Origin of the sequence: Corynebacterium variabile, from assembly GCF_006539825.1 — a bacterium.
Taxonomy (GTDB): Bacteria; Actinomycetota; Actinomycetes; order Mycobacteriales; family Mycobacteriaceae; genus Corynebacterium; species Corynebacterium variabile.
Genome location: NZ_BJNT01000015.1, coordinates 1 through 56,465 on the forward strand (window position 1 = coordinate 1; position 56,465 = coordinate 56,465).

The following is a 56,465-nucleotide window of genomic DNA, read 5'->3' on the forward strand; positions in this document are numbered from 1 at the left end:
TCGCGGTCCCGACCGGCCTGAAGTTCTTCAACTGGCTCGGCACCATGTGGAAGGGCCGGATCACCTTCGAGACCCCGATGGTCTTCGCCATCGGCTTCTTCGCCACCTTCCTCTTCGGTGGTCTGACCGGCATCATGCTGGCCTCCCCGGCCCTGGACTTCCAAATCTCGGACACCTACTTCGTGGTCGCGCACTTCCACTACACCCTCTTCGGAACCATCGTGTTCGCGTCCTACGCCGGCGTGTACTTCTGGTTCCCGAAGATGACCGGCCGGATGCTCAACGAGAAGCTGGGCAAGATCCACTTCTGGCTGACCTTCATCGGCTTCCACACCACGTTCCTCATCCAGCACTGGCTGGGCAACATGGGTATGCCGCGTCGTTACGCTGACTACCTCGAGTCCGACGGCTTCACGATCTACAACCAGATCTCCACGATCGGTGCGCTGATCCTCGGTATCTCCGTCATCCCGTTCGTCTGGAACGTCTTCAGCTCCTGGCGCTACGGCGAGGTCGTCACCGTCGACGACCCGTGGGGCTACGGCAACTCCCTGGAGTGGGCCACCAGCTGCCCGCCGCCGCGCCACAACTTCGAGTCCCTGCCCCGGATCCGCTCCGAGCGCCCGGCCTTCGAGCTGCACTACCCGCACATGGTCAAGAACATGCGCGAGGAAGCTCACGTGGGTCGCCACTTCTAGGCATCCCCTCCGCCCGGCCACCGGCCAGGCAACGGTTGAACGACAGCCGCACCCCAGCTACGCGGGGTGCGGCTGTCGCCGTCTGCGCCCCGGGTGCGACAATGTATGACGTGGACAACTCGGATGCAGCGCAGCAGACACCCCAGACCAACACCGCCGACAATGCTCACCTGACCGTCACCCTCGCCGACGGGCTCACCCCCGCGGTCGTGACGCTCACCGGGCCGGACCAGCCCGGCGTGACCGCCGACTTCTTCCGGACGCTCGCCGAGCATGGTACCCAGCTCCTCGACGTGGAACAGGCCGTCTTCCGCGGCAACCTCAACCTCGCCGCCTACGTCGGCTACCGGCTGTCCGAGGGAACCGCACTGCGGGAGAACCTTGACGACGTCCTCGAGGGCACCGGCATGAGCGTCACCGTCGACGTCTCCGACGAGATCCAGCAGGCCCGTGGACGCTCCACCCACGCGGTGATCGTCCTCGGTGATCCGGTGACCGCCGAACACATCTCCACCATCGGACGCGTCCTCGCCGACCACGGTGCCAATATCGACCGGATCCGCGGCATCGCCGACTACCCGGTCACCGGACTGGAGCTGAAGATCACCGTCGCCAACCCCGCTCCCGGCGGTTCCGCCGATCTACGTGAGGCCCTCGCCGAGGTCGCCCACGGCTCCGGGGTGGACATCGCCATCCAGCGCGCCGGCCTGGCCAACAAGACCAAGCGCCTGATCTGCTTCGACGTGGACTCGACCCTCATCCAGCAGGAGGTCATCGAGCTGCTGGCCGCCCACGCCGGCCGCGAGGCCGAGGTCGCCGCGGTCACCGACCGTGCGATGCGCGGTGAGATCGACTTCTCCGAGTCCCTCCATGAGCGGGTCAAGGCCCTCGCCGGCCTGGACGCCACCGTCATCGACGAGGTCTCCCGCGCCGTCCAGCTCACCCCCGGTGCACGGACCACCATCCGTACCCTCAAGCGCCTCGGCTACCGCACCGGCGCTGTCTCCGGCGGCTTCGTCCAGGTGCTGGAACCCCTGGCCCGTGAACTCGGCCTCGACTTCTACCGGGCGAACACCCTGGAGATCGTCGACGGCAAGCTCACCGGACGCGTCATCGGCCAGGTCATCGACCGCGATGTGAAGGCCGAGAGCCTCAAGGAGTTCGCCTGGTCCAACGGCATCGCCCTGAACCAGACCGTCGCCGTGGGTGACGGTGCCAATGACATCGCCATGCTGTCCGTGGCCGGCCTGGGCATCGCCTTCAACGCCAAGCCGGCCCTCCGCGAGATCGCGGACGCCACCGTCAACCATCCTTTCCTCGACGAGGTGCTCTTCATGCTCGGTATCTCCCGCGAGGAGATCGACTCCGCCGACCTGGAGGACGGGACCTACCGGCGCGTCCCGCTCGAACCGCGGTGAGTGAGGACACAGACACCGGGCTGGTCCGTCGGGCCCACGCCCGTCTGCGGGACGCCATGGGCGATGACCGCGACGGTGAGAACCCCGACGATCCGACCACTGTCCATGCCATGCCACTGGTGTTGGAGTTCCCGCACGATCCGCTGCCGGACCGTCGTGCGCTGCTGGAGGCTGCCGCCACCGCCTGCGTAGCCGTCTGCCTCGATCCCAGGGCAGGGGAGGACTCGGTCTTCGCCGACGCCCTGGGACGCTGGTACGGCGCCAGGATCCGCAAGATCGCCCGTCGGGCACGCAACAAGAAGTGGCGGGATGTCCAGGGCCTGCCCGGTGTCACCGTTTCGGTGGACGACGCCTCCGTCCGAGCGTTCACGCCATGCCCGGTCACGGAGACCCCTGAGACGCTGAACAAGCTGCAGATCCAGGGCGCGGACCTGGAGCCGGGCGCCTCCTACGCGGATGCTCCGGAGGACATCCTCACCGTGGATGACGCCCCGGTGATCTACGTCGACGCGTCCCTGGAGATGACGGTCGGCAAGGCCGCGGCGCAGGTCGCCCACGGCTCGATGCTCCTCGCAGCGGCGATGGACGAGGACGCGGCCCTCGACTGGGCACGCCGCGGCTTCCCCCTGCATGTCTGTGAGGTCCCCGCCGGGCGCTTCGCCGAGGTCCGCGACGAAGCCGGGCGACGGATGACGGCCGACTCCCTCGGCCCGGCCGCCGCGGTGGTACAGGACGCCGGCTACACGGAGATCGCCCCCGGCTCTTTCACGGTCGTCGCCCTGCAGCGGAGCTGATCAGCCCCGGTCGCGCAGCGTGCGTCGCAGGATCTTGCCGGTGGCCGACTTCGGCACCTCAGACAGGAACTCCAGTGCACGGATCTTCTTGTAGGGCTCCACCCGGGCGTTGACGGCGTCCTCGATGGCGGTGGCGACCTCCTCGTCGGAGCGGGTGTCGCCCTCGGCGACCGCCTGTCGCACCACGTAGGCCTTGGGGATCTCCGCGCCGGTGGCCGCGTCATCGACGCCGACGACTGCGGCGTCCGCCACATCAGGCAGGGTCAGCAGCAGAGCCTCGAGCTCTGCCGGAGGAACCTGGTAGCCCTTGTACTTGATGATCTCTTTGAGCCGGTCGACGATATAGACGTCGCCCCGGTCATCCTGGCGCGCCAGATCTCCGGTGCGCAGCCAGCCGTCACCGGGCAGGGTGGCGGCGGTGGCCTCCTCGTCACCCAGGTAGCCGGACATGACCTGGGGCCCGCGGACCCACAGCTCGCCGTCGGCACTGACGCCCTCGGACGGGACCGGGATCTCCTTGAAGGACTCCGGGTCGACGATCTTGTGCTCGGTGCCGGCGACCGGCCTGCCGATGGAACCACGCGAGAGGTTCCCGTCGGTGTTCATGTGCGTCACCGGGCTGGCTTCGGTGAGACCGTATCCCTGGTAGACGCGGATGTCGAGCCGCTTCTCCACGGCGCGTGCGAGGTCGTCGTCGAGCGGAGCGGCACCACTGAACACGCCACGCAGGGCGGAGAGGTCGTGACCGTCGACAGCCGGGTCCTTCGCCAGTGCGACCGCCACGGGCGGGGCGATGAAGGTGAAGGTGACCTTGTGATCCTGGTGGGCGGCGAGGAAGGTGTTCAGCTGGAACCGGGGGGAGGTCAGCAGCCGGGCACGCAGCCGCATCGCCGCATTGGCCAGCACGGTGAGTCCGTAGATGTGGAAGAACGGCAGGACGCCGAAGATCGTGTCCTCCCGCGTGACCACACCGGCGGTCTCGATCTGGGCGATGTTCGCCACCAGGTTCCCGTGGGTGAGCTTCACACCCTTCGGCAGTCCGGTGGTGCCCGAGGAATAGGGCAGCGCGGCAGGGTGGGTGGCGGGATCGAAGCTGACCTCGGGGGGAGTGTTGCGCTCGGCGTACATCTGCTTGAGTCCGCGGGAGTCGTCGAGGTGGATCAGCCGGTCGGCGGGCAGCCCGGCGAGCTCCGCGGCCTCCTCACCACCGTCGCCGAAGCCGGCGAGGGTCAGCAGCAGCGTCGCGCCCGAGTCCTTGATCTGGTGGGCGACGGTCTCCGGGGTGGAGAGCAGCGGAACGGGGGTCAGAACCGCACCGAGACGCCACACCGCGTGAGCGGCGACGATGAAATTCTCGGAGTTGGGGCACTGCAGCGCGACGACGTCCCCGGTGCGCACCCCGAAACGGTGGAGCCAACCGGCCGCGGCGTCCACGTGACTGCGCAGCGTGGCGAACGTGGATTCGGTGCCGTCCGCCAGATCGACCACGGCGACGCGGTCCTCGTCCTCCGGGGCCAGCGAGCCGTAGATGTAGTCGTAGAGGCCCACCGGGGGGACGGTGAAGTCGCTCTGGTCACTGGACACGGGCATGCGGATACTCCTGTGGACATTTCGACGCTGTAATAACTACATGGGCGATCCTACGCGGTAGCGCAGTTCACCCGCGCAGGCGGCGGAGCGCGCCGCGGACCTTACCCCCGTCGGCGGTGGTCCAGAACGGCGGCATCGAGGCGAGGAAGAAGGACCCGTAGCGCTTCGTCGCGATCCTCGAGTCGAGGACGGCGACCACGCCACGGTCGTCGACACTGCGCAGCAGGCGTCCCGCACCCTGCGCCATGAGCAGTGCGGCGTGGGTGGCCGAGACCTCCATGAACCCGTTGCGTCCCGCCTTGTCGGCAGCTTCCTTCCGGGCCTGCATCAGCGGGTCATCCGGGCGGGGGAAGGGGATCCGGTCCATCACGACCAGTGACAGGGAGGGGCCCGGCACATCCACGCCCTGCCAGAGGCTGAGGGTGCCGAACAGGCAGGTCTCCGGTTCCGCGCGGAAGCGGTCGATGAGGGTGCCGAGCGTGTCCTCACCCTGCAGCATGATGTCGTAGGGCACGAGGGTGCGCATCTCCGCGGCGGCGGCCTCGGCGGCCCGCCGGGAGGAGAACAGACCGAGGGTACGCCCGCCGGCGGCATTGATGAGCTGGGCGAGTTCGTCCATCGTCGCGGGGGAGGCAGCATCCCGGCCCGGCGGGTCGAGGTGGCGGGCCATGTAGAGGATCCCGTGGGTGCCGGCCTCGAACGGCGTGCCGACATCCAGGGTGGTGCACTTCGACGCGGACAGCCCCCAGGACGCCAGCATCGCGGTGAACCGGCCACCCAGGGCCAGTGTCGCGGAGGTGAGGATGACGGTGGAGTCCCCGAAGAGGCGGGTACGCAGCAGGTCGGCGACACTCAGCGGGGCGACCCGGACCACGCGCCGCGAGCGGTCGCCGCCGAGCCAGACGACATCCTCGCCGAAGACGCTGTCGTCGCCGGAGTCATCCTCGTCGAGGATCCGCACGACCGTATCGTGCAGTTCCTCGCAGGAGGAGATGCAGTGGTGCAGCTCAGCGGTCTTCTCGGCGTCCTTCGCGCTCTCCGCACCGGTCGGCACAGTGCCTTTGCCACCCTGCAACTTCGAGCGCAGGCCCCACAGGGCGTCACGCAGGGCGATGAGCGGTTCCTGCAGCTGGACAGGTACCTGCAGCCACCGACCTTCCGGGGCGGTGCCGGCGGTGACCGCGGCCTCGATCTCCGCCGTCCAGGTGTCCGCGGCCTCCTCCACGGCGTCCGCGCAGCCGTCGGGACCGACCTTGGCGCAGCGTTTGGCGAGGATCGCCAGGGACGCGGCGGTGAGCTCGGCGGTCGCCACGGAGGTGATCCGGGCCTCGAGTTCATGGGCCTCGTCGATGACCGCCACATCATGCATCGGCAGCACCGAACTGTCCGCCATCGCGTCGATCGCCAGCAGGGCGTGGTTGGTGACCACGACATCGGCTTCAGCGGCCTCGGCGCGCGCGGCCTCGGCGAAGCACTGCTCGCCGAAGGGACAGCGGGACGCCCCGACGCACTCCCGGCTGGTCACACTGACCTGACGCCACGCCTGGTCGGAGACGCCCCGGGGCAGGGAGTCACGGTCACCGGTACCTTCGCCGGTCTCCAGGATCTCCTGGGCCCAGTCGCGCAGCCGGGTGACCTGGGCGCCGGTGCGAGTAAGTTCCGCCTCGTCGAGCAGCGAATCCTCCCCGTCCCCGGAGGACGGGGCGCCACCGCCGGTGCGGTGCAGACAGAGGTAGTTGTTGCGGCCCTTGAGGATCGCGAAGGTGGGGCGTCGCCCCAGCTTCGGGGACAGGGCGTCCACCACCCGCGGCAGATCCCGGTTCACCAGCTGACGCTGCAGGGCGATGGTGGCGGTGGAGACGACGACGCGGCGTCCGGTATCGACCGCGTGGGCCAGAGACGGCACCAGATACGCCATGGACTTCCCCGTACCGGTGCCGGCCTGGACAGCCAGGTGGCGTTCCTCCGAGATGGCGTCGGCGACGGCGGCGGCCATGGTCCTCTGGCCGTCGCGTCGGGTGCCGCCGAGGGTCTCGACGGTGTGGTCCAGCAGGTCGAGCGGGGAGGGCGTGCCGGAGGCGGAGGGCGTCTGGTCGCTCACAGGCCGATGAAACGCACGGACAGGGCCGGCTCGTCACGGGACAGTGCCAGGCCCTCCCACGGCAGGGATACCAGCTGGGCGGCCAGGTGGTCCCGCGACTCGTCGAGGGACGCCAGATCGTCCACCGGCTCGCCGTCCTGGATCAGCGGCACGGTGAGCTGGACGGTGTTGAGGACGCCGCCGAGGTCCGGGGCGTCCTCGTCGATGGACCAGGCGACCTCTTCCACGGCGGTGCCGGTGGACCGGCAGGCACGCAGCGCCTGCTTGGCTCCACCGTGGCTGGCCTTGCCGCGGCTGCGCTTGTGGACGTGGGTGCCGTCGACCTCGACGAGCTTGTAGACCAGGCCCGCGGTCGGGGCGCCGGAGCCGGTCACCACGGAGGTCCCGGCACCGTAGGTGTCCACCGGCTCACTGCGCAGCGAGGCGATGGCGAACTCGTCGAGATCGGAGGAGACGCAGATTTTCGTGTCGTAGGCGCCCAGGGCGTCCAGCTGGTCACGGACCTGACGGGCGAGCACGCCCAGGTCGCCGGAGTCGATGCGTACCCCGCCGAGGCCGGTACCGGCGACCTCGACGGCGTTGGCGACACCCTGGCGGATGTCGTAGGTGTCCACCAGCAGGGTGGTGCCCACCCCCTGGGACTCGATCTGTGCCTTGAAGGCGGCCTTCTCGTCGGGACGGCCGTCGGCGTCGGTGTGCAGCAGGGTCCATGCGTGGGCGCTGGTGCCGCCGACCGGGACGCCGTAGCGTGCCGCGGCCTCCAGGTTCGAGGTCGACACGAAGCCCGCGAGATAGGCGGCGCGCGCGGCAGAGACCGCGGCGTCCTCATGGGTGCGGCGCGAGCCCATCTCGATGATGGGACGCCCCTCGGCGGCGGTGACCATACGGGCCGCGGCGGAGGCGACGGCGGAGTCGAAGTTGAGGATCGACAGGATCACCGTCTCCAGCACGACGCACTCGGCGAAGGTGCCGCGCACGGTGAGGATGGGGGAGTTGGGGAAGTAGAGCTCGCCCTCGCGGTAGCCGTCGATCTGTCCGGAGAAGCGGTAGTTCTCCAGGTAGGTGCGGGTGCGTCCGTCGAGGAACGGCAGCCCGTCGAGCTGCTCTGCGGTGAAACGGAAGTTCTTCACGGCGTCGATGACCCGGGCGGTGCCGGCGACGACGCCGTAGCGCCGTTCATTCGGCAGGCGGCGGGTGAAGACCTCGAAGGCGCACCGTCGGTCGGCGGTGCCGTCGGCCAGGGCGGCCTGCAGCATCGTCAGTTCGTACATGTCGGTGAACAAGGCCGTGGAGGCAGCGCCGGGACGACTGCCGGAAGGTGTGGAGGATGCGGTCACACTGTCACATAGTAGTGATGTCCCGTTGCCGCGTCGGTGACCACCGGTAGTCTGGGTGGCATGACTTCTCCTGCCGCCCCGGCTGCCACACCCGTGGCAGAGCAACTGCCGGACACACTCACCGAGGCCGATCTGCCCTGGCTGTGTATCTGCTGGGACGATCCGGTCAACCTTATGAGCTACGTCACCTACGTCTTCCAGACCGTGCTCGGCTACTCCCGCAAACGTGCCACCGCCCTGATGATGGAGGTGCACACCGAAGGCAAGGCCATCGTGAGTTCCGGGGACCGTGACAAGGTGGAGGCGGACGTGAAGAAGCTTCAGACCGCCGGCCTGTGGGCCACCATGCAGCGCAGCGAAGGATGATCGACGTGATCCCCTGGACGAAGAAGAAGGGTCTGGTCCGCGGCACCCGCTACCAGACGCGTCTCGAACCCCTGGAGCGCGAGATGCTCGGCGATTCCGCCGTGACCGTCTCCGACGCCCTCGTGGGCCGCGCCCGGTCGGCGCCGAAGGATGAACTCGCCGAGATGACCGGCCTGCCCTCCGGACACACGGACGCGCCGAAGGACCCTGCCCTGGCCCGCCTGCTGCCCTCCTTCTTCCGCGACGGTGCGGAGGAGGTCGAGGGGGAGGCGTCCGTCACCCGGCAGTTCACCGAGACGGACATCATCAAGGCGAAGCTGCTCAACCTGCGGATCCTCATCGACGCACTCGGCCCCGACGGGTCGGTGAACATCAGCATCGGTGCCGACCAGGCAGGCCCGTGGCTCAACGCGGTGGCGGACATCCGCACGTACCACTCCGCCCAGCTCGACGTGTACCGCGTGGAGCACGGGGAATCCTCCCAGGAGGTCGAGACCGCCGCGAACTACCTCGACTGGCTCGGCTACCACCAGGACACGCTGCTCAGCGCCATGATGGGGGAACTCGACGTGCCCGACGGATTCGACGAGGGATAGGGGTCCGTCATGGCAGCTGCGTCCTCGATGTCCTCCGTCTTCGGCGCGGTCCCCGGCCGGGTCAACGGCCTGGCGGATGTCCCCGGCATCGCCGTCGGACACGCCCCGGCCCGTGACGACGCCGGAACGCCCGTCTCCTCGGGTGTCACCGTGGTCGCCTGCCCCTCCGGTGCCGTCGGTGCGGTGGATGTCCGCGGCGGTGGCCCGGGCACCCGCGAGACCGACCTGCTCAAGCCCTCGAACTCCATGCAGTCCGTCCATGCCGTCGCCCTGTGCGGCGGTTCCGCGTTCGGGTTGGACGCCGCGGGCGGCGTCATGGCCGGGCTCGAGGAGCGTGGCATCGGGTTCCCGGTCTTCGGGGACGCCGTGCCGGACGGCCCGATCGTGCCCATCGTCCCGGCCGCCGTGATCTTCGACCTGCCCGTCGGCTCGCCCGCCGCCCGTCCCGGTGCCGACTGCGGTCGCGAGGCGCTGACCGCCGCACTGGGTGCCCTCGACGAACTGCCCGGCGTCAGCGGCCCCGCGCTCAACGGCTGTGTCGGTGCCGGACGCGCCGCCACCGCCGGCGCCCTCAAGGGCGGCTTCGGCCAGGCCAGTGCGGTCCTGCCCACCGGGGAGACGGTCGCCGTCGGCCTTGTCGCCAATCCCGTCGGCTCGGTCGTCGACCCCTCGACCGGCTGGCCCTGGGGGCTGGCTGCGGAACTCGACAGCGACGGCGTCGGCGAATTCGAACGCTACTGGGGCGGACTGCCGGACCCGGACGACGGTGGGCTGGAGGCGCTGCTCGCCCGCGGGCTCGGCGGGACGAAACTGCCGCCCGGGACCACAGGCACGTCTCCCATGAACACCGTGATCGGCGTCGTCGCCACCGATGCCCCGGTCACCAAGGCCCAGGCCGAACGACTCGCCATGGCCGCCCATGACGGGCTCGCCCGGGCGGTGCGTCCCTCCCATCTGCCGATGGACGGCGACAGCTTCTTCGCCCTGTCCACCGGAGGTGGGGGAGAGACCGGTGTCGGCGTCCCGGGTGAGGAACTCGCCCTGTTCGCCACGGTCGCCGCCGACTGTGCGGAACGGGCCGTGGTGCACGCGGTCCTCGCGGCGTCCTCGATGTACGAGGTGCCCTCCTGGACGGAGCTGATGGAATGACCACACCGCACACCCCTGCGAGGACGGGGGAGAAATCCCCGGCGACCTTCCGACGCAGCCGCACCGGTAAAGCCCTGATCACCTCCGGGTCCTTCCTGGTCGTCATCTGGGTGCTGATGCTGATCAACGCGCTGTCGAACTACCGGCTCACCGGCTACGGCGTGGAACCCCGCGAGATCGAGGGGCTGCGCGGCATCATCGTCGCCCCGTTCCTCCACGTGGACTTCAGTCACCTGCTGGCGAACACCCCGGCGTGTGCCGTACTGCTCTTCCTCATCGCCCTGTCCGGGCAGAAGGCCGTGTGGGTGTCCTCGGTGTGCACGGTGATCGTCGGCGGGGTGGGCATCTGGCTCACCGGTCCGGAGAACTCGGTGCACGTCGGCGCGTCGATCCTCATCTACGGCTGGGTCGCCTTCCTGGTGCTGCGCGGGTTCTTCGTGAGGTCCTTCGGACAGATCGCCCTCGGCGTGGTCGTCGCACTGATCTACGCCGGCCTGTTCTGGGGCCTGTTCCCCGGCAATCCGGGCGTGAGCTGGCAGGGTCATCTCTTCGGCGCGGTCGGTGGCGCGGTCGCGGCTTTCCTCACCGGGCGGCAGACAGGGCGGCAGACCAGCCGGCAGACAGGGAAGAAGACGGGTCTGAAGGACGCCGACTAGGATCAGACGCCATGGCAGGAAACTTCGACAATTCCCCCATCGGCGTCTTCGACTCCGGTGTCGGCGGGCTCACCGTCGCCCGTGCGATCGTCGACCAGCTGCCGGAGGAGTCGATGATCTACATCGGCGACACCGCCAACTCGCCCTACGGCGACAAGCCCCTGGCCGTGGTCCGTGAACTCGCCACCGCCATCGCCGACGACCTCGTCGACCGGGGCTGCAAGATGATCGTCGTGGCCTGCAACACCGCCTCCGCCGCCTTCCTGCGTGACGCCCGCGAGCGCTACCCGGTCCCGATCATCGAGGTGATCCTGCCGGCCGTGCGACGCGCCGTGTCCGTCACCCGCAACGGCCGGGTCGGCGTCATCGGTACCCACGCCACCATCACCTCCGGCGCCTACCAGGACCTCTTCCGGGCGAACCCGAATGTCGAGGTCTTCGCCCAGGACTGCCCGCAGTTCGTCCCCTTCGTCGAACGCGGCATCACCACCGGACGCCAGATCCTCGGTCTCGCCGAGGCGTACCTGGAACCGTTGAAGGATGAGGGCGTGGACACCCTCGTGCTCGGCTGCACCCACTACCCGCTGCTCACCGGCGTCCTCCAGCTCGTGATGGGGGATGACGTCACCCTGGTGAATTCCGCCGAGGAGACGATGAAGACCGTCTACCGCACCCTCAACGAACAGGGGATCCTCGCTGACCGGAGCCCGGGGGACGGGGCAGGGGAGCAGCCGGTGCACACCTTCGAGTCCACAGGTGATCCGCAGCGGTTCGCGCACCTCGCCAGCCGGTTCCTCGGCCCGCAGGTCACCAGCGTGAGCCAGATCCCCGAGATCCTGCGGTGAGCACCCCGGCGGGCAGGGACGTGAGCCAAGGGTAAGTCCGGTCACCGCCCGGATGTCGTCCTGTGGGACAATGCATGTCATGGAGATGACGATTCTGGGATGTTCCGGCAGCCTCGCATCGCCCGACAACGCCGCGTCGGGTTACCTGCTGCGCATGTCCGACGGGCAGCGCATCCTCGTGGACATCGGTCCTGGCGTCCTCGCCCGGCTGCAGGTGCACGACCGGCCAGGTGACGTGCACATGGTGTTCTCCCATCTGCACCCCGACCACTGCCTCGACTTCCCGTCGCTGGCCGTGTGGCAGCGTTACCACCCGACGGACGCCGCGACGCGCAGGCACACGCTCCTCGGACCGTCGATCGCGCCGGTACATCTGGGTCGGGCCTCCGCCGACCGGCTCGAGGACGTCGACGACTTCTCCGACATCTTCGACATGGTCACCTGGAGTGCGCCGACCGAGGGGCCGGTCGCATTCCCCGACCCCGCCTACACCGAGCACCGCATCGGGGACGCCCGGCTCTACGCCGCTCCCGCCGTGCACCCGACCGAGTCCTACCTCATGCGCATCGAGGACGCCGACGGCTCCTCGCTCGTCTACTCCGGAGACACCGCCGCCACCCCGCATCTCGCAGCCGTCGCCACCGGTGCCGATGTGCTGCTGTGTGAGGCGACCTGGGGGGAGCGGGACAACGGCAACAACCCCCCGCAGATGCACCTCTCCGGTGAGGAGGCCGGCCAGGCCGCCGCGGAGGCCGGGGTGGGACGGCTGGTGCTCACCCACATTCCGCCGTGGGGGGACGTGGAAGGCGCACTGCGCGGTGCACGGCGCTTCTATGACGGGCCGGTGGAGGTCGCGGTGCCCGACATGGTGGTCACGCCCGGGCTGTGACCGCCCGGGCGGTAGGCTGTCCGGCATGACTTCCTCCGATTACACCCGCTTCGACGGGCGCGCCGTCGACGAACTGCGTCCGGTCCGTATCACCCGCGGCTTCACCACCAACCCCGCCGGCTCCGTGCTGGTCGAGTTCGGCAACACCCGCGTGATGTGCACCGCCAGCGTCTCCGAGGGCGTGCCGCGGTTCAAGCGGGACTCCGGCGAAGGCTGGCTCACCGCCGAGTACGCCATGCTGCCGTCCGCCACCGCGGAGCGTATGCCGCGCGAGGCGCTCAAGGGTAAGGTCAAGGGACGTACCCACGAGATCTCTCGTCTCATCGGCCGTTCCCTGCGCGCCGCCGTGGACCTGCGGGCCCTCGGTGAGAACACCGTCAACATCGACTGTGACGTCCTCCAGGCAGACGGTGGTACCCGTACCGCCTCGATCACCGGCGCCTACGTCGCCCTGGCCGATGCGCTGGCCGTGCTCCAGCAGCGGGGCGTCGTCCCCGGTGAGCCGCTGCTCGACCCGGTGGCCGCCGTGTCCGTCGGCGTCATCGACGGCGTGCCCTGCCTCGACCTGCCGTACCCGGAGGACAGCCGGGCGGATGTCGACATGAATGTCGTCATGACCGCCGAGGGGAGGTTCGTCGAGATCCAGGGCACCGGCGAGCACGCCGAGTTCAGCCGTAGCGAGCTCAACGAGCTCCTCGACCTCGCCGAGGGTGGTCTCTACGACCTCGTCGACCTGCAGCGTGCCGCCCTGGATGCCGGGCTCGGCGAGGCTGTCACCCTGGGGGAGTGGAACTAGATGGCCGTCCAGGTTCTGGTGGCGTCCCGCAACCGCAAGAAGCTCGGTGAGCTCGAGCGTGTCCTCGCGGCCGCCGGTATCGAGGGCATCGAACTGCTCACCCTGCGCGATGTCGACGGGTACCCCGAGACACCGGAGACTGGCGCGACCTTCGAGGACAATGCGCTGATCAAGGCCCGTGACGGCGTCCGCTACGCGGGTCTGCCCACCGTTGCCGACGACTCAGGCATCACGGTGGACGCCCTCAACGGCATGCCCGGCGTCCTCTCGGCACGCTGGTCCGGGAGTCACGGGGACGATGAGGCGAACAACGCCCTGCTGCTCGCCCAGACCTCCGATGTCCCCGACGACCGACGCGGCGCGGGCTTCGTCTCGGCGTGCGCACTCGCCCTGCCTGCGGAGATGGCGTCCTCTCTCGGGAAGGACGCCGAGACGACCGTGCGCGGAACCTGGCGTGGAACCCTGCTGCGCGGGCCGCAGGGGGAGAACGGGTTCGGCTACGATCCGCTGTTCGAGCCGGAGGAGACCCCCGGGAAGTCCAGTGCCGAACTGGCGCCGGAGGAGAAGGACGCCCTGTCCCACCGCGGTCGTGCACTGGCTCAGCTGGTGCCGATGCTGCGGTCGCTGGCTACAGTGGGGAACTGAAACCCCTTCCCCCAGCCAGAGAGGAACCGGTGACCTCCGTGAGTGTGTCCGGTAGCCCGTCCCAGATCGTCAGCGACGCCGTGGAGGCCGACGGCCCCGCGGACCTGAGCTGGCAGGTGGACCTCTACAAGGACCTGCACCGGTACCCGGAGCTCTCCGGGGCGGAGCGGGAGACCGCCGCCCGGATCCACGCCGAGCTGCACCGGTTCCCGGACTGGGAGGTCACCACCAATATCGGCGGCTACGGCATCACCGCCGTGCTGCGCAACGGTGAGGGGCCCACGGTGCTCTACCGCGCCGACTTCGACGGTCTGCCCGTCGCCGAGGCCACCGACGTACCCTACGCCTCGACCCACTCGCAGCTCGATTCACACGGCCAGCAGGTGCCGACGATGCACGCCTGCGGTCATGACGCGCACACCGTCACCGCGCTGGGGGCCATGGCGGTGCTCGACGCCACCCGGTCGGACTGGTCCGGCACGGTCGTCATGGTCTTCCAGCCGGCCGAGGAGGCCGCGATCGGTGCCCACGGCATGGTCACCGACGGACTGTGTGACGTGGTCCCACGCCCGGACGTCTGCCTGGACCAGCACGTGCTGCCCGGTCCGTCCGGGACCGTGTACTGCTCGCCGGGGCCGATGACGACCAGTTCCACCACCATCGAGATCACCCTGTTCGGACGCGGGGCACACGCCTCGATGCCGCACCGCGGTGTGGACCCGGTGGTGCTCACCGCCGCCGTGGTGATGAAGCTGCAGACCATCGTCTCCCGTGAACTGCCGCCGGGGGAGTTCGGTGTGGTCACCGTCGCCTCGATTGAGGCGGGTAAGGCGAACAACGTCATCCCCGATTCGGCGAAGATCGCGCTGAGCTGCCGGTTCTACTCGGAACGGTGGCGGCTCAAGGCGGTGGAGTCGATCAAGCGGATCGTACGTGCCGAGGCGGTGGCGGCCGGATGCGAACGCGAGCCGGAATTCCGGTTCGTCGGCCTGCTCGCGGCGACGGACAATGACGCCGGGGTCTTCGAGGTGGTGCGACCGCACTTCGACGCGCACTTCGGGGTGGATTCACAGGACATGGAGCCGTGGACGGCGTCCGAGGACTTCCCGGTCATCCCCACCGCATTCGGCTGTCCCTACCTGTTCTGGACGGTGGGTATCACGCCGCGACGGCAGTGGGCACGGGCGGAGGCGTCCGGACGCCTCGACATCGACATCCCCTCGAACCACAATCCGGGGTTCCTGCCGGACCTGGCGTCCCTGCCGGTGACGACGGAATCTGCGGCCGTGGCGGTGCTGGCGTGCCTCGCCCACCAGTGGCGTCCGACCGGGCTGCCGGACGATGCGTGGGCGGCGGCGGACTGGGCAGGGGAGCCGGCGGGGGCAGCGAAGGGCATGGAAGGCATGGAAGGCACGGAAGGCAGGATTCAGCCCTCACGCGCCTGAGTGCGCGTCGGCGGGACTCAGAGGCCGAAGGTCTCGCGGACCTCGTCGCGGCGACGGCGCTCCAGGATGAACGAGAGCACCGGGATGACGCCGGCGAGGATCGTGGTGACCCACTTACCCGGCGCCCAGCGGGCCTTGACACCCAGGTCGAGGCAGGTCAGGCAGTAGACCATGAAGATCCAGCCGTGGGCGATGGCGACGAACTTGAACCAGCCGGGGGTGTCGATGTCCGCGATGTTGAAGACGATGTACTGCAGGATCATGTCGAGGCAGAGCCACAGCAGCATGACACCGGTGATGTAGGCCATGACGGAGTAGCGGGTCAGTGCACCCTGGACACGACGCTTCCGGTCGGGGGTGGCGGCGACAATCGGTGCGCCGGCATTCTGTGTGGGGCGGGCAGGGGTGGTCATGCTGTTCAGGAGATCCTGTTCTCGTCGGTGGAGGTGGTGCCGGGTTCGTGGGCCTCGCGTGCTTCGCGTGCTTCACGGGCACGGCGTCGGCGGTCGTCGGTGAAGACGTCGGCGGCGTCCCCGGAACGCTGACGGGACCCGCGCTGCGGGAGGACGTCCGTGGAGAGCTCGGTGATCTCGTCCGGGGAAGTCGGTTTGGTGACCGCCGGGGCCTCCTCACCGTTGGCGCGGTCACGCTCGTACTCCATGTACTTGCGGTAGGCCACGATGAAGAAGATGCCGAAGAGCGGCCACTGGAGGGCGTAGCCGAGGTTCTGGAAGGTGCCGTCACTGTCGTGCCAGCGGTCCCACTGCCACCAGGCCAGGCACAGGGTCGCGATCACTGCGGCGGCGAGAAAGCTCCACTGCACGATGCGGACACGCAGCGGAAAAGGGTTCTTCTGGGCTTCCCGGGACACGCACTCCACCGTACCCGTGGCGGTGGACGGGGTCGAAACCCTGACGGGCGGGCGTGACAGGGGACACAGTGACGGTCCGCCGGGCCGGATCTCCACCGGCTCCCGGGCGTTGCTACGATGACCTCTGCGCACGTGAGAGCGTGCATGCGCCCGTGGCGGAATTGGCAGACGCGCCAGGTTTAGGTCCTGGTGTCTACGGACGTGGGAGTTCAAGTCTCCCCGGGCGCACCACAGTTTTCCGGCTATCCGGTCGGGTGGGGACCGGCCCGGTGGGGGAGAGTCCGACGGGGTCCTGCCCGGTTCGCGATGACGCCGGCGGCGATGTCCCGGGCCCGACGCATGGCACGGCGGTCGCCGCTGGTGATCATCTCGGCATGGGCGCCGTCGATGAGCAGGGAGAACAGTCCGGCGTAGTTCTCCGCCTCGGCCGGTGAGTCGGCGATCCCGTCGTCGAGTGCCATCCGGAGCAGCACGTCATGCAGCCAGACCTTGTATCCGGCGATGACGGCGCGGGCAGGGTGCTCCGGGTCCGGCAGTTCCGCGGCAGCGACGGTGAACGGGCAACCCCGGAAATCCGGTCTCGCGTAGTTGCGCAGGAACCTGTCGAACAGGGAGAGGACCTTCCCTTCGGGTCCCGCCGGCTGTTCCAGGATCTGCCTGGTGATGCTCTGCCGACGGATGTCGCTGCGTCGTTCCAGGGCCGCGGCGACAAGGCCGGCTTTGGTGCCGAACTGGGCGTAGAGCGTCGGTTTGGTGACACCTGACTCCTCACAGATCCGGTCGACGCCGACAGTGGTGATGCCCTCGGTGTAGAACAACCGGGTCGCGGTGGCCAGGAGCCGCTCTCCTTTGGGCGAGTACATGCCCCCAAAAATACTGACAGGTCTGTCAAGTGGCAAGAAGAACCGTGGTGTGCGCCACAGGAGTGTCCGGAGACGGGATGCCCTGCTCTGATGCGGTCCGGGGCGACCATGCACGGTCACCACCGGAGGTCAACAGTCAGTTCACAGCTTGTCCGGAGTGTCCTACCCTCGCAGACATCACCCCGGAGTGTCCGGGGCACGGGCCGGACGACCCGCGTTCACCGTTGCCGGAAGGCCGACATCATGACTGCAGTACCTGACTCTCCGTCGTCGACGGGCTCGCTCCCCGTGCCCGGTGGAGCCACCAGCGCCGCCGACTACGCGGCTGCCCACGCCGTTGCCCATGCAGAGCGTCCCACCGCCCACGGCGGACGGTCCGCCAAAGGCAGCCACGCCTGGGACATCCTGACCACCACCGACCACAAGAAGCTCGGGATCATGTACATCGTGATGTCGTTCCTGTTCTTCTTCGCCGCAGGACTGATGGCACTGTTCATGCGCGTGGAGCTTTTCCACCCGGGTATGCAGTACCTGTCCAACGAGCAGTTCAACCAGATGTTCACCATCCACGGCACACTCATGCTGCTGCTGTTCGGAACACCGATCGTCTGGGGCTTCGCCAATGCCATTCTGCCGCTGCAACTCGGTGCCCCCGATGTGGCGTTCCCCCGGCTCAACGCCTTCGGGTTCTGGATCACGCTGTTCGGTGGACTGATGGTCCTGGCCGGGTTTCTCACTCCCGGTGGTGCCGCGGACTTCGGCTGGACGATGTACATGCCGCTGGCGGACGCCATCCACAGCCCTGGTGTCGGGTCGAACCTCTGGATCGTCGGAGTGGGGATGACCGGTGTCGGTACCATTGCCTCGGCGATCAACATGATCACCACCACGCTGTGCCTGCGCGCGCCGGGCATGACCATGTTCCGGATGCCGATCTTCACCTGGAACATTTTCATCACCGCACTGCTGTCGCTGCTGATCTTCCCGCTGCTCACCGCTGCGGCCCTGGGTGTCCTCTACGACCGCCTCTTCGGCGGCCACATCTTCGACCCGGCCAACGGCGGGTCACTGCTGTGGCAGCACCTGTTCTGGTTCTTCGGTCACCCCGAGGTCTACGTCCTGGCCCTGCCGTTCTTCGGCATCGTGTCCGAGATCTTCCCGGTCTTCTCCCGTAAGCCGATGTTCGGCTACGTCGGCCTGGTCTTCGCGACGCTGTCGATCGCCGCCCTGTCCCTGGCCGTGTGGGCCCACCACATGTTCGTCACCGGTGCGGTCCTGCTGCCGTTCTTCAGCTTCATGACCTTCCTCATTGCCGTGCCGACCGGCGTGAAGTTCTTCAACTGGCTGGGCACGATGTGGAAGGGCCGGATCACCTTCGAGACGCCGATGATGTTCGCCATCGGATTCTTCTGCACCTTCCTGTTCGGTGGTCTCACAGGTGTCATGCTGGCGTCCCCCGCCCTGGACTTCGCCCTGTCGGACACCTACTTCGTGGTCGCCCACTTCCACTACACCGTCAGCGCGACCGTGATCTTCGGCGCCTTCGCCGGTGTGTACTTCTGGTTCCCGAAACTGACCGGGCGGATGCTCAACGAGAAGCTGGGCAAGATCCACTTCTGGCTGACCTTCATCGGCTTCCATACGACGTTCCTCATCCAGCACTGGCTGGGCAACATGGGTATGCCGCGTCGTTACGCCGACTACCTCGAGTCCGACGGCTTCACGATCTACAACCAGCTCTCCACGCTCGGTGCACTGATCCTGGGCGTGTCGATGATCCCGTTCATCTGGAATGTCCTCAGTTCCTGGCGTTTCGGTGAGGTCGTCACCGTCGATGACCCGTGGGGCTACGGCAACTCCCTGGAGTGGGCGACCTCCTGCCCGCCGCCGACCCACAACTTCCACTCGCTGCCGAGGATCCGCTCCGAGCGTCCGGCCTTCGAGCTGCACTACCCGCACATGGTGAAGCGGCTCCGCGAGGAGGCGCATGTGGGACGCCACTTCTAGGCGTCCACCCGGGGCCGGGTCCCGGGGCGGGGATCCGGGCCGCTGGAACTCTTTCTAGAGCACGTCCTTGATGATCCGGGCGACGTGCCCGGTGGCCTTGACGTTGTACTTCGCCAACGCGATCTTCCCCTCTTCGTCGACGAGGAAGGTCGAGCGGATCACGCCCTGCACGACCCTGCCGTAGTTCTTCTTCTCACCGAAGGCGCCGTAGGCCACCAGCGTCTCCTTCTCCGGGTCGGAGAGCAGGGGGAAGGTGAGGTCATGGTTCTCGCGGAACGTCGCGAGCTTCTCGGGCCTGTCAGGGGAGATGCCGACGACGTCGATGTCGGCGTCGTTGAGCTGGGTAAGCGAGTCACGGAAGTCGCAGGCCTCGGTGGTGCAGCCAGGGGTGTCCGCCTTGGGGTAGAAGTACACGACGACCTTCTTCCCACGGAAGTCGGACAGGCTCACGGAGCCGCCCTTGTCGTCGGTGAGGGTGAAGTCTGGGGCCGTGTCGCCCACGGCGAGTCGGATGTCAGTCATGCTGGCCAGCATACGTCCGTCACCTTTGGCCGGGGTTCACCTGCGCAGGCGGGGGAGGACGCCGTACAATGGCGAATCGATACCGATCGTTTCCCTTCCTTTTCCACTCACGAGGAGATCTTCCGTGGCACGTAGCACCGACGCCATCCAGCGCGACATTGAGCGCACCCGTGACCAGCTCTCCGACACCCTCGAGCAGCTCAGCACCCGGGTCGCCCCGTCCGCACTCGCCGACGAGGCCAAGGGCAAGGTGCAGTCCGCACTGTCCGACCCGAAGGTCCAGCTGATCCTCGGTGGCGTCGCCGCCGGAGTTGTCCTCCTCGTCGCTCTGTCGGTCAACGGCAAGCGCAAGGAGAAGAAGCAGATCAAGGAGATCCAGCGTCTCCTCGCCAACGCCCGATAGGTGGCACCCGGCAGCCCTTCGGCGAACCCGGCGAACAGCGGCCCCGGCCGGTTCCGCGACATAGCGGAACTGGTCGGGGTCGCGGTCGTCGCGGTCCTCGTCGGCTGGTGGTGCACGGAGGCCGGCATCCCCGCGTCCTGGATCTTCGGGTTCCTCATCGTCTTCGGTCTCTATTCGCTGCTGCGCAACCGGACGGTCTCGCCGCCGTCGGCGACGATGCAGCCCGCCCAGGTGCTCATCGCGATGGTGTGCACGACCCCGCTGATGGAGCTCGACGGGGCGACGGTGCGCAGCTACCTGCTGCCGACGGCGCTGTCGGTCCTGGTGATGCTCGTGGTCAGTACTGTCGCCGGGCTTGTCCTGGCCCGTTTCGGGCGCACCGACCCGGTATCGGCGATGATCTCCACCCTGGCCGGCGGTGCCAGCGCGATGACGCTCATGGCAAGGGAACTGCATCTCGACGTGCGTTTCGTGGTGCTGACGCAGTACCTGCGGCTCACCCTCGTGGTGCTGACCCTGCCGTTGTTCGTGCACCTGCTCGGTGGGCAGGACGCCGGCAGCGTGGGCGGAGGTTCGTCCGACTGGTGGGAACCTGATCTGCGTCCGGTGGTGGGCGCGGCGGTGGTCTGGGCGGTGACGTGGACCTTCGTCCGCCTGACCCGGCGGTTATTCAGCATCCCCGCGCCGTACCTGCTGGTGTCGATCGCGGTGACCTGGATCCTCTCCGCGGCCGGGGTGCCCGCTGTATGGCTCACCCCGCACGGTGCGGTGCTCACCGTGGCCTACGGCATCATCGGCATCCAGGCCGGCGGCACGCTGACGATCGGGGCGCTGCGTCAGCTGTCCCACGCCCTGCCGATCATCCTCACCGCGGTGACCGTCATGGTCGCGGGCACCGTAGGTGCCGCGCTCGTCATCGCCCAGGTCACGGACATCAGCCGGTTGGACGCTTACCTCGCCACGGTGCCCGGCGGGATCTACGCGGTCCTGGCCTTCGCCCACGAGTCCGGCAGTTCGGCGGTGGTGACGGTGGGACAGGTGCTGCGCACCCTCGTGATGATCGTGGTGGGCGCGTATCTGCCGAGGATCGTCCGGAAACTGACAGGTCGGCGGCAGAGTGGGGACGCCGACGACTGATACCGTCTACAGGTGTGATCGGAACACTGTGGAACCTTCTCGTCCGGGCGGCCGGAACAGCCGTGGCCCTGTGGGTCGTGGTCAACGTCGTCGGCGGGGTGGACGTGCTCACCCCGTCGTCACCGTTGGTCGGTGACGGCTCGAATGACCGGGTCATCGTCTACCTGCTGTCCGGCCTGGTGATTCTGCTGCTCAATATGACGGTGCGACCGGTACTGCACCTTATCGGTCTACCCGTGTCGATCCTGACACTCGGGCTGTTCGCGCTGGTCATCAATGCGGTGGTGTTCATCCTCGCGGCGACGGTGACCGAGGCACTCGGGATGGGCCTGGTGGTCAACACCTTCGGTGCGGCGTTCTGGGGCGCGATCCTCATGGCGGTGGTGAACTGGGTGCTCGGCCCGCTGGTCGCGATGCTGCAGACCCGCCGGTAATCCCCCAGGGGTCTGTCGCCCCGGCCGGAACCGCGCAACGAGAAACCCCCGACCAGGTGGACCCGGTCGGGGGTGTGTGGTGCGTCATCAGGGACTCGAACCCCGAACCCGCTGATTAAGAGTCAGCTGCTCTGCCAATTGAGCTAATGACGCATTGTCGGTTGCTCTGTGCAACGAGGTAGAACTATAGGGCACCGGCACATGAACCGGCAAACGCGCTGGTCATATCGGGTAAACAGGGTGCCGCGGCAGTCTGACGGACAGCTGGCTGTCAGGCTGCGTGCGGAGATACCCGGGAGGATTCGCACGCCCGGTAACGATTGGGACACATTTTCGCGAAACGGACGTTTGAGGTTCGTCGGCGGGCGTCCGATGACTAGAGTTACTCTGCAGCGACGGGCAGGAATGTTCCCACCATGCCGACTGGCCCCTTCACCACACGACGAAAGCGATGTCTTACTCCCATGCAGTTCCTTCCGGGCCGTTCTGTGCGGTCCTTGCGGTCCATTCTCGCTGCCGCAGGCACGATCACCCTTCTGGCGACCGCGGCGTGCACCATCGACAATGACGGTGATGACGACACCGAACACGCTGCGTCGGAGACCACCTCCGCAACGGAGATCGACAGTGATCTCGCAGCGAGTGTCAAGGACGACGCCACCGGTGTGAAGGTCGACAAGCCCATCACCGTCACCGACTCCGACGGTATCGACTCCGTCGCCCTGACCGACGGTTACGGCACCGAGATCGAGGGCAAGTTCAACGACGACAGGACCGAGTGGACCTCCACCGACAACCTGGAGTACTCCAGCAACTACACGCTGGCGGCGAAGGCCGGCAAGGAGAAGCTCAACCAGAGCTTCACCAGCTTCAGCCCGAACCTGCTCACCGACGGTGCGATGTCGCCGCTCGACGGCGCCACCGTCGGTGTCGGCCAGACCATCTCGCTGCGCTTCGACGAGGTGCCCTCGGACCGCAAGGCCATCGAGGACGCCATCACCGTCGAGACCGAGCCGAAGGTCGAGGGCGCGTTCTACTGGATCACCTCCCAGGAGGTCCGCTGGCGTCCGAAGGAATACTGGACCCCGGGTACCGAGGTCCACGTCAAGGCCGATCTGTTCGGTAAGGACCTCGGCGACGGCATGTACGGCCAGCAGGACCGCGAGGCGGACTTCACCATCGGTGACGATCTCCGTGCCGAGGCCGACGACAACACCAAGCAGGTCGTCGTGAAGAAGAACGGCGAGGTCATCAAGACCATGCCGACCTCGATGGGCATGCCCGGCCACGAGACCCCGGTCGGCGTCTACACCATCGGTGACCAGTACGACACGCTGATGATGGACTCCACCACCTACGGCCTCGCCCTGGACGCCGGTGGCTACCAGACCGACGTCTCCTACGCGACGCAGATGTCCTATTCCGGCATCTACCTCCACGCCGCCCCGTGGTCTGTCTGGGCCCAGGGCAACACGGACACCTCCCACGGCTGCCTGAACCTGTCGATGGCGGACGCCCAGTGGGTCTACGAGAACTTCAAGCGTGGCGACATCGTCACCGTGAAGAACACCGGTGGGGAGACCCTCAACGGCTCCGACGGTCTCGGCGACTGGAACATCCCGTGGGAGACCTGGTCCGCCGGTAACACCGAGGGGTAGAACACCCGGGGTTGGAACGCCGGGGACTGGACCGCAGGAGCAGGGGGTCAGCCCTCGTCCGGGGCGGAGGACTCCGGCGTGCCGGACGGGCGCAGGTAGAAGGTCCGGTCCACGTAGAACAGACGGGGTAGGGCGCCGGCGAGCATCTCGGGGGACGCCGTCACCTCGACCACCTCAGCGGCCACCAGTGTCGCTGGGCCGACCGGGACAGTGCCGACCGGCCTGATGCGCAGCACGGCCGGCGCGCCGGCGAGCAGGGGTTCACCGGTCGGGGCGGTGGTCCATCCCTGCTTGTCGGTGAAGTGACGTCCGTCCCGGGCGGCGAACTCGCGGGCAATGTCGACCTCGTCGGGTCCGAGGAAGTGCACCAGGCAACTCTCGGCCTTGAGGATCTGACCGGGCCGGCCGGTGGACTTGGCCAGTGAGAAGGAGACCGCCATCGGGTCGATCGCCAGGGAGGACAGGCTCGACAGGATCAGTCCGACCGGCTGATCCTCGACGGTGGCGGTGATGAGGACGACTCCTGCCGGGTGGTGCCGGAACACGGTCCGGAAGTCGTCGACCTGCTCACTCTGCGAAACCATGGCTGCCAGGATACGCTTCACTCACTGTCTTTTTTCGGGAAACACTGTTGATGGAGAGTGAACAGGCATGGCGTGGTTCGTGTTGGTGGTGGCGGGTCTGTGCGAGCCGATCTGGGTGATCGCGCTGGGGAGGGTCGATTCCTTGACGAGGTTCGGGCCTATTGCCGTCTTCCTCACCTTCTTGGTCATCAGTCTCGGGGGACTGTCCTGGGCGCTGCGTGACCTGCCCACCGGTGTCGCCTACGCGGTGTGGGTGGCCATCGGCGCGGTGGCGACCGTGGCCATCAGTGTTGCTCTCGGGGAGGAGCATCTGACGGTGATGAAGGTTGTTTTCCTCATGGTGATCATCGGCGGTGTGGCGGGGCTCAAGGCCGTGAGCTGACAGCAGGAGTCCGCATCGGCTCTTGCCATCGAGGTTTACAGGGCGGAAACACCCGGGGTACCCCGTCGCAATCCCAGAGCACCATACTGACCCAGGTATCGAGCATTTGACAGGAACCAGGTTCAGACCTGGCCCCAGGAAAGGACCAGACGTGAACACTCCCCAGACCGAGGGTCCCCGCGACCTCCACACCACCGACAGTCTCTCCAGTGCCAGGGACGACGCCCGTTCCCAGGAGGGGCAGCTCCGTGACTGGATGCCGTACCTGCCCGCGTCCGCCAGCCCGTTCTGCCCCGAGGACGTGGATCCCGACACCCTGACCTGGGCGGAGACCGTGGCGCCGGGTGGCTACACCCACAAGGTCATCGCCCGTGGCACCCGCCTCCGGTTCGAGGACGTCGACGGTGAAGCCTGCGCACACGTGGTGCTCTACAACGCCCTGGAACCCTGGGAACGGTACAACGCCGCGGACAGCGTCAAGATCCCGTGGCAGGCTTACCTCTCCACCGGGCACCCGCTGCTTTCCGGAGACGGCCGCGTCCTAGCCACCGTCGCCGCCGACACCTCCGGCCACCACGACACCTTCTGCGGGACTATGACCACCGCCCAGACCGCCGGGAAGTACGGGGACGCCGCGATCCACGGCATCTATCCCGCCGGGACGGCACTGCTGGAACAGGCAGGGGCCAAGCACGGCCTCAGTGAACGCGACATCCCGCCGTCCGTCTCCTTCTTCAAGGGCGTCGATGTCGCCGAGGACGGGGCCCTGACCTTCCACAGCGGAGCCGGTGCCGGCGCCACCCTCGATCTCGTCGCCGAACTGCCGCTCATCGTGCTCATCGCGAACTCCCCGCACCCCCTCGACCCCCGACCTGACTATGTCAGTGGTGCTCTGCGGGTCCACGCCTGGCGCAGCACTCCGACCGGTGCAGACTCCGGCTTCTTCACCACCAGCCCGGAACGGCACCGCGCCTACCTCAACAGCATCGACTACGCCGAAGCCCGCGGGCTCTGAATCGGCCACCACCTGACCATCCACACCTGCTGACCTGCAGCTGACTCCTCGAAAGGCCACACTCCATGAGTACTCCCGCCTCGTCCGTCCCCGCCGGAGCCGTCCACGCCCCGGGCAGTGTCCTCGACACCGGTGCCCCGGCGGCGCCCGGGACCGTCATCCTCGACGAGACTGTCGGTCCCCGTGACCCCTGGTCCGCCATCGTGAAGAAGGGCGAGGTCCTCACCATCGTCGATGTCGGAGGAAACCAGTCCGCCGACTGCCTCCTCTTCAACGCCGACGACACCACCGAGCGCTACAGCGTCCCCCAGACCCTCGCCGGTCAGGCGAACGTCTACGTCCGCACCGGTACCGTCCTGCGCTCCAGCCGGTTCACCCCGCTGATGACCGTGGTCGCCAACGAGGTGGACCGTCAGGACACCATCGGCGGCGCCTGCGGCAAGGAGTCCAACACTCTGCGCTACGGTCACCACACCCAGCACGACCACGGGTGCCGCGAGAACTTCCTGGCCGAAGGACGCCGCTACGGCCTCGGCCCCCGCGACCTCGTCTCCAACCTCAACTGGTTCATGAACGTCCCCGTCGGAGCGGACGGCACCCTCGGCATCGTCGACGGCTTGTCCGGCCCGGGACGCCGCGTCGCGGTCCGCGCCGAGATGGACACCCTCGTCATCATCTCCAACTGCCCGCAGATGAACAATCCCTGCAACGACTTCAACTGCACCCCGCTGCGCATGATCGTCACCGCCGCGTCCAACGAGTCCGGGAAGTAGGCCCACCGCCATGACAACGACAACCGACAGCATCCTCATCGCCAACCGCGGCGAGATCGCCCGCCGTATCATCCGCTCGGCGAAGAAGCTCGGTATGCGCACTATCGCCGTCTACTCCGACGCCGACATCGCCGCCCCCCATGTCCGTGACGCGGACGTGGCTTACAACATCGGACCCGCCTCCGCCGCCGAATCCTACCTCGACATCGACCGTATTCTCGCCGTCGCCACCGAGGCCGGGGCCACCGCCATCCACCCCGGCTACGGATTCCTCTCCGAGAACGCGGACTTCGCGCGCCGGGTCGAGGCCGCCGGTATCGCCTTCGTCGGCCCGACCGCCGAACAGCTCGAGAAGTTCGGCGTCAAGCACACCGCCCGTGAACTCGCCGGCGCCGCAGACGTGCCCATGCTCCCGGGAACCGGGCTGCTCAACTCGGCTGACGAGGCCGTGGCCGCCACCGAGGAAGTCGGTCTGCCGGTGATGGTCAAGGCCTCCGGTGGTGGCGGCGGCATCGGTATGCAGGCCTGCAGCACTGTCGAGGAGGTCCGTGAGGCATTCTCCCGCGTGGAGGCGCTCGCCGCCAAGAACTTCGGCGCGTCCGGCGTGTTTCTGGAACGCCTGGTCCGCCCGGCCCGCCACGTCGAGGTCCAGGTCTTCGGCGACGGCGCAGGTCGCGTCGTCATCGTCGGAGACCGCGACTGCTCCCTGCAGCGCCGCAACCAGAAGGTCATCGAGGAAGCCCCGGCTCCGCACCTTCCCGAGCCGGTCAGGGAGCAGATCCACACGGCGTCCCGCATGCTCGCGTCCTCGGTGGACTACCGGTCCGCAGGGACCGTGGAGTTCGTCTACGACCCGCAGCGAGAACAGGCCTACTTCCTGGAGATGAACACCCGCCTGCAGGTCGAGCACCCGGTGACCGAGGAGGTCTACGGGGTGGACCTCGTCGAGTGGATGCTGCTGCTGGCCACCCGCGGCGTCGGCGGCACCGGCCCGGACGCCGGACTGGACACCACCATCTTCGACGCTGACCCGCTGCCCACCGGCTGTGCCGTGGAGGCCCGGGTCTACGCCGAGGACCCCGACAAGGAGTCCGCGCCGTGCCCCGGAGTCGTGACCAACGCGCGGTTTCCCGACGCAGGTCCCGTCGCCGGTGCGGACGCCACGGTCCGCGTCGACGGCTGGATCGAGACCGGACAGGAGATATCGCACTTCTACGACCCGATGATCGCCAAGGTCATCACCCACTCCGACACCCGTGACCATACCCTCGACGCCCTCCGGACCGCCCTCGACGACACCCGCATCGACGGCGTGGTCACCAACCTCGGCCTGCTGCGCGAGATGACCGGAAACGCTGACCTGCGGGCCGTCACCCACTCCACCCTCACCCTGACGACCACCGCCGACCCGGATCCCCGCATCGACGTGCTTGCGCCGGGCATGCTCACCACCGTCCAGGACTGGCCTGGACGGAAGGGCTACTGGAAGATCGGCGTCCCGCCGTCCGGTCCGATGGACGACCTGTCCTTCCGTGCGGCCAACACCGCGGTCGGTAACGCCGAATCCGCGCCGGGCCTGGAGTGCACGGCCAACGGGCCGACACTGAGATTCTCCTGTGACACCGTCATCTGTCTCACTGGCGCGGTGGTCAACTGCACCCTTGACGGTGAGCCGGTGGCGCAGTGGGAGCCGGTGGTGGTCTCCGCCGGACAGGTGCTCACGGTCGGTTCCACGACGGACACCGGCATGCGGGTCTACCTCGCGGTCCGAGGCGGCATTGACGTGCCTCACTACCTGGGATCCGCCTCAACCTTCACCCTCGGTAGCTTCGGTGGTCACGCCGGTCGTGCGCTGCAGGCCGGTGACGTTCTGCGCGTCGCATCCGGCAAAGCGTCCGCTGTGGTTACCGACCCGGCATCCGTCCCCGCCGGGCAGCGTCCGGCCCTGACCAACGCCTGGCACATCGCCGTCACCGAGGGCCCGCACGAGGCTCCCGAGTTCTTCACCCCGGAAGATATCGAGGTGCTCTACAGCACCGACTACGAGGTGCACTTCAACTCGGCCCGGACCGGTGTGCGCCTCATCGGTCCCCGCCCCGGCTGGGCGCGTGAAGACGGCGGGGAGGCAGGCCTGCACCCGTCGAACATCCACGACAACGCCTATGCCATCGGTTCCCTCGACTTCACCGGAGACACTCCCATCATCCTCGGACCCGATGGGCCCAGCCTCGGCGGATTCGTCTGCCCGGCAGTGGTGGCCAGCGGGGATCTCTGGAAGCTGGGGCAGCTGCGTCCGGGTGACACGGTCCGGTTCGTCCCCGTCCGTGAAGCGGAGGCCGTCGGGGTGCGTCAACTGTGCACCGCGGTGGACGGCCCCGACACCATCGCCGGCGGGGACTCCGACCACGGCGTTATCGCGGTGGATGAGGGCACCGGGGACGAGAAGGGACGCCCGTCCGTCACCTACCGTCGTTCCGGGGACGCCAACCTGCTCGTCGAGTTCGGTGAGCTCCAGCTCGACATCGGCCTGCGGATGCGTGTCCAGGTCCTTATGGACCGACTCGAGGAGGCCGCTGTTCCCGGCGTCCTCGATCTCACCCCGGGGATCCGGTCCCTGCAGATCCACACCGATCCGTCTGTGATCCGCCCCACCGAACTGGTGGAGCTGGTCCGTGACCTGGAGGTGGACATCCCGGACACCGAGGAACTGGTGGTCCCGTCCCGCACCGTGCGACTCCCGTTGAGCTGGGATGACCCGCAGACCCGCCTGGCGATTGAGCGGTACATGAACGGTGTGCGTGACGACGCCCCATGGTGCCCGTGGAACATCGAGTTCATCCGGCGGATGAACGGTCTGGAGACTGTCGATGACGTCTACCGCACGGTGTTCGAGGCCAGCTACCTCGTCCTCGGTCTGGGCGACGTCTACCTGGGTGCCCCGGTCGCCACGCCGCTGGATCCGCGGCATCGCCTGGTCACCACGAAGTACAACCCGGCCCGCACCTGGACCCCGGAGAATGCGGTGGGCATCGGCGGCGCCTACCTGTGCGTGTACGGCATGGAGGGCCCGGGCGGCTACCAGTTCGTCGGCCGGACCACGCAGATGTGGAACCGCTACCGCACCGGTGGACTGTTCCAGGGCGATCCGTGGGCGCTGCGGTTCTTCGACCGGATTGAATGGTATCCGGTGAGCCACGAGGAGCTCATGCGGCTGCGTGCGGAGACCGATGCCGGCCGTGGGATCGCCGACACCACCGACGGCACCTTCTCCTATGCGGAGTACCGGGAGTTCCTCGCGGAGAACGCGGACAGCATCGCCGAGTTCCGTGAGATGCAGTCGGTGGCGTTCGAGGAGGAGAAGCGGCGCTGGCGCGAGTCCGGTGAGTTCGACATCCGTGATGAGCCGGTGGTGGCCGCCGACCCGGGGGCCGTGGAGATTCCGGAGGGGTCCACCGCGGTCTACGCGGAACTGCCGTCCACCCTCTGGCAGCTGCTCGTCAGCGAAGGCGATGAGGTGAAAGCCGGTGACCGGCTGGCGTCACTTGAGTCGATGAAGATGGAGTCTCCGGTGGTCGCAGTCACTGATGGTGTGGTCACCGGAGTCTTCGCCGCCATCGGTGACCAGGTGTCCCAGGGACAGGCACTGATCAGCCTGGGCGCGCGGTAGCGTCCAGCTCAGCGCCGGAGGACACTGACCGCCGCCTCGGCGACGGCGTCGGTCAAGCGTCCGACGTCGTCGGGGGTGATGGTCAGCGTGGACCGGAGCGTCACCACGGACTCGACGATGTGGAACGGCACCTCCAGCAGCAAGGGGTCGTCGGCGCCGAGTACCCGGCGCCCCAACTCGGTGTAGGCGGCGCGCAGCTCCGCACGGAGCTGGTGGAACTCGGTGAAAGAGCGGTCGTTGACCTCGGGGGTGCTGTAGAGGGAGGCGACGTTCCAGGTGTCGCTGAACAGGAGTTCGGCATCCTGCCGGGCGAGTTGGCGGAGCATTCCGGTGGCTTGCAGGGCGGATCCGTCGGTGACCCCGTCCAACAGTTCCCGGGCCAGGTCGAGGGAGTGCTCGACGGTGGCGAGCAGCAGACGGTGCAGGATCGCCTTCTTGTTGGGGAAGTAGTGGTACATCGTCGCCTGGCGGATGCCTGCGGCCTCGGCGAGACGGCGGGTGGTCACTGAGCCGAAGCCCTCGGTGGTGAACAGCTCCGCCGCGGCATCGAGAATCTCGGCGGCTGTGTCCTCCCCGGTCAGGCGGGGTGTTCCGGCCCGTGGGCGTCCTGGTCGGCGGCCGGTCGGCTCGGTGGGCATGCAGATCTCCAGTGGGGAACCAGTAGGGACAGTGGACACGGGGTTACACCGTTGAGAGTAGGCGAAACCAGGGTTCTGGATCGGCGACCCCGGCACCGTCCGCTCCGTCAACGGCGGTGGCCTCGGCGGCGCCCGTGGCGGTGACCGACGCGGCGGATGCCCGGTACCAGGCGGCGCGGCTGATCCGGGACAGGGTTCCCGGTGGCGTCAACAGCATGAGTGCGGCCATGGCGCTGCGCCCGTTGCCGTCCCGGAAGGGGTGAGCCCAAATGTACTCGGCGAGGAAGGCGGCGAGAGCCTCGGCCGGGAGTGGATCGCCACGGTGACGCGCCTCCAGACAGCGGTCCAGTGCCAGCAGGGACAGGTTGAGATGGTGCTCCACCTGGGGCAGGCGGCAGAACGAGAGATCCTGGCGGGACAGGTTCACGGTCCTCAGCTCACCGGCCCAGCCGAAGACATCCCCGAACAGCCGTCGGTGCAGGACCTGCAGTGTGTCTGACCTCGTCACTTCGGGGAGGAGCCGAGCGTCGGAACGGGGGCTGAGAAGCTCCGCGGTGCGCAGCGCGCTGAGCCGACCGGTAAGCGTGTCCAGCGCGGACTGCCCGGTCAGACCCTGCAGATTGCGCAGGACCATGTGTCGCTTGTCGAAGTAGGGGCGGGACCGGAACCAGCGGTCGGCAGAGGACCGCCTTGGCGAGGGATGCGCCGCGGCGGATACCCGGGCCCGGTCCACAAGATCCGTGATGAGCTCCGGGGGAGTGACGCCGGTGCGCAGGATCCGACGGAGTTCCTCGTGGAGGTCGGTGGTGTCGCAGCCCTCGATCTGCTGTGCCCGGTGGATGTCGGCCAGGTGGGCGTCCTCGATGGCCCGGTCGGTGACACCTGCCGCGTCAGCCATGTCAGAACTCCGTGTAGGACGAGGTGGACAACCGGTACCGCAGCGTGCGCTGCACGCCCCGGAGGTCCGTAACGGCACGGCGCAAACGTTGGGACCGCTCCCGGGGCAGGGCGGAGAACACCACGCGACCGCGGCGCTCAAAGATGCTCGTTGGACCGGTACCCAGCGCCAGGTCGAGGGACAGGGCCAACCCCGCCCGGTAGGACTCCCTGAGGGCCACGGCTTCAGTGTGGCCGAGCAGGCCGGCGGCTGCGGCATCGGTGAGCCGGGTTACGGTTCCGCAGGCGGCGGAGCCACTGGTGAGGGCCGCCCACCGGGAGATCTTCACCACCGGGGTGAGCAGGTCCTCCTTAAGTGCGAAGGAGTCGGCGTGGAAGAGTCCGGTGGTGCGCGGGGGAGTGTGGGAGAGCGCGTCGCGGAGCATCTCGGTGACCATCGGCGTCCCGGGCACCGCTGCCGCGGCAGCACGGGGGAGCTCACCGACAGGGTCGGCGGCGTCCGCCACCAGGCCAGTCTTCACCACCCCGCGGTCGTCGCCAGGGCGGGCGCACCAGCCGGCTAAGGCGGCGGTCCAGGCTGCGCGGTCGCCCGGGAGAACCGATGTGGCCGGTGAGACGCCGTCGTCATCCCCGATGATGCCGTCGGTGAGCAGCCCGGTGAACCCGGGGGTGGGGCCGGGGGCGAGGCGGATGGCGTCGAGGTCACTTGCTGGGGTGGCTTCACCGCGGCCGACGGATCCCGTGGCGGCCAGGTTGTCGTCGAGCCGGTCGCTCAGTGCGGTCGACCACCGGGCGGTGAGGGGAAGGGGGTCGCCGTCAGGACCGTCAGCGCGCCGGGCACTGGCCAGATCGTTCACCAGGGAGGTCAGAGCGGGCGACAGTGGTCGGGGCGTGGGGGAGTTCTGTCGGCGGACGGGGTGTTCGGACACGGCGTCCATTGTGCCGCCACCCGGGGACCGGTGCCGGTTGAACCGGCGGGGTGGGCTGTGTTGCGGGTCAGGCGCCAGGAAGGAAACCAGACCAGAACCGCGACGATACAGGACTGAAACATCCGTCCCGTTGACTTTCTTTCAAATGACAGGAACCAGCCAGGTTCCATCCTTCGCCCAGAAAGGGACATCGCGCACATGTCAGTCCCCATCACCCCGGCCACCGGGGTACGCCCGACCTCCGGCACAGATGCCGGAGACCTCGGCGAATTCGGGTACGACCAACAGCTGCACCGCAGCCTCGGCCGATTCTCCTCCTTCGCCGCCGGATTCAGCTTCGTCTCCATCCTGACCACGATCTTTCAGCTCTTCGGCCTCGGCTTCGGCTTCGGCGGGCCGGCCTTCTTCTGGACCTGGATCGCCGTCTTCATCGGCCAGTACACAGTGGCGCTCTGTTTCGCCGAACTCGCCGCGCGCTACCCCGTCTCCGGGGCCATCTACCAGTGGTCACGACGGATGGGCGGCGAAATCCTCGGCTGGTTCGGCGGCTGGTTCATGATCCTGGCCCAGATCGTCACCGCCTCTGCCGCCGCCATCGCCCTCCAGGTCGTCCTGCCCTCGGTCTGGTCCGGATTTCAGATCATCGGCGACGACCCCGCCCTGACCTCCTCCTCAGGCGCGGCCAACGCCGTGCTGCTCGGAGCTGTCCTTCTGGTCATCACCACCGTCATCAACTGCATCGGCGTCCGATGGATGGGCTACGTCACCACCATCGGTGTGTGCTGTGAGATTGTCGGCGTCGTCGCCATCATTCTCGCCCTGTTCACACACTCCCACCGTGGCCCGGATGTCGTCTTCGACACCGGGCTGCCGGGGACCGAGGACGGCTACATCTGGGCCTGGATCGCCTCCGGACTCATGGCCGCCTACGTCATGGTCGGCTTCGGCAGCGCCGGCGAGCTCGCCGAGGAGACCCGCAACCCGCGTCGGGTCGCTCCGAAGACCATACGCCAGGCCCTGACCCTCTCCGCCGTCGGTGGCGCCCTGCTCATCCTCGGCGCCCTCATGGCCGCCCCGTCCCTGACTGACGGACGCCTCGCCGATGAGGGCCTACCCTACGTCCTCAACACCGTGCTCTCCTCACCGTGGGGGACCGTTCTGCTCTGCGATGTCGCCATCGCGATCCTCATCTGCACCCTCGCCATCCAGACCGCCGCGTCCCGGCTGATGTTCTCCATGGCCCGCGACGGCCGCCTGCCGTTCTCCGCCGTCCTCTCCCATGTCAACACGAGAACCGGCACCCCGATCCTTCCCTCGGTGATCATCGGTGTGCTCTGCGTGGTGGTCCTGCTGGTCAACGTCGGAAACGACGCCATCTTCGCCACCCTCACCAGTGTGTGCATCATTCTCATCTACCTCGCTTACCTCGCGGTCACCGTGCCGCTGCTGATCCAGCGGCTCAAGGGCTGGCCCTGCAAGCGGGGCCGGGAGACCGACGCCGAGGGACAGCCCCTGTTCACCCTTGGACCGGTGGGCGTGGTCATCAACATCCTCGCCGTCTGTTACGGCGCCCTCATGGTGGTCAACCTCTCCTGGCCGCGGGCGGAAATCTACAACCCCTCCGGCGACATGCCGCTGCTGCAGTGGGCCGGTCCCCTGACCATCATCGCCTGCGTCCTTCTCGGCCTCTGTGCCTTCCCCTGGGGGAAAAAGCACCTCAAGACCGTGAAGGTCGGTGAGTGACCGTGACTGTCGCGCCCTACCGCACCGTCGAGGAGGCCACTGTCGCGCTCGACGCCGCCTACGACCGCATCGCCGCCGCTGACCGTCCCGAGGTCTTTCTCTCCCTGCTGACCAGGGAGGACGCGCATGACGCGTTGGCTGCGTCCTTCACCCGTCCGACCGGACCGCTCACCGGCATGCTCGTGGCGGTGAAGGACAACATCGACGTCCTCGGCTTCGACACCACCGCGGGGTGCCCCGGCTTCCGTTACACCCCGGAAGAGGACGCGGCGTCCGTGGCCGCCCTCCGTGCCGCCGGGGTGACCGTCATCGGCAAGACAAACCTCGACCAGTTCGCCACCGGACTCGTCGGCACCCGGTCGCCCTACGGCACCGTCCGTGACTCGCGGGTCCCCGCGCGGATCTCGGGCGGATCCTCCTCAGGCTCCGCTGTCGCCGTGGCGCTGGGCTTTGTCGACGCGGCCCTCGGCACCGACACCGCAGGCTCCGGCCGTGTACCGGCCGGTCTCCAGGGACTCACCGGTGTCAAGCCCACCCTCGGGGTGGTCTCGACCAAGGGTGTTGTCCCGGCCTGCGCCAGCTACGACTGCGTCACCGTCTTCGCCAGGCAGACCGACACCGCTGAGCAGGTCATGACGGTGTTGGCGACCACCGGAGACCGCGACGGCGGGGCTGATGTCCGCTTCGCGGCCCCAGCCACCCCGGTCATCGGTGTCCCTGCCGAGCTGCCGGAACTGTCCGGGAGTTGGCGGACTGCCTTCCTCAGCGCTGTGCACGCGTTGCGGGACGCCGGATGCGGGATCCGGACCATCGACCTGGACCCCGCATTGGACGCGGCGAGAATGCTCTACGAGTCCCCGATCGTCGCCGAGCGTGCCGAGGCGGTCGGCGCCTTCGTCGCCACGGCCACCCCGGAGGACGCGGTGGATCCCACCGTTGACGGCATCATCACCGCCGCAGGACGGTTCTCCGGCCCCGAGGTCCTCGCCGCCCGGCGTGACCTGGACCGACGCCGCGCCAGCATCATGGCCGGTTGGGACGACCTCGATGCGGTGCTCATCCCCACCGCGCCCTTCCACCCGACGATCGCCGAGGTCACGGCGGACCCGGTGGGTGTGAACGCGGCGATGGGGACGTACACGAACTTCTGCAACCTCTTCGATCTGTGCGGTGTCGCAGTTCCATGGATCACGGTGCCCGACAACGGGCGGGGCGATGCGGGCCCCGCGCAGTTCGGGGTCACTGTGCTGGCCCCGGCCTTCGGGGACGCGGTGGCGGCGGATATCGCCGCGCGACTGACTGGTGCAGGGGCGGAGACCGCGTTGGACACTGACCCGGCCGCCAGGCGCACCCCGGGGTCCTGGATCCGCGCTGCCCGGGTGGAACATACCTCCGTCGTGGTCGTCGGAGCCCATCTGCGTGGACAACCGCTAAACAGCCAGTTGGCCGCTGTCGGCGCCGTATTCGCTGGGGACGTGGAGACCAGCCCCGACTACCGGCTCTTCGCCCTCGACACGGTACCGCCGAAGCCCGGGATGACCGGACCGGTCGCCCAGGGTGGTGCGGCCATCGCCGGGGAGGAGTGGGTGCTGTCCCCGGCGGGGTTGGCCCGGTTCCTGGGCCAGCTGCCCGCCCCGATGGCACTCGGCGAGATCACGCTCTCCGACGGTCGGCGGGTCACCGGGTTCACCTGCCAGCCGGAGGCCGTGGCGGACGCGACGGAGATCACCGCCACCGGGGGCTGGCGCAACCATCTGGCGGAGGTGCGGGGCTGACGCTAGGCCGTGCGCATCCCCCACGCGTCCGCCAGGATCGACATGGACTCCAGTGATTCCCCGGTGGTGGGGGACTGCAGTGAGATCATCAGTTCATCGGCGTCCGCGTGGCGGGTGAAGCCCTCGAGGTATTCGGCGACCTGCTCACCGGTGCCGACCGCGTGGTAGCGCAGCATCGACAGGATCATCTCCGCCGCCGGCGAGGACATGAGGAGGTCGAGGTCCTCCTCACCGACCTGGCGTCCCCTCAGTGCCATCGACTCCACGCGCCGACGACGCACGATCTCGCTCTGCCGTGCCGCCTCGGCCTCCGTGGCCGCGGCGGTGACATTCACCGCGGCGATGACATAGGGCTCCGGGCGGAGCTCCGAGGGCTGGAAGTACTCGCGGTAGGCCTTCACGGCGGGGACCAGGGAGTCCGGGGCGAAGTGCGAGGCGAAGGAGTACGGCAGGCCGAGCTGTGCGGCGAGCGTGGCACCGAACATGGAGGATCCGAGGATGTACAGCGGCACATTGGTGTCCGCCCCGGGGATCGCCTCCACCCCCTGGACCCGGGAGCGTCCGGCGAGGTAGCCCTGCAGCTCCAGGACATCCTCGGGGAAGTTCTCGGCATTCTGCGGTGAGCGGCGCAGTGCGGCGACGGTCCGGGCGTCCGTCCCCGGGGCACGGCCGAGGCCCAGATCGATCCGGTCGGGGTGGAGTTCCGCGAGCGTCCCGTACTGCTCGGCGATGACCAGCGGTGCGTGGTTGGGGAGCATCACCCCTCCCGCGCCGAGGCGGATACTCTCCGTCTTCGCCGCGATGTGGGCGATGAGCACTGCCGGGGAGGAGGACGCGATGGAGGTCATGTTGTGGTGCTCGGAGTACCAGATCCTGGTGTAGCCGAGCTCCTCGGCCTTCTGCGCCAGGTCGACGGACCGGCAGAAGGCGTCCCGCGGAGTCTCGCCGCGGTAGACCGTGGCGAAATCGAGCAGGGACAGTGGTACGTGGGGCTCGGCTGCGCTCATAGTCTCCGAACCTACCCCCGTCCCCCGTGGCCCGCTCTACTTGTCGAGATTACGCAGCTTCACCGAGAAGACGATGAGGGAGATACCGAGCGCGAGAGCCGCGATGCCCGCCAGCCACGACAGGGTGACGACATTGTCCACCGGGTTGAAGATCGCGAGGGCGCCGAGGAGGACGCCGAAGAGGATGTTGATGATGCCCACGGCGATGGTCCAGCCACTGCGGTTCTCGACCGGGGCGGCGAGCTGGACGATGCCGGACAGGACCATGCCGATCGCCATGAAACCGAGGACGAAGAACGCACTGATGATGGCGAAGGTCACGGGGAACAGGATGACCAGCAGGCCGAACAGGGTCTGGATGACGCCGTCGGTGAGCACCCACCCCCAGGGGGTGTTCTGCTGCTTCAGCCGGAAGGACAGGCCGACGGTCGACAGACCGTCGACCATCATCCAGGCACCGACGATGATGCCGAAGACGGTGGCGGAGCCGAAGGGGGAGATCAGCAGCAGGATACCGACGAGGACGGCGAGGATGCCGCGCCACAGGAGGAAGCTCACGCCCCGCTTCCGGAGGGACGCGAGGAGGCCGGCGGCGGGGTTATGTGCGGGGGACTGGGGGGAAGTGCTCATACCACCGAGAGTACGCCGGTCACCTGCCTGTTCTGCGGCGGAACGCAGTGTGGGCTCTCACTCAGAAATAGCTGGCGAGAGGGCCGTCCTCGGTCTGCAGAACCTTGACCGGGGTGCCGAAGATCCCGGAGAGCACCTCGTCCCGGATGACCTCCTCCGGCGTGCCGAAGACGGTCACCTGCCCGTCGGCCATCGCACAGATGTGGTCGGCGTAGCGGGCGGCGAAATTGATGTCGTGGAGCACGATGACAACGGTGCGTCCCAGCTCGTCGCAGGCTCGACGCAGCTGCTTCATCATCTGGACCGAGTGCTTCATGTCCAGGTTGTTCAGCGGCTCGTCCAACAGGACGTAGTCGGTGTCCTGGGCCAGCACCATGGCGACATAGGCACGCTGCCGCTGACCGCCGGAGAGCTGGTCGAGGTACCGGTTCTCCAGGTCGGTGAGGTTGAGGAAGTCGATGGCCTCGGTGATGTGCTTCTCGTCCTCGACGTTCAGGCGACCGTGCGAATGCGGGTAGCGTCCGAAACCGACCAGCTGGCGCACCGTCAGGCGGGTGACGAAGTGGTTCTCCTGCCGCAGGATGGACAGTTTCTTGGCGACCTCCCCGGAAGGCGTCTTGAACACGTCCTCGCCTCCGACGGTGATGGCGCCGGTGTCCGGCTTCTGGAGTCGTCCGACCATGGTGAGCAGGGTGGACTTGCCGGCGCCGTTGGGGCCGACGAGTGCAGTCATGCCGCCGGCGGGGATGTCGAAGCTGACGGGGCCGATGGTGACCTCGTCGCTGTAGGCGCGGGAGACGTTGTCGAAGGAGATCACAGGCGGCCTTTCCGCAGGATGAACAGGAGGAACACGGATCCTCCGATGAGCTCGATGATGATCGTGACGGCGCCCTCGGCGTCGAAGAAGTTCCGCATGATGAAGTAGGAACCGGTGAGGAAGACATAACCGATGAGCGCGGCGACCGGGAAGATCAGCCGGTGGTCGTAGGTGTCTGTCAGCTGGTAGGCGATGGTGGCGACCAGGAAGCCGAGGAAGGTCATCGGTCCGACCAGGGAGGTGGTCATCGCCATGAGGACCGAGATGAGCAGCAGCAGGATCATCAGTTCCCGTCGGTGGTTCACCCCGAGGTTGTTGGCGGTGTCGTTACCCAGGGCGACCACGTTGAGCCGGCGACTACGCAGGTACAGCAGGACGCAGACCACGAGCACGACCGGGATGACGATACCGAAGTTGTCGGTGTCCGCGTTGCCGATGCTCCCGAAGGTCCGGGCGGTGAGGATGTCGAACTCATTCGGGTCGAGCAGCCGCTGCATGAAGGTGGACAGGGACCGCAGGCCACCACCGAGGACGATACCCACGAGCAGCATCACCTGGATATTGCCGAACTTGCCCGAGAGCAGCCAGCCGAACAGGGCCACGGCGAAGAGCACCATCAGCCCGGACTGCAGGAGGAACGCGGGAGTGCCGTCGAACGACGCCAGCCCGACGGAACCGAAGAAGAAGATCACCGAGGTCTGCACCGCGACATAGATGGACTCGAAGCCCATGATCGACGGGGTGATGATCCGGTTGTTCGTCGCGGTGTGGAAGGCCACGGTGGCGAAGGCCTGGCAGAGAGCCACCAGCGCGATGGCGATGAGTGCGTCCCGGCGCAGATTGACGATGCGCCAGAACCCTTTCCCGCCGAAGGGGACCGGGTTGTTGTAGGTCATGTGCAGGACGGTGAACAGCAGAGCCAGGGCGACCAGGACCGCGACGAGCACGATGTATTTCGTGCGCTGGGCGGTGGTGGTGAAGGCGCCGCTGGTCCGTGTGGAGCGGGGAGTGGCAGTGGTGACGTCAGTGGGCATGGCGGCGTCCTCTCACGAGCAGGAACACGAAGACGACCGCACCGAGGATGCCGAGGACCAGGGACACCGGGACCTCGAAGGGTGCGATGACGGTGCGGGCGAAGATGTCCGCGAGAATGAGGATCCACATGCCGAGCATGACGACCCAGGGCAGGTTGGAGCGCAGGTTGTCGCCACGGAACATCGAGATGATGTTCGGGACGATGAGACCGAGGAACGGCAGGTTGCCGACGACGACCGTGACGATGCCGGTGACCACGGCGACCATGCCGATGCCCAGCAGCTGGACGCGGCTGTAGTTGAGTCCGACGTTGGTGGCAATGTCCTTGCCGAGACCGGCGACGGTGAAGCGGTCGGCGACGATGAAGATGAGCACGAGGACGACGAGCACGATGTAGAGCAGCTCATAGCGTCCGCGGACGATGCCGGTGAAGGAGCCGGTGAACCAGATGCTGAGCTGCTGGAGCATGTCCGTCTTCAGTGCGACGAAGGTGGAGACGGAACCGACGACCGCGCCGAGCATCATGCCGACGATTGGCACGATGAGGGAGGACTTCAGCCGGACCTGGCGAAGGAACAGGAAGAAAATGCCGGTGCCGACGAAGGAGAAGATGATTGCACCGATCATCCGGGTGGTCAGGGACGCACCCGGAATGAGCACCATCGTCGTGATGAGGCCGAGCCCGGCCCATTCGGTGGTGCCGGTGGTGGTCGGTTCGACGAACTTGTTCTGGGTCAGCAGCTGCATCACCAGGCCACACATGGCCATCGCTGCGCCGGCGAGCGCCAGCGCCACTGTGCGGGGGACGCGGGTGATGAAGAACATGTCCCAGCCGTCCTCGCCGCCGGTGATGTCGTAGACGCCGGTGAACAGCGAGGCGAACAGCAGCCCGAGGGTGAAGATGATGCCGATGAGCATCGGCCAGGTGGTGCGCCACACTCTGCGCGGTGGTGCGTCCTCCGGCGGAGCCGGGGTAGCGACGGTCATGTCGGTCCTGTCCTGAATCGTGCCGAAGCCCGGCCCCCAGGACGGACTCGGGGGGAGTCGGTCGGCGGGCCGGGCGTGAGGCGGGAGTGGTGCCGGAAACTACTTGGCGGCCTCGAAGGCGTCAGCGACGGAGTTGAGGACCTCGGTGTAGGCCTCGATGTCCTCAGTAGTGTAGAAGTCGTTCGGCAGCAGGATGATGTGGTCATCCTGGACGGCCGGGACGTTCTTCAGGGCCTCGGAGTCTGCGATGAGCTCCTGGGCGGAGTGGTACTCGGGCTCGTCGGCGGAGACGGCGGCGTCACGGTCCAGGACGATGATCCAGTCCGGCCTGGAGTCGGCGATGGCCTCGACGGAGATGTCGTCACCCTGGTGGTTGGTGGAACCCTCGTGGTCGTAGGACGGGGTCAGTCCCAGCATGTCGAAGATCGGGCCGACGGAGCGACCGGTGGACGGGGCGGCGTAGTTGATGTCGCCGCCGGAAGTGACCAGGCCCATGACGGTCTCGTCGGAGTTGTAGGCCTCCTTGCCACGGTCCTTGGCCTCGTCGAAGGCGGAGATCAGATCCTCGGCCTCGTCGTTCTTGTCGAAGACCTCACCGATCAGGCTGGTGATGTCCTTGAGGGTGTCCTCGGTGGACTGGGTCGCCGGGGCGTCCTCGTCGGTGCTCTCGAGGTCCTTGTCGAAGCTCAGGTCCAGGATCGGTGTGTCCGGGAGCAGCTCCTTCATCTCGTCGTACTGGCTGGAGTAGCGGTAGCCGGTGATGATGAGGTCAGGATCGGCGGCGACGAGTTCCTCGAGGTTCGGCTCGCGGTGAGAACCGGTGTCGTGGATGTCCGTGTCGTCGTGGTACTTGGTGATGGAGTCCGGGATCAGGGTGACCGGTGCGGAGACCAGGTCGATGTCCCAGTCCTCGAGGACCTGGAATATGCGGTTGTCGAAGGCCGCGACGCGCTGCGGGTCGGCGGGGATCTCGACCTCTCCGCGGGCGTCGGTCACGGTGCGGGTGTCGCCGTCGGTGCTGCTGTCGTCGTCATCGGAGCAGGCGACGAGGGAGCCGGCCGCCAGGAAGGCGGTGGCGGCCAGGGCGACGGGCGCCAGGCGACGGCGGTTGCCGCGGAAAAGGGTACGCATGATTACGGGGGAGTCCTCTCGGAACGTCAGGTTCGGAAATCTCTTTCTGCACCCTAGCGAAATGTGGGTGCCATATTCCAAGCGCAGCCTAAGTACAGATATGGGACGCCTCACCGGGATGAGGTCCGAGAAACGCCATTGTTCCTGTTCGCGTCGGGGTTACGCTGCCTCACTGCGCGGCTGTGTCGGGGGTGAGATTGGGGGGTGATGAGAGAGTGCGTAGTGAGAGCGGTGTGCCGTACTACCTGCTATTGCGGGGTAGTGATTCCGGTTCACGACACCCATGCCCGCGCCGGCGTCGTGTACTCGACGATGCGTCAGGGCACTGTCAGAGCACTGTCGGGGACGGCGGGCAGGATGGCAGCTCCCAGTGCTACTCGACAGGGTGGTCGCAACTGCCAGGACCACCCAGTCGAGTCGTACCTGGAAGGCTTCAGATCTGCGTCAGGCACGGATCCGCGATTCTGTGCCACAGAATCCGCGATTCGTGCCTGACGCAGATGTGCTGCATGAACCGCACAGTCAACTACCCGGCAGTCCAGGCCAACTGCCAGGCGGCGGGGGTTCTTAGCCCGAGGACAATTCTGCCGCTAATCCCCCCCCACCATCCAGGAGACCCTTGTGCCCCGTCGCGCCCGTCCGCCCACCCCATCGCACTGCGGGAACTCGAGGTGAAGAGGGTCGCGGACATCACTCCGGGCCTTCGGCGCGTCACCCTCACCGGCGACGAGCACGATGCGCTGACAACTCCGGAGGATGTCGACCAGCTGGAGTTCACCTCCACCGGCTTCGGCGACGACATCAAGCTGATCTTCGCCTACCCGGGCGAAACTGAGCCGGTACTTCCGCTGCACAAGGACGGCGGCATTAAGTTCCCGAAGGAGCGGCGTCCGCTCAGCTAGTCCTACACCGTGCGCCGGTGAGACGCCGACACCCGCGAACTCGACGTCGACTTCGTGAAGCACGGCCTGGGCACTGCCACGACCTGGGCGTACCGTGCCCAGCCCGGCGAGAGGATCCACATCGCCGGGCCGTCCTCTTCCAGGAGCCTGCCGGAAGGTGCGGACTGGCTGCTCATCGCCGGTGACGACGCCGCCACGCCCGCGATCGCCCGCTTCCTCGAGGATCTCCCGGCGGACGCCAGGGGACAGGTCTTCCTCGAGGTCGCCGAGGAGTCCCACGTCTACGACCTACGCGAGCTGCCGAACATGGAAGTCACCTGGTTACCGCGCAACGGAGTCTCCGCCGAGGCATCCACCTTTCTGGCCGACGCTGTCGCCGCCGCCGACTGGCAGGGTGGGCAATGTTTCGCCTGGCTGGCGGGGGGAGCAGTCCGTGGTCCGTGACCTGCGGCGTCCCCTCATCGAGCAGCGTGGCCTGGACAAGGCGTGGATCGATTTCACCGGATACCGGAAGCGGGAGAGGGTGGAGAGTGTCGAAGGGGACGCTGCAGTTGTCGACGCCGACAACCACGAGACCGCCTTCGAGAAGTTCCAGGCGGCGGCTAATCTCGGCCTCGGTGAACTTCTGAACCGTGGCACTACCACGGTCGCCGGCCTGGTGGAGGCCACCGGTGCCGACGACCGGGCGCTGCGGAAGCTCCTGCGCTACCTGGAGGTACTGGAGCTGGTCGAGCCGGTCGGGTCCACGGGTCCCGGCTCCACGGCGTCCGCCGCCGGCGACTACCGGCCTGAGGAGTACCGGCTCAGTGAGTCCGGGGTCTACCTCACCCACGAGGATGTTCTCGAGTACCTGTTGGACGACGGACTCATGGCCCGCCAGGAGCTCGCCCTCCGCAGGCTTGAACAGGCGGTGCGTACCGGGCGTCCGGTGTACGAGGAGGTCACCGGGCATCCCTACACGGATCTGCAGGTTGATCCGAGGTTCTCGGACCGGGCACTGGAGAACACGGCGCGTCTCGCGTCCTTCATGGCCGGCCTGTTGGCGGCCTCGCAGTCATTGGGCGCCGGGACAGGCCCGCAGCGCATCGTCCTGCACTCCCGGGATGCGAATGTGCTGGCCGCCGAGCTCGTCGCAGCATTCCCCGAGGCGCAGGTGGAGATTGTCGCGTTGCCGACGCCGGCCGCCTGGCTCCGGGCCGATCTGCCCGCTGCCGTGGTCGACGCCGCCGCCCGTGACCGGATCAGCATTGTCGAGCAGTCGGTCTACGAGAAGACGGCGCCGGCGGACACGATCCTGTTCGCCGGGACCATCACCGAGATCGCGGACGCCGAGGCGGTGCTCGCGCTGCGGAGGGCGGCGTGCTCTCTGGTCGAGGGTGGACGCATCCTGCTGTTGGAGGACACCCAGGACATCGACCACGCCGAAGGGCCTGATGAGCACGATGCCGAGGCTGACCTGCTGAATCTCACGCTGACCGGTGGCGGCTTCCGCACCGTGACGGAGCTGGAGACGGTCATCGCGGACGCCGGTCTGAAGTTCACCGCCGCCGAAGTCGTCGGCTGGGGCTCGGTGCTGCGCACCCTAGGGCGGGCGTGAGGTGTTCACTCCGGATACATCACGCGCTGTGTCACTTTCGGGGGTCGGATGTGGCACGGGCTGTGATGTATCCGGGGTGAACTCGGCGTCTGGCGTCCGCGTCAGTGGTTGCCGAGCAGGATGTTCGCGATGAGCTGGTCGAGGCGGCGGACGTCCACACCTCGACCGAGCCCGATCTTGATCTTCCCGGCCCGGGTCCACAGCTCCAGTTCCGCCGTGAAGTCCAGGGTCCCGGCGTTCTCTGAGGACCACATGTTGATCGAGGAATACGGCAGGGAGTACATCTCGACCTTCTTGCCGCGCAGGCCCTGGGCGTCCCGGACGATGAGCCGTCGGTCGGTGAAGACAGCGGAATCACGGAAGGTCTTGTACGCGGCGATGGGCGTTTCACCGGGGACGAGGAGCGGACCGATGTCCTCGGGGATCGGCACCTCCATCTGGAAGGACCAGGAGGTGATGACGTTTATTTCAGTTGGCGTTGGATATGTTTAGCACAGTGCCTATTTCAACTTCTCGATGGTCGGGGTGATCCGGTCGAGGAACCAGCGCAGCGAGTTCGGACCGGCGGCGTTGATGGTGAAGGCGTCGGAGTACTCGACCTTGAGGTCGCTGATGATCTTCTCGGCCTGAGCCGCAAGGTGAGCCGTAGGTTGACCGCGAGAGGGTGGACAGGGAGTAGTTCAACCACCGTGACGCGGTCAACCTGGCAGGACAGAAAGGTAGCGTACCCTCGGGTGGGCGTGAAGTAGTGCTCACTACGTTCTGCGATGAATACTGTAGTGTCCACGACATGCAGCTGGTAGACCGCATCGCCGCCCACCGCAGTGAACTCACCCCCGCCGAGATCCGTGTCGCTGAATTCATGGCGGACAATCCCCACAGTGTCGGGTACCTCTCCGCACTGAAGCTCGCCGAGGCGTCCCGCACCAGCGACGCGACCGTCGTGCGCACCGTCCGTAAGCTCGGCTTCGACGGCCTCGATGACCTGCGTGAACAGTTTGCCGTCGAGCTGTCCCGGGCAGGCCGGATGGAGAGCACCATCCGGTCACTCGTGTACGAGCCGGAGAGTGAGGTCACCCGGTACATCGCCGAATCCGCCGAGGCTGTCGGCGTTCTTCCGGAACGTGTCCGTCAGGATGCACTCGCTGATGCCGTCGAGGTCATCGCCGCCCGGTGCGTCGTCCTCGTCGGTTCCGGCCCGGCCCGGTCCATCGCCGACTACGCGGCCCACCGCTTCCGCCGCGTCGGGGTGTGGTCCGTCGCTGCGGGGTCCAGCGGACGCTCCTTCGCTGACGAGCTCGCCGCCTTCGCCGCCGGTGACATCGTCGTGCTCATGTCCTACGACCGGGCGACCGTGGAGGTCAGCGTCCTCTATGGGCGGGCTGCGGCACTCGACATTCCGGTCGTCCAGCTCAGTGAAGGTGTCCACACCGTCGATCCGCAGTGCGCGGTGGTGCTCGGTGTGGGGCGCGGCAATCCCGGGTACAGCCCCAGTTATGCGCCGACCGTGGTGGTGCTCGAGGCCCTGGTCCTGGCGGTCGCGGCGTCCGACCCGGACCGCAGTGCGGCCGCGGGTGCGGTGCTCGATGAGCTGCGGGACCAGCTGTCATGAGCGAGCCACTGTTCGCTTTCGAGGACGTCACCCTGGTCCGTGACGGACGCCCCATCCTCGACCACGTGACCCTCGACATCCCGACCGGCGGCATCACCGCGGTGACCGGACCGTCCGGCTCCGGCAAGTCGACGCTGCTGCGCTGCTGCAATCTGCTGGAAGTGCCCACGTCCGGACGGATCCTTTACTGCGGCACCCCGCTGACCGGCTTCGGTTCCCTCGACCCGCTGACCCTGCGTCGGCAGGTCGCCATGGTCTTCCAGCGGCCCACGGTCTTCGCCGGCACCGCCTTCGACAACCTGCGCGCCGCCGACGGGTCCCTCGAAGAGGACGCAGCCACCGCTCTGTTATCCGAGGTCGGCCTGGAGGCGTCCTACCTGGACCGCGAGGCGGACACGCTCTCCGGCGGCGAGTCACAGCGGCTCTGCCTCGCCCGCGCGCTGGCGACCCAACCCGATGTACTGCTCGCCGACGAGGTCACCTCCGCTCTCGACGAGGATGCCACCGGCGTCCTCGAGGAGCTGGCGCAACGGCTCGTGGCACCGGAAGCACAGGGCGGACGCGACCTCTCGGTGCTCTGGGTCTCCCACGACCCGGCGCAGGTGCAGCGGATCGCCGACCGGTCCATCCGTATCGATGCGGGTCAGGTGACCGCATGAGCGGGGACGGAGGTGCCGTCGGCTGGGTCGGCCTGGCGGTCTCCCTGATCTTCATCGCCGTGGCGATGGCCGTGACCAGCGGATTCCACCTGAAACTCAACCGGCCGATCGTGGTGGCCGTGGCGCGCTCACTGGTGCAGATGGGCATCGTGGGCTTCGCACTGGTGCTGCTCGTGGACCCGGACACGTCGATCTGGTGGTCCTGGGCATGGACAGTCGGCATCATCGGCTTCGCGTCCATGACGGTGACGCGCCGTGCGCCGCGGGTACCGGGACTGTTCCTCATCTCGGTGACCGCCTACACGACCATCGCGGTGACTTCGCTGGCCGTCATCTTCGGCTTCGGGATCTTCGAGCTGAACAGCAGGGCACTGGTTCCGGTGGCCGGGATGGTCATCGGTAACTCGATGAAGGTCGGGGTGGTTGCGGCGACCCTGGTCTCGGAGTTCGCCTCCGACCAGCGTGCCGAGGTCGAGGCCGGGCTGGCGCTGGGAATGAGCGTGCGCAGGGCGTCCTCCCGGCTGCTGCGATCGGCGCTGCGCACCGCGATCTCCCCGCAGGTCGAGCAGACCGCAGCACTCGGCATCGTCTTCCTGCCGGGCGCGATGACGGGCCTGATCCTGGCGGGCATGGACCCGTTGGAGGCTGTCGCCACGCAGCTGGCGCTGATGTACGTCATCCTCGCCGGGGTGGTCATCGCCGCGGTCATCACCGGGATCGGGACGCTGCGGGCGCTGACCACTCCTGAGCAGACGCTGGTGCAGCTGACCCGGGAGGGGTGAGTGGCGGTCAGTCCAGTTTGTCCAGCTCGCACGGGTCGTGGAGGTCGTCGAGTTTGCGGCGGAGGTTTCTCTCGAACTCAGGGAGATCCTCGGACACCGTGGTTCTCACGATGCCCAGATCGGCAGAAATGTAGCCATGAGCGAGACGATTCCGCATGGCCCACATGAACTTCCAGTCGTCACCGAAGAGTCGGGATTCCAGGCCACCATCAGCTGTTCGCAATGATTCGATTGCGGCAGAGAGCCTCATGGAGACCGCGTCAGCGACGGTCTCGTCTGACAGGTTCTGACGACTGAGATGGCGGTGCATCGCTTCGATGTGGTTCAGTGCATCCGTGTTTTTCTCCCTGTCCGTCCTGCTCACAGCGGCACCGCATCAGCGAGAGCGGAACGGCTGATATGCACGCGCAGAGCACTGGCCGGGACGATATCAACACGAGTGCCCAGTGCCTCAGCAACCTGTCCTTCCAGTCGGGAAAGAGACAACAGGCCGAACCCCTCGGGCAGGTCCACAAGCAGGTCGATGTCGGAATCCTCATGGTCCTCGCCACGGGCGACGCTGCCGAACACCCGGGGGTTGGTTACGCCGGCCTTTCTGAGGATCTCGAGTACCTGCGGTCGGCGTCGTTGCAGCCGTTGGCCCAGTGGAGTGGTGCTGTGGAACCGGAGTAACCGGGACACCTCCGGTTGACTGCGACCGACGGCGTCCGCGATCTGTCGTTGGGTCAGACCCGCCGCATGTCCGGTGCGGACGGCGGACACCAGCATCTCGGCGGCATGCGCCCGGAGTTCGTCCGCATCCTGGGCCCGGGCGCTGATCTGGTCGATAACTGCTTCTGTAGTGGTCATATAGCAGATACTATCAACGTCAGGCCCGTACAGGTAGCCCCGAATTCCCTGGTCCGTGACAACGGCACCCAGAACCCGGGGTAGCCCTCCGGTGTGACCCAGAGATGCCCGCCGACGTCGCGGCGTCCTGCGGCGAAGGCACTGTGCAGCGAGGACCCGTTGTCCTTGTGGATGTGGCCTCAGATGACGGGCCGGGTGTCGGCGTCCCTGATCGCGGCGCAGTCCGGATGGGACGCCAGCTGCCGCATGACGAGGACGGTCGCCGCCGCTGAGAGGTTGTGCCCCCTGAACGCGGGGTCGACGCACTTCTCCTCGACAAGCCAGCCGGCCAGCCCGTAGTCGTCCTGTCGGAGGAGCGCGAGGACCCCGGCGTCCTCGTCGCGGAACCGGATGGTGAACAGCAGGCCCTCGTCCGCAGGATCAGAGAGACAGGAGGCGGTGGAGAGATGCGACCACTCCAGGAGGACGGGGTTGTCGGCCGCGATGCGACCGTAGATCTGCTCCGCCAGCGATGACGCAGCGTCGGGGTTGGTGCTGACCAGTGACACATAGCCCGTGGACAACGGGGTTGCCTCATCCAGCGCAGCGGCGACGACGCGGAGATCGGGCTCGGTGTCGGGTGCTGCAGGGTCGCCGGACGCAGTGAACAGGTCAAGATCCGGGATAACGATACGCAGGCGTTTCGGGCTGAACTCCGAGAAGAACTCCAGTGCCGGTGCGAGGGTGGCGAGCGACTCAGGACGCGCCGGCAGGGACGTGGCGATGATATCCACGAAGCACCGCTCGAGGTTGCGGTCCCGGAATCGGATGCCGGCGAGAGCCCACTCGCCGTGAGGGAGGGCGATAACCCGGTTCGCCCACATCAACGGGGTCGGTAACGGGAAGCCCGACCGCGTCGCGGACCTGTGTACCGAAGTCGCCGTTGTCGAGACGCCCGAGTTCCGGTTCCAGCCACCGTTGCACGGTCTCGCGGGACGCTCCCCAGCTGTGGATGTCGGGGGAGAGCCAGGCGGTGGCGGCGTCGATGATCGCCATGGCTGAGGTGGTTACGGTTGCGCCGGGTGAAGTGCGTTCTGGGGAGTCTGGCATTGACACACGGTAACCCCTCCGGGCCCTCGCCGACGCTGGAGTTTTTACTTCACCGCGGCGGTGAGCTCCGGGGTTATGTGCTCGACAGCCCAGTCCGGGCTCATCGGGCCGGACGCAGTGGTGACGGCATAGCCGAGCGCCATGTCCTGCCAGATCAGCGAACCGTTCTTCACCGAAGGCAACGCGGCGAACTGGGCGTTGTCCTCCAGCTGCTTCTTCTCACTGGCCGGGTCGTAGATGACCAGCACATCACCGTCGAGTTCGTCGAGCCGCTCCAGGGACACGGTGCCGCGCGCGCCGGCCGCCTTCTGTGCGTCCGTCTGGACCATGCCGAGGTCCTCGAACATGGAGTTGGTGGAGTAGACCAGCTGACCCTGGTTGAGCATCGCCGAGTTGTAGGTAAGTCCGTCGATGCCGGGGAACTCCTCCTGGATTTCGGCGATCCGGTCGTTGTACTTCTCCTTGACCTCGGCGGCCTTGTCCTGAAGCCCGGTGGCTTCGGCGACACCGTCGAGGATCGGCTGCCACGCCGGGCCGTCGGTGGGCCAGTCGTAGACGAGGGTCGGGGCGATTTTCTCGAGCTCGGCCAACTTTGCGTCATCTGTGTAAACATCGCCGAGGACGATGAGGTCGGGGTCGTAGGACGCGATCGCTTCGGGGTTGGCGGTGCGGTCGGCGGTCAGGGCGGCGTCTTCCGGCCAGTCGATCTTTCCCTCCGGTCACGGCATGCTCTCGTCGCCACCCTGGATCTCGAACATGGCGACCGGCTCAAGACCGAGGGAGAGCACCGGGTCGATGCCGGCCTCGTGCAGCACGACGATCCGCTCAGGCTTCTCCTCGATGGTCGATGACCCGAGGGTGTGCTCGACCGTGACGGGCCAGGACGCTGACTCGGTCGCAGTGCCGGTGCTCTTACCGGTGTTGTTGTCATCCGAGTCATCGGAGCTGCAGGCGGTCACGCCGAGGGCGAGGACGGCGCCGGGCAGCGCAGCGGGCAGGGTGCGGGACAGTTTCACGGGTTCTCCTGAGATCCTGAAGTCATGTTGTCGAAAAGGCAGGCTATGCTTCGTCTCATGCTTTCCCGTCGTACCTGACTGCCCCGTGCTTGATGATCTGACGCCGTTCCGCGTCACATTGTCGTCTGGCGGCGGGTACCTCCTGCTGTGGTGTCACACCGGCAGCGTCTCCGTGCACTGCGGCGAGGTGGAACGACTGACCGCCGGGCGGTGCGTCCTGCTTCCTCCGGGGAAGGACGCCGCGCTCGCCGTCGCACCGGGAGCCGTCGTCGTGCCGGTGCGGATCGATGCGGGGGAGGTGCCGGACGGTCCGGACACCCCGCAGGTCTTCACCCCGGGCGAGGAGTACAACGACTGGCTACGGCACCACTTCACCGCGTCCATCGCGCCGATCCGGGAACGCGGGTACCGGGAGGCGGAGATCGTCGAGTGGTTGCGGGGGAGCGCCGGTCCGTCTTCTGCGTCGACTTTGCCGCCGATGCCCCGCAATACTCAGGTGCGGCAGGTGGCACGAGCCCTGGTGAAGGGCCCTGCATCGGACCGGACCGCGGCCCAGTGGGCATCCTCTGTGCAGGTGGGGGAGAGGACGCTGCACCGCGCCTTTGTCGTGGAGACCGGACTGACCTTCGCCGCGTGGCGTCGGGAGGTCCGGTTGGACGCCGCTCTGACCCTGCTGCGTGACCCCGGGACGTCGGTGTCGCAGGTCACCGCGGCCGTCGGGTTCCGGACGTCGACCGGGTTCATCTGGGCGTTCCGCACGCGGTTCGGTCTCACGCCCACGGCGTGGCGGGACGGTCAGGACGCCGCGGACGCACCGGGCGTCCTTCCATCGGGGCCTCCGGGCTGGTCGGCGGCGTCCGCTCCGCCGAGTCTGAACCACGGCTTCCACCTGCTTCTGTGGGTGTACCGCGGGTCGATGCGGCTCACCGTGGGTGGGCGGATCCTCGATGTTGCCAAGGGTGAGGTCGCGTGGATGCCGGCCTACCGCGGCCACGGGGTGAAGCTTGGGGCGGGTGCGATGGTGCTTCCACTGACGTTCACTGTCGCCGAGGTGACTCTGGATGAGAGGTGTGGTCCGGTGACGATGCCGGAATACGAGGTGCCCGCGTTGCTGCAGCATGTCATGGCCAACCAGTGTGGTGTGGGGCCGACCGGGTACGACAGGTCGGTGGTCCTGCGGCAGGCCTGGGTGCCGGGGGTCGCCGCGGACATGTCGTGCTCGTGGGCCTCGGTCCAGGTGGCGACGGTGGCGGACGTCATCCTGGGTGACCTGCGCGAGCAGCGGACGCCGGCGCAGTGGGCGGCGTCGGTGGGTCTGACCGTCAGGACGCTGAATACGCGGTTCAGGGATGAAACCGGGATGACGCTGCTGCAGTGGCGTACGACGGTGTGGTTACAGGCGACAGTACGGATGCTCTCCTCCGGGCTGACGGCGTCCGAAGCTGGTACCGGCATCTGTCCCAGTTCAGTCGCGACGTCACTGCGCGGTACGGAGTAGGGCCACGGGAGCTCCAGGGGGCGTGAGCCGGGCGATCCGTACTGCCGGTGGGACGGGATTCCCGATGTGTAATAACATGACACCTAGATTCACTGTAGTCAACTGCGAGTTGACCGCTTCGGTTCCTGGGTGAGAGTGGTTTGCGTCTCTCCCTCTCGACTGGTGCGATTTTCGACACATCGCACTGCGGTGGGTTATCCTCTGTGCGATGTAGTTATCAATTCAGATTGGTTGAGTTGTAGGGACATCGTTCGCAGAACAAAAGAAGATTTCTACGCATTGCTTATCGGGACTTTCCGGAAAATGGGAGGAATCGGCAGGTGGACGCTATGATCTTCAGCGTCGTGAACGCCGACTTTGACGAACTTCGGATCACAGTTCAAACGCAACTCAGCAGTGCCACAGACGAGCAGCTACAGACGAGTAAAAGCAGGAGGAGACTAGACAATGTCGACCACACCCCCGCCCCCGGGCACGCCCGGGCAGCCTGACGGCGACGCCGCGTCGAAGGCATCGGCGCCCTCGGGTGCTCCGATCAAGCTCACTGCACCGGGTGCTCCCGGTGCACCGGGAACCCCGGCTGCACCGGCCACCCCCGCTGCTCCGGTCGAGCCCGCTGCTCCGGCCGCTGCCGAGCCGCCTGCTCCGGCCGAGCCCGCTGCTCCGGCCGCTGCCGAGCCGCCTGCTCCGGCCGCTGCACCGGCCGCTGCCGAGCCTGCTGCTCCGGCCGAGCCTGCTGCTCCGGCCGCTCCGTCCGGTCCGATCAAGCTGAACGCGACCGCCCCGGGTGCTCCCGGAGCTCCAGGTGTGCCTGCCGCACCCGCGGCTCCCGCCGCCGCAGCTCCGGCGACCCCGGCTGAGGCTCCGGCTGCTGCACCCGCCGCGCCTGCAACCCCGGCCGCTCCGTCCGGCCCGATCAAGCTGAACTCCGGCGCTCCGGGTGCGCCGGGTGCCCCAGGTGCGCCCGGCGCCCCGGGTGCTCCGGCTGCTCCTGGTGCGCCTGCCGCCCCGGGTGCTCCGGCTGCTCCTGGTGCGCCCGGCGCCCCGGGTGCTCCCGCTGCGCCTGCCGCGGCAGCTCCTGCGGCCCCGGGTGCTCCGGCTGCTCCTGGTGCGCCCGGCGCCCCGAGTGCTCCGGCTGCTCCTGGTGCGCCTGCCGCCCCGGGCGCACCGTCCGCCCCTGGTGCGCCTGCCGCCCCGGCGGCCCCTGGTGCGCCGTCAGCTCCGGCCGCCCCCGGCGCTCCCGCTGCCGGTGCTCCTGCAGCCCCGGCCGCCCCCGGCGCTCCTGGCGTCCCCGGTGCTCCGGCAACCCCCGGTGCTCCCGCCGCCGGTGCTCCGGCTGCCGCCGCAACGACCACCGCCGCCAAGCCCAAGCCGAAGCCCGAGAAGAAGAAGGAACCCTTCACCATCTTCGGCATGGAGGTCGCTGACCTCTGGGGCATGGCTGTCGCCGGCGTTGGTGGCGTGGCCGCCAGCGCCTGGGCCGCCGTCAAGGGCCTCGGCAAGAAGGGTGCGATGATCTTCGGTGCCGCCCTCATCGCCGCCATCATCATCGTCGTCGCTGTCCGTTGGTTCATCCACCTCGACTTCATGGAGAGCTGGATGAAGGACTACCCGGGCGAGTACGAGCCCGCCGAGTCCATCGCCCCCGATGAAGGCTTCCCGATCTGGGCCCGGTGGCAGCACTACCTGAACTTCCTGTTCATGGCCCTGATCCTGCAGTCCGGACTCCGCGTCCGCACCCAGCAGAAGCCGCCGGCCGTCTGGCAGCCCAAGAAGGGCGGCAAGAAGATCAGCATCAACCTCTGGCTCCACACCTCGCTGGACCTGTTCTGGATGCTCAACGGCCTGATCTTCATTGTCCTGCTGTTCGTCACCGGACACTGGGCGCGCATCGTCCCGACCAGCTGGGAGGTCTTCCCGAACGCCATCTCCGCCGGACTGCAGTACGCGTCCTTCGAGTGGCCCGCCGAGAACGGCTGGACGAACTTCAACTCCATCCAGCAGATCATGTACTTCCTGGTCATCTTCGTCGCCGCCCCACTGGCCATCATCTCAGGCCTGCGCATGAGCGAGTGGTGGCCGTCCGAGGCCAAGAAGCTGAACAAGCTCTACCCGGCCCCGGTCGCCCGGAAGATCCACTTCCCGACCATGATCTTCTTCGTGTTCTTCGTCTTCGTCCACGTCTTCCTGGTCTTCACCACCGGCATGACGCACAACCTCAACCACATGTTCGCCGGTAACGACTCCTCCAACCTCGGTGGCTTCGTCTGGTTCGTGTTCGGCCTCGCCGTCGTCATCGCCCTGGTCTCCGCGGCCCGCCCGCTGGTCATCCAGCCGATCGCCGGAAAGTTCGGTCAGGTCAGCGCCCGCTAGTCACTGACTGGTACTGACCGGCATCAGCCGGACATAGAAAAGGGCGGCACCGTCACGGTGCCGCCCTGTCGTCATGTCCGGGGACCATCGTGGGTCGGGCGCTGCAGGTTGGTCTGACAGTCTCGGACCAACCTGGGGCGCCCGACCGAGGTGAATTCCGCCTACGGCAGCCGGTGCGTCCACTCTTCGGTGGAGAACTTCTCGTCGCACCGCCGCTGTGCGACGGCCAGATCCTCCGCCGTGATCTCGCCCTCGGTCGCGTTGTACTTCTCCTTGAAGGTGTCGTGGAAGACCTTGAGGATCTCCTCACGCGGCAGCTGCGTCTGCGAGCGCATCGGGTCGACCCGCTTCACCGCCGACCGGGTGCCCTTGTCCTTCATCTTCTCCTTGCCGATACGGATGACCTCGAGCATCTTCTCGGCGTCGATGTCGTAGGACATGGTCACGTGGTGCACCATCCACCCGTTGGAGAACCGCTTCTGCGCCGCCCCGCCGATCTTTCCCTGGTCCGACGAGATGTCGTTGAGCGGGATGTAGTGGGCGTTGATGCCGACCTTCTTCAGCGCCTCCATCGTCCACTCGTCGAGGAAGGGGTAGGACTGGGCGAAGCTCAGCCCGTCGACGAGTGCCTGGGGGACGACCAGGGAGTACGTCACACAGTTGCCCGGCTCCATGAACATCGCCCCACCACCGGTGACGCGGCGGGAGACCGTGATGCCGTACTTGTCCACGCCCTCCTGGTTGATCTCGTTGGAGTACGACTGGAACGACCCGATGACGACCTGCGGGGAATTCCACTCCCACAGCCGCATGAAGGGCTTGCGGCGTCCGGCGGCGACATCGTCGGTGAGTGTCTCGTCCATCGCGACGTTGAGCATCGGGTCGATCGCGGGACCGTAGATGACGTCGAAGTCGATGTCGTCCCAGTCGATGGCATGGCCCAGCGCCCGACGCACCGCGATGCCCACACCCTCGGCGGTGATGCCGAACAGGACGTCGGTGCGCAGCAACGAATCCGTGACCCGTTCGGTGTAGCCCTCGGCAGACAGGTCAGCCGGCGCGCCCTCCAAGGCGGAGGTCATCCGGATCAGTGCCTCGTCCGGCTCCAGGAAGAAGTCGCCGGCGATCCGGACACCGGTGAGGACGCCAGGATCCTTCTCGGACGCCGTCGTCACCTCCAGGTCGACGACGATGAGCTTTCCCCCGAGGACCTTGTATTCTCCGTGCACGTCAGCGGACCTTTCTGATAGCGGTGTTGTCGCCCGCCCAGTCTAGTCCCGCAGCGTCCCGCTCAGAGTGCGTCGGTACCGTGCTCGCCGGTGCGCACCCGCACCAGTCCGGTGAGCTCGCTCGCCCAGACCTTTCCGTCGCCGATCTCCCCGGCGCCGGTCCGGGCTGCCTGCACGATGGTCTCGATGATGTCCTCGACGGCGTCGGCGGGAACGATCACCTCGATCTTGGACTTGGGCAGGAAGTTCTCGGTGTACTCCCTGCCGCGGTAGACCTCCTTGCGTCCTCCCTGATTGCCGTATCCGAGGACTTCGGTGACGGTCAGCCCGCCGATGCCTTTGTCGGCGAGTGCGGTGGTGACGGCGTCGAGCCTGGTGCCTTTGATGACTGCGGTGACGAGTTTCAGCATGGTCACTCTCCTTAGTTGTAGTCGTAGGCGGTTTCGCCGTGGAGCTTGAAGTCGAGGTCGTCCTCGTCCTCGTCGTTGACCCGGATCCCCATCGTCTTGTCCATGACCTTGACGATGATCCAGGTGACGCTGAAGGAGAAGGTGCAGGTGACGGCGATGGCCGCGAGCTCACCCCACAGTAGTGAGATGTCTCCGCCGAAGAAGATGCCCCGGATCGGTTCGTCGTTGGTGTAGGTCGCCCACCCGAAGAACACCACGAAGAGCGCACCCACGATGCCGCCCAGACCGTGCACGGCCCAGGCGTCGAGGGATTCGTCGATCCCGAGCTTCGTCTTCCAGGTACATGCCCAGGCGACGAATGCTCCGGCGATGAGTCCGAGGGCCAGTGCGCCGAAGGGGTCCACGCCGTCTGCGGCCGGGGTGATGGCGACCAGCCCGGCGATCACACCGGACGCGAGACCGAGCACGGTGGACTTACCGTGGCGGAACTTCTCGTAGAGCATGAAGCCGAGCATGCCGGTTCCTCCGGCGTACACCGTGGTCATCATCGTGTACTGGGCGACGTAGTTCGCGCCGCCGGCGCTGCCGCCGTTGAATCCCATCCAACCCATCCACAGAATTCCCGCGCCGAGCAGGACCAGGGGCATGCTGTGCGGGCGGCTCGCGGTCTTCTTCCGCGGGCCGAGCACCAGTGCGAGCGCCAGGGAGGCGAAACCCGAGGCCATGTGCACCGCGGTGCCACCGGCGTAGTCGTGGAAGTCGAGGACCCGGCCCATCCAGCCGTCGCCGAAGACCCAGTGTCCGAGCGGGAAGTAGACCAGCGTGACCCAGACCATCGAGAAGACGATCCAGGCGGAGAACTTCATGCGGCCGAGTGCACCGGAGGCCACGATCGCCACGGTGATGCACGCGAACATGGTGTAGAACGCCATATCCGAGGTCACGGAGAAGCCGCCGTCCACGCCACTGTCCTCATTGCCGACGAGGCCGAAGAATGTCGTCGGGTCGCCGATGACGCCACCGAGCGAGTCGCCGAGCACCAGGCTGTGCCCGAACAGGACGTAGAGGACGGTGACCGTGCCGAGGGTCGACATGGTCATCGCAAACATATTGAGGACATTGTTTTTTCCGGACATGCCACCGTAGAACAGGGCGATACCGGGGAACATGAGGAGGACGACCGTCATCGCGGCCAGTACCCAGGCGACGTCCGCCAATT

56 protein-coding genes, 2 tRNA genes and 1 pseudogene (1 of these 59 running past the window's edge) are annotated in these 56,465 nt (G+C 67.3%); 32 read left to right on the forward strand and 27 right to left on the reverse strand.

The features are described 5' to 3' along the window. From CVA01_RS09485 to CVA01_RS09495, 3 genes are all read left to right on the forward strand, one after another. A partial coding sequence (locus CVA01_RS09485; protein WP_174775629.1) for a cytochrome c oxidase subunit I occupies positions 1-698 on the forward strand: 698 nt, incomplete at its 5' end. Positions 699-799: 101 nt separating this feature from the next. Further along, positions 800-2,116: a phosphoserine phosphatase SerB gene (gene serB / locus CVA01_RS09490; RefSeq protein ID WP_014009265.1), complete on the forward strand. Its 1,317-nt coding sequence runs from the start codon at positions 800-802 to the stop codon at positions 2,114-2,116. 56 nt (positions 2,117-2,172) lie between these two features. Next, positions 2,173-2,910, forward strand: coding sequence for an aminoacyl-tRNA hydrolase (locus CVA01_RS09495; protein WP_141330457.1), 738 nt, complete (start codon positions 2,173-2,175; stop codon positions 2,908-2,910). Here CVA01_RS09495 and CVA01_RS09500 read toward each other — a convergent pair whose 3' ends face one another. The 3 genes from CVA01_RS09500 to CVA01_RS09510 all read right to left on the reverse strand — a co-directional run bounded on the left by CVA01_RS09500 (position 2,911) and on the right by CVA01_RS09510 (position 7,872). Next, positions 2,911-4,500 (reverse strand): AMP-binding protein, encoded by a 1,590-nt coding sequence (locus CVA01_RS09500; protein ID WP_141330326.1) that lies wholly within the window; start codon positions 4,498-4,500, stop codon positions 2,911-2,913. It lies immediately after the preceding gene. 67 nt (positions 4,501-4,567) lie between these two features. Continuing rightward, the gene (locus CVA01_RS09505) at positions 4,568-6,601 is read right to left on the reverse strand and encodes an ATP-dependent DNA helicase (RefSeq protein ID WP_280528073.1); all 2,034 of its coding nucleotides are present in this window, start codon (positions 6,599-6,601) and stop codon (positions 4,568-4,570) included. Then, complete coding sequence (locus tag CVA01_RS09510; protein WP_244938246.1) at positions 6,598-7,872, reverse strand: nicotinate phosphoribosyltransferase; 1,275 nt, start codon at positions 7,870-7,872, stop codon at positions 6,598-6,600. The genes CVA01_RS09505 and CVA01_RS09510 overlap by 4 nt, the downstream gene beginning before the upstream one ends. Before the next feature lie 126 nt (positions 7,873-7,998). Here CVA01_RS09510 and clpS point away from each other — a divergent pair, with 126 nt between their 5' ends. From clpS to CVA01_RS09555, 9 genes are all read left to right on the forward strand, one after another. Next, complete coding sequence (gene clpS / locus CVA01_RS09515; protein ID WP_014009270.1) at positions 7,999-8,304, forward strand: ATP-dependent Clp protease adapter ClpS; 306 nt, start codon at positions 7,999-8,001, stop codon at positions 8,302-8,304. Between the two features lie 5 nt (positions 8,305-8,309). Then, entirely contained in the window at positions 8,310-8,900 is a 591-nt protein-coding gene (locus tag CVA01_RS09520) for a DUF2017 domain-containing protein (RefSeq protein ID WP_141330330.1), read from the forward strand. A gap of 9 nt (positions 8,901-8,909) precedes the next feature. Then, entirely contained in the window at positions 8,910-10,049 is a 1,140-nt protein-coding gene (locus tag CVA01_RS09525) for a P1 family peptidase (protein ID WP_141330332.1), read from the forward strand. Continuing rightward, positions 10,046-10,705, forward strand: coding sequence for a rhomboid family intramembrane serine protease (locus CVA01_RS09530; RefSeq protein WP_141330334.1), 660 nt, complete (start codon positions 10,046-10,048; stop codon positions 10,703-10,705). Before CVA01_RS09525 ends, CVA01_RS09530 begins: the two co-directional genes overlap by 4 nt. An 11-nt stretch (positions 10,706-10,716) precedes the next feature. Then, positions 10,717-11,550, forward strand: a complete 834-nt coding sequence (murI, locus tag CVA01_RS09535) for a glutamate racemase (protein WP_014009274.1) — start codon at positions 10,717-10,719, stop codon at positions 11,548-11,550. 79 nt (positions 11,551-11,629) lie between these two features. Then, positions 11,630-12,439 (forward strand): MBL fold metallo-hydrolase, encoded by an 810-nt coding sequence (locus CVA01_RS09540; RefSeq protein ID WP_014009275.1) that lies wholly within the window; start codon positions 11,630-11,632, stop codon positions 12,437-12,439. Between the two features lie 25 nt (positions 12,440-12,464). Then, entirely contained in the window at positions 12,465-13,235 is a 771-nt protein-coding gene (rph, locus tag CVA01_RS09545; RefSeq protein WP_014009276.1) for a ribonuclease PH, read from the forward strand. Next, the gene (locus CVA01_RS09550; protein WP_141330336.1) at positions 13,236-13,880 is read left to right on the forward strand and encodes a non-canonical purine NTP pyrophosphatase; all 645 of its coding nucleotides are present in this window, start codon (positions 13,236-13,238) and stop codon (positions 13,878-13,880) included. A gap of 38 nt (positions 13,881-13,918) precedes the next feature. Next, positions 13,919-15,325, forward strand: coding sequence for an amidohydrolase (locus CVA01_RS09555; RefSeq protein WP_141330460.1), 1,407 nt, complete (start codon positions 13,919-13,921; stop codon positions 15,323-15,325). 17 nt (positions 15,326-15,342) lie between these two features. On the opposite strand, the gene CVA01_RS09560 is transcribed toward CVA01_RS09555, so the two are convergent. Beyond that, positions 15,343-15,738: a DUF3817 domain-containing protein gene (locus CVA01_RS09560; protein ID WP_014009279.1), complete on the reverse strand. Its 396-nt coding sequence runs from the start codon at positions 15,736-15,738 to the stop codon at positions 15,343-15,345. Between the two features lie 5 nt (positions 15,739-15,743). Further along, positions 15,744-16,196 carry a hypothetical protein gene (locus CVA01_RS09565; protein ID WP_141330338.1) on the reverse strand — a complete coding sequence of 151 codons (453 nt, stop codon included), beginning with the start codon at positions 16,194-16,196 and terminating at the stop codon, positions 15,744-15,746. Positions 16,197-16,342: 146 nt separating this feature from the next. Between CVA01_RS09565 and CVA01_RS09570 the strand changes: the two genes are divergently transcribed. Beyond that, a tRNA-Leu gene (locus CVA01_RS09570) sits at positions 16,343-16,427 on the forward strand. Positions 16,428-16,438: 11 nt separating this feature from the next. Here CVA01_RS09570 and CVA01_RS09575 read toward each other — a convergent pair. After that, a complete protein-coding gene (locus CVA01_RS09575; protein WP_014009281.1) occupies positions 16,439-17,059 on the reverse strand; it encodes a TetR/AcrR family transcriptional regulator in 621 nt (206 codons plus the stop codon). Between the two features lie 243 nt (positions 17,060-17,302). On the opposite strand from CVA01_RS09575, the gene ctaD reads away from it, so the two are divergent. After that, a complete protein-coding gene (gene ctaD, locus CVA01_RS09580; protein ID WP_444979568.1) occupies positions 17,303-19,066 on the forward strand; it encodes an aa3-type cytochrome oxidase subunit I in 1,764 nt (587 codons plus the stop codon). Positions 19,067-19,120: 54 nt separating this feature from the next. Here ctaD and bcp read toward each other — a convergent pair whose 3' ends face one another. Then, on the reverse strand, positions 19,121-19,588 hold the full coding sequence (gene bcp / locus CVA01_RS09585) for a thioredoxin-dependent thiol peroxidase (RefSeq protein WP_041630434.1): 468 nt from the start codon (positions 19,586-19,588) through the stop codon (positions 19,121-19,123). A gap of 124 nt (positions 19,589-19,712) precedes the next feature. On the opposite strand from bcp, the gene CVA01_RS09590 reads away from it, so the two are divergent. The 3 genes from CVA01_RS09590 to CVA01_RS09600 are packed head-to-tail and all read left to right on the forward strand — an operon-like array spanning position 19,713 to position 21,562. Beyond that, complete coding sequence (locus CVA01_RS09590; RefSeq protein ID WP_014009284.1) at positions 19,713-19,991, forward strand: DUF3618 domain-containing protein; 279 nt, start codon at positions 19,713-19,715, stop codon at positions 19,989-19,991. Continuing rightward, positions 19,992-21,128, forward strand: a complete 1,137-nt coding sequence (locus tag CVA01_RS09595; protein WP_141330340.1) for an AbrB family transcriptional regulator — start codon at positions 19,992-19,994, stop codon at positions 21,126-21,128. 14 nt (positions 21,129-21,142) lie between these two features. Then, positions 21,143-21,562: a phage holin family protein gene (locus CVA01_RS09600; RefSeq protein ID WP_014009286.1), complete on the forward strand. Its 420-nt coding sequence runs from the start codon at positions 21,143-21,145 to the stop codon at positions 21,560-21,562. Between the two features lie 77 nt (positions 21,563-21,639). Here CVA01_RS09600 and CVA01_RS09605 read toward each other — a convergent pair. Further along, a tRNA-Lys gene (locus CVA01_RS09605) sits at positions 21,640-21,715 on the reverse strand. 311 nt (positions 21,716-22,026) lie between these two features. Between CVA01_RS09605 and CVA01_RS09610 the strand changes: the two genes are divergently transcribed. After that, positions 22,027-23,220, forward strand: coding sequence for a L,D-transpeptidase (locus tag CVA01_RS09610; protein WP_141330342.1), 1,194 nt, complete (start codon positions 22,027-22,029; stop codon positions 23,218-23,220). A gap of 47 nt (positions 23,221-23,267) precedes the next feature. On the opposite strand, the gene CVA01_RS09615 is transcribed toward CVA01_RS09610, so the two are convergent. Further along, on the reverse strand, positions 23,268-23,804 hold the full coding sequence (locus tag CVA01_RS09615; protein ID WP_141330344.1) for a flavin reductase family protein: 537 nt from the start codon (positions 23,802-23,804) through the stop codon (positions 23,268-23,270). Positions 23,805-23,871: 67 nt separating this feature from the next. Between CVA01_RS09615 and CVA01_RS09620 the strand changes: the two genes are divergently transcribed. From CVA01_RS09620 to uca, 4 genes are all read left to right on the forward strand, one after another. Then, complete coding sequence (locus tag CVA01_RS09620) at positions 23,872-24,186, forward strand: DMT family transporter (RefSeq protein WP_141330346.1); 315 nt, start codon at positions 23,872-23,874, stop codon at positions 24,184-24,186. Positions 24,187-24,337: 151 nt separating this feature from the next. Continuing rightward, a complete protein-coding gene (locus tag CVA01_RS09625; RefSeq protein ID WP_244938234.1) occupies positions 24,338-25,201 on the forward strand; it encodes an urea amidolyase associated protein UAAP1 in 864 nt (287 codons plus the stop codon). Positions 25,202-25,266: 65 nt separating this feature from the next. Beyond that, the gene (locus CVA01_RS09630) at positions 25,267-25,974 is read left to right on the forward strand and encodes an urea amidolyase associated protein UAAP2 (protein WP_141330348.1); all 708 of its coding nucleotides are present in this window, start codon (positions 25,267-25,269) and stop codon (positions 25,972-25,974) included. Positions 25,975-25,984: 10 nt separating this feature from the next. Then, entirely contained in the window at positions 25,985-29,641 is a 3,657-nt protein-coding gene (gene uca, locus CVA01_RS09635; RefSeq protein WP_141330350.1) for an urea carboxylase, read from the forward strand. Positions 29,642-29,649: 8 nt separating this feature from the next. Here uca and CVA01_RS09640 read toward each other — a convergent pair whose 3' ends face one another. The 3 genes from CVA01_RS09640 to CVA01_RS09650 are packed head-to-tail and all read right to left on the reverse strand — an operon-like array spanning position 29,650 to position 32,105. Further along, entirely contained in the window at positions 29,650-30,279 is a 630-nt protein-coding gene (locus tag CVA01_RS09640) for a TetR/AcrR family transcriptional regulator (RefSeq protein ID WP_141330352.1), read from the reverse strand. A 43-nt stretch (positions 30,280-30,322) separates the two neighbouring features. Next, on the reverse strand, positions 30,323-31,177 hold the full coding sequence (locus CVA01_RS09645) for a Fic family protein (protein ID WP_141330354.1): 855 nt from the start codon (positions 31,175-31,177) through the stop codon (positions 30,323-30,325). Between the two features lies 1 nt (position 31,178). After that, positions 31,179-32,105, reverse strand: coding sequence for a putative nucleotidyltransferase substrate binding domain-containing protein (locus CVA01_RS09650; protein WP_170209749.1), 927 nt, complete (start codon positions 32,103-32,105; stop codon positions 31,179-31,181). A gap of 198 nt (positions 32,106-32,303) precedes the next feature. On the opposite strand from CVA01_RS09650, the gene CVA01_RS09655 reads away from it, so the two are divergent. Continuing rightward, positions 32,304-33,848, forward strand: a complete 1,545-nt coding sequence (locus tag CVA01_RS09655; RefSeq protein ID WP_141330358.1) for an amino acid permease — start codon at positions 32,304-32,306, stop codon at positions 33,846-33,848. Positions 33,849-33,850: 2 nt separating this feature from the next. Next, positions 33,851-35,623, forward strand: a complete 1,773-nt coding sequence (gene atzF, locus CVA01_RS09660; protein WP_141330360.1) for an allophanate hydrolase — start codon at positions 33,851-33,853, stop codon at positions 35,621-35,623. A 2-nt stretch (positions 35,624-35,625) separates the two neighbouring features. Here the strand turns inward: atzF and CVA01_RS09665 are convergent, their stop codons facing one another. The 6 genes from CVA01_RS09665 to CVA01_RS09690 form a co-directional block, all read right to left on the reverse strand. Then, complete coding sequence (locus CVA01_RS09665; RefSeq protein WP_141330362.1) at positions 35,626-36,630, reverse strand: LLM class flavin-dependent oxidoreductase; 1,005 nt, start codon at positions 36,628-36,630, stop codon at positions 35,626-35,628. A 36-nt stretch (positions 36,631-36,666) separates the two neighbouring features. Continuing rightward, entirely contained in the window at positions 36,667-37,260 is a 594-nt protein-coding gene (locus CVA01_RS09670) for an HdeD family acid-resistance protein (RefSeq protein ID WP_141330364.1), read from the reverse strand. A gap of 61 nt (positions 37,261-37,321) precedes the next feature. Then, the gene (locus CVA01_RS09675; RefSeq protein WP_141330366.1) at positions 37,322-38,077 is read right to left on the reverse strand and encodes an iron ABC transporter ATP-binding protein; all 756 of its coding nucleotides are present in this window, start codon (positions 38,075-38,077) and stop codon (positions 37,322-37,324) included. Continuing rightward, the gene (locus tag CVA01_RS09680; RefSeq protein ID WP_218024573.1) at positions 38,074-39,111 is read right to left on the reverse strand and encodes an iron chelate uptake ABC transporter family permease subunit; all 1,038 of its coding nucleotides are present in this window, start codon (positions 39,109-39,111) and stop codon (positions 38,074-38,076) included. Before CVA01_RS09680 ends, CVA01_RS09675 begins: the two co-directional genes overlap by 4 nt. Then, the gene (locus tag CVA01_RS09685) at positions 39,101-40,099 is read right to left on the reverse strand and encodes an ABC transporter permease (protein ID WP_174775630.1); all 999 of its coding nucleotides are present in this window, start codon (positions 40,097-40,099) and stop codon (positions 39,101-39,103) included. Before CVA01_RS09685 ends, CVA01_RS09680 begins: the two co-directional genes overlap by 11 nt. Positions 40,100-40,198: 99 nt before the next feature. Further along, the gene (locus CVA01_RS09690) at positions 40,199-41,230 is read right to left on the reverse strand and encodes a siderophore ABC transporter substrate-binding protein (protein ID WP_244938235.1); all 1,032 of its coding nucleotides are present in this window, start codon (positions 41,228-41,230) and stop codon (positions 40,199-40,201) included. Positions 41,231-41,901: 671 nt separating this feature from the next. On the opposite strand from CVA01_RS09690, the pseudogene CVA01_RS15270 reads away from it, so the two are divergent. The 3 genes and pseudogenes from CVA01_RS15270 to CVA01_RS15280 form a co-directional block, all read left to right on the forward strand. Then, positions 41,902-42,210, forward strand: a pseudogene (locus tag CVA01_RS15270) (siderophore-interacting protein); the annotation flags it as partial. After that, positions 42,187-42,576 carry a siderophore-interacting protein gene (locus CVA01_RS15275; protein ID WP_244938248.1) on the forward strand — a complete coding sequence of 130 codons (390 nt, stop codon included), beginning with the start codon at positions 42,187-42,189 and terminating at the stop codon, positions 42,574-42,576. The pseudogene CVA01_RS15270 and the gene CVA01_RS15275, both read left to right, overlap by 24 nt. After that, a complete protein-coding gene (locus tag CVA01_RS15280) occupies positions 42,566-43,729 on the forward strand; it encodes a methyltransferase (protein WP_244938236.1) in 1,164 nt (387 codons plus the stop codon). The genes CVA01_RS15275 and CVA01_RS15280 overlap by 11 nt, the downstream gene beginning before the upstream one ends. A 101-nt stretch (positions 43,730-43,830) precedes the next feature. Here CVA01_RS15280 and CVA01_RS09700 read toward each other — a convergent pair whose 3' ends face one another. Then, entirely contained in the window at positions 43,831-44,196 is a 366-nt protein-coding gene (locus tag CVA01_RS09700) for a PH domain-containing protein (RefSeq protein ID WP_280528074.1), read from the reverse strand. Positions 44,197-44,519: 323 nt separating this feature from the next. Between CVA01_RS09700 and CVA01_RS09705 the strand changes: the two genes are divergently transcribed. The 3 genes from CVA01_RS09705 to CVA01_RS09715 are packed head-to-tail and all read left to right on the forward strand — an operon-like array spanning position 44,520 to position 46,782. Beyond that, positions 44,520-45,341 carry a MurR/RpiR family transcriptional regulator gene (locus CVA01_RS09705; RefSeq protein ID WP_141330370.1) on the forward strand — a complete coding sequence of 274 codons (822 nt, stop codon included), beginning with the start codon at positions 44,520-44,522 and terminating at the stop codon, positions 45,339-45,341. Further along, positions 45,338-46,000: an ABC transporter ATP-binding protein gene (locus CVA01_RS09710; protein ID WP_141330372.1), complete on the forward strand. Its 663-nt coding sequence runs from the start codon at positions 45,338-45,340 to the stop codon at positions 45,998-46,000. The genes CVA01_RS09705 and CVA01_RS09710 overlap by 4 nt, the downstream gene beginning before the upstream one ends. Beyond that, entirely contained in the window at positions 45,997-46,782 is a 786-nt protein-coding gene (locus tag CVA01_RS09715) for an ABC transporter permease (RefSeq protein WP_141330373.1), read from the forward strand. Before CVA01_RS09710 ends, CVA01_RS09715 begins: the two co-directional genes overlap by 4 nt. Positions 46,783-46,789: 7 nt before the next feature. Here the strand turns inward: CVA01_RS09715 and CVA01_RS09720 are convergent, their stop codons facing one another. The 5 genes from CVA01_RS09720 to CVA01_RS15290 form a co-directional block, all read right to left on the reverse strand. Beyond that, positions 46,790-47,146: a HepT-like ribonuclease domain-containing protein gene (locus CVA01_RS09720; RefSeq protein ID WP_141330375.1), complete on the reverse strand. Its 357-nt coding sequence runs from the start codon at positions 47,144-47,146 to the stop codon at positions 46,790-46,792. Next, positions 47,143-47,631, reverse strand: a complete 489-nt coding sequence (locus CVA01_RS09725; RefSeq protein ID WP_141330377.1) for a nucleotidyltransferase domain-containing protein — start codon at positions 47,629-47,631, stop codon at positions 47,143-47,145. Before CVA01_RS09725 ends, CVA01_RS09720 begins: the two co-directional genes overlap by 4 nt. 179 nt (positions 47,632-47,810) lie before the next feature. Beyond that, complete coding sequence (locus CVA01_RS09730) at positions 47,811-48,494, reverse strand: hypothetical protein (protein WP_141330379.1); 684 nt, start codon at positions 48,492-48,494, stop codon at positions 47,811-47,813. Between the two features lie 270 nt (positions 48,495-48,764). Continuing rightward, a complete protein-coding gene (locus tag CVA01_RS15285; RefSeq protein ID WP_307723364.1) occupies positions 48,765-49,427 on the reverse strand; it encodes an ABC transporter substrate-binding protein in 663 nt (220 codons plus the stop codon). A 12-nt stretch (positions 49,428-49,439) separates the two neighbouring features. Next, positions 49,440-49,736, reverse strand: coding sequence for an ABC transporter substrate-binding protein (locus CVA01_RS15290; protein WP_244938237.1), 297 nt, complete (start codon positions 49,734-49,736; stop codon positions 49,440-49,442). A 187-nt stretch (positions 49,737-49,923) separates the two neighbouring features. Here CVA01_RS15290 and CVA01_RS09740 point away from each other — a divergent pair, with 187 nt between their 5' ends. Further along, a complete protein-coding gene (locus CVA01_RS09740; protein WP_244938238.1) occupies positions 49,924-51,234 on the forward strand; it encodes a helix-turn-helix domain-containing protein in 1,311 nt (436 codons plus the stop codon). A 447-nt stretch (positions 51,235-51,681) separates the two neighbouring features. Next, on the forward strand, positions 51,682-53,607 hold the full coding sequence (locus CVA01_RS15295) for a cytochrome b/b6 domain-containing protein (protein WP_244938239.1): 1,926 nt from the start codon (positions 51,682-51,684) through the stop codon (positions 53,605-53,607). 161 nt (positions 53,608-53,768) lie between these two features. Here the strand turns inward: CVA01_RS15295 and lplB are convergent, their stop codons facing one another. The 3 genes from lplB to CVA01_RS09765 all read right to left on the reverse strand — a co-directional run. Beyond that, positions 53,769-54,836: a lipoate-protein ligase small subunit gene (gene lplB / locus CVA01_RS09755; RefSeq protein WP_141330381.1), complete on the reverse strand. Its 1,068-nt coding sequence runs from the start codon at positions 54,834-54,836 to the stop codon at positions 53,769-53,771. A gap of 62 nt (positions 54,837-54,898) precedes the next feature. Then, positions 54,899-55,243 carry a P-II family nitrogen regulator gene (locus tag CVA01_RS09760; protein ID WP_174775632.1) on the reverse strand — a complete coding sequence of 115 codons (345 nt, stop codon included), beginning with the start codon at positions 55,241-55,243 and terminating at the stop codon, positions 54,899-54,901. 14 nt (positions 55,244-55,257) lie between these two features. Beyond that, a protein-coding gene (locus CVA01_RS09765; protein ID WP_141330385.1) for an ammonium transporter crosses the window boundary here: on the reverse strand, positions 55,258-56,465 show its 3' portion. It continues 16 nt past the right edge of the window; only the last 1,208 of its 1,224 coding nucleotides appear in the window; its start codon lies beyond the right edge, outside the window; it ends in the stop codon at positions 55,258-55,260.

What these genes read in the sequence shown, in the direction of transcription:
- serB (WP_014009265.1), top strand. Translation starts at nt 800, where the DNA reads ATGTATGACGTGGACAACTCGGATGCAGCGCAGCAGACACCCCAGACC.
- CVA01_RS09495 (WP_141330457.1), top strand. Translation starts at nt 2,173, where the DNA reads ATGGGCGATGACCGCGACGGTGAGAACCCCGACGATCCGACCACTGTC.
- CVA01_RS09500 (WP_141330326.1), bottom strand. Translation starts at nt 4,500, where the DNA reads ATGCCCGTGTCCAGTGACCAGAGCGACTTCACCGTCCCCCCGGTGGGC.
- CVA01_RS09510 (WP_244938246.1), bottom strand. Translation starts at nt 7,872, where the DNA reads ATGTACGAACTGACGATGCTGCAGGCCGCCCTGGCCGACGGCACCGCC.
- clpS (WP_014009270.1), top strand. Translation starts at nt 7,999, where the DNA reads ATGACTTCTCCTGCCGCCCCGGCTGCCACACCCGTGGCAGAGCAACTG.
- CVA01_RS09525 (WP_141330332.1), top strand. Translation starts at nt 8,910, where the DNA reads ATGGCAGCTGCGTCCTCGATGTCCTCCGTCTTCGGCGCGGTCCCCGGC.
- CVA01_RS09530 (WP_141330334.1), top strand. Translation starts at nt 10,046, where the DNA reads ATGACCACACCGCACACCCCTGCGAGGACGGGGGAGAAATCCCCGGCG.
- murI (WP_014009274.1), top strand. Translation starts at nt 10,717, where the DNA reads ATGGCAGGAAACTTCGACAATTCCCCCATCGGCGTCTTCGACTCCGGT.
- CVA01_RS09540 (WP_014009275.1), top strand. Translation starts at nt 11,630, where the DNA reads ATGGAGATGACGATTCTGGGATGTTCCGGCAGCCTCGCATCGCCCGAC.
- rph (WP_014009276.1), top strand. Translation starts at nt 12,465, where the DNA reads ATGACTTCCTCCGATTACACCCGCTTCGACGGGCGCGCCGTCGACGAA.
- CVA01_RS09550 (WP_141330336.1), top strand. Translation starts at nt 13,236, where the DNA reads ATGGCCGTCCAGGTTCTGGTGGCGTCCCGCAACCGCAAGAAGCTCGGT.
- CVA01_RS09560 (WP_014009279.1), bottom strand. Translation starts at nt 15,738, where the DNA reads ATGACCACCCCTGCCCGCCCCACACAGAATGCCGGCGCACCGATTGTC.
- CVA01_RS09575 (WP_014009281.1), bottom strand. Translation starts at nt 17,059, where the DNA reads ATGTACTCGCCCAAAGGAGAGCGGCTCCTGGCCACCGCGACCCGGTTG.
- ctaD (WP_444979568.1), top strand. Translation starts at nt 17,303, where the DNA reads ATGACTGCAGTACCTGACTCTCCGTCGTCGACGGGCTCGCTCCCCGTG.
- bcp (WP_041630434.1), bottom strand. Translation starts at nt 19,588, where the DNA reads ATGACTGACATCCGACTCGCCGTGGGCGACACGGCCCCAGACTTCACC.
- CVA01_RS09610 (WP_141330342.1), top strand. Translation starts at nt 22,027, where the DNA reads ATGCAGTTCCTTCCGGGCCGTTCTGTGCGGTCCTTGCGGTCCATTCTC.
- CVA01_RS09615 (WP_141330344.1), bottom strand. Translation starts at nt 23,804, where the DNA reads ATGGTTTCGCAGAGTGAGCAGGTCGACGACTTCCGGACCGTGTTCCGG.
- CVA01_RS09620 (WP_141330346.1), top strand. Translation starts at nt 23,872, where the DNA reads ATGGCGTGGTTCGTGTTGGTGGTGGCGGGTCTGTGCGAGCCGATCTGG.
- CVA01_RS09630 (WP_141330348.1), top strand. Translation starts at nt 25,267, where the DNA reads ATGAGTACTCCCGCCTCGTCCGTCCCCGCCGGAGCCGTCCACGCCCCG.
- uca (WP_141330350.1), top strand. Translation starts at nt 25,985, where the DNA reads ATGACAACGACAACCGACAGCATCCTCATCGCCAACCGCGGCGAGATC.
- CVA01_RS09640 (WP_141330352.1), bottom strand. Translation starts at nt 30,279, where the DNA reads ATGCCCACCGAGCCGACCGGCCGCCGACCAGGACGCCCACGGGCCGGA.
- CVA01_RS09645 (WP_141330354.1), bottom strand. Translation starts at nt 31,177, where the DNA reads ATGGCTGACGCGGCAGGTGTCACCGACCGGGCCATCGAGGACGCCCAC.
- CVA01_RS09655 (WP_141330358.1), top strand. Translation starts at nt 32,304, where the DNA reads ATGTCAGTCCCCATCACCCCGGCCACCGGGGTACGCCCGACCTCCGGC.
- CVA01_RS09665 (WP_141330362.1), bottom strand. Translation starts at nt 36,630, where the DNA reads ATGAGCGCAGCCGAGCCCCACGTACCACTGTCCCTGCTCGATTTCGCC.
- CVA01_RS09670 (WP_141330364.1), bottom strand. Translation starts at nt 37,260, where the DNA reads ATGAGCACTTCCCCCCAGTCCCCCGCACATAACCCCGCCGCCGGCCTC.
- CVA01_RS09680 (WP_218024573.1), bottom strand. Translation starts at nt 39,111, where the DNA reads ATGCCCACTGACGTCACCACTGCCACTCCCCGCTCCACACGGACCAGC.
- CVA01_RS09685 (WP_174775630.1), bottom strand. Translation starts at nt 40,099, where the DNA reads ATGACCGTCGCTACCCCGGCTCCGCCGGAGGACGCACCACCGCGCAGA.
- CVA01_RS09690 (WP_244938235.1), bottom strand. Translation starts at nt 41,230, where the DNA reads ATGCGTACCCTTTTCCGCGGCAACCGCCGTCGCCTGGCGCCCGTCGCC.
- CVA01_RS09705 (WP_141330370.1), top strand. Translation starts at nt 44,520, where the DNA reads ATGCAGCTGGTAGACCGCATCGCCGCCCACCGCAGTGAACTCACCCCC.
- CVA01_RS09710 (WP_141330372.1), top strand. Translation starts at nt 45,338, where the DNA reads ATGAGCGAGCCACTGTTCGCTTTCGAGGACGTCACCCTGGTCCGTGAC.
- CVA01_RS09715 (WP_141330373.1), top strand. Translation starts at nt 45,997, where the DNA reads ATGAGCGGGGACGGAGGTGCCGTCGGCTGGGTCGGCCTGGCGGTCTCC.
- CVA01_RS09725 (WP_141330377.1), bottom strand. Translation starts at nt 47,631, where the DNA reads ATGACCACTACAGAAGCAGTTATCGACCAGATCAGCGCCCGGGCCCAG.
- CVA01_RS09730 (WP_141330379.1), bottom strand. Translation starts at nt 48,494, where the DNA reads ATGTGGGCGAACCGGGTTATCGCCCTCCCTCACGGCGAGTGGGCTCTC.
- CVA01_RS15295 (WP_244938239.1), top strand. Translation starts at nt 51,682, where the DNA reads ATGTCGACCACACCCCCGCCCCCGGGCACGCCCGGGCAGCCTGACGGC.